Origin of the sequence: Anabaena sp. UHCC 0451 (genome assembly GCF_034931405.1) — a bacterium.
In the GTDB taxonomy this organism is placed as follows: domain Bacteria; phylum Cyanobacteriota; class Cyanobacteriia; order Cyanobacteriales; family Nostocaceae; genus RDYJ01.
Genome location: NZ_JAYGHA010000004.1, coordinates 101,756 through 142,345 on the forward strand (window position 1 = coordinate 101,756; position 40,590 = coordinate 142,345).

A 40,590-nucleotide genomic window follows, 5' to 3' on the forward strand; every position below is an offset into this window, starting at 1 on the left:
AGTTGTGAGCATTTTCGCACTCAAATTAGCGTTACTAATTGTATTTTCAGCCGCAATTTTAGCTTGAATACCTTCAGCTTCAGCTAAGGCTTTATCACGGTTAGCATCTGCAAGAGTACGAATAGCTTCTGCTTCTAATTCTGCTGCTTCTTGGGCAATTTCTGCTTGACGACGACGACGGAAAGCGTCAATTTCCACAACGTTGCGATCGCTAATACTCCGTTCTTGAGCTTCCCTTTCTGCTGCAATTAAAGACAAGCGTTTGGTTCGTTCAGCTTTTTCAACTTCACTTGCTGTTTTTACAGATTCTTCAGCTTTAGCTTGTTCTGCTTGAGCAACAAAACTTTCACGTTTTTTGTTAGCAATTGCTATGGCCACATCTTCTTGAGCTAACCTTGCTACTCTTTCAGATTCTGCTATCTGAACTTGCGCTTTCAACTTTCCAGATTCTACACTTTGTTGACGAATAATTTCTGCTAATTCTGCTTCTTGCTTTTGCAAAGCTTGTGCTACTTTTAATTGTTTATTCCGTTCTTCTAAAGCAATATCAGCTTCAATTTGGCTTTGTTGGAGGGATAACTTTCTGCGAATTTCTTCCTCTTCCACTGATTTTTCTTGCAAAATTTTGGTACGTTGTACCGTTGCAGCTTCTCTATCTTTAGACTCTTGAATTTCCCTTTCTCTCTGTGCTTTTAGTGCTTCTACTTGCAATTTTTGAGATAGTTTAGCACTTTCTTGTTCTTGGGCAATTTGCAATGATCTTTTTTGAGCATCCAGTTCTTTCTGCTCAATTGTCACCTGTGCTGATAATTCAACTTCCCGTTTTTGTTGCACTGAACGTTGAATAATTTCCGTTCGCAAACGTACACCTTGAGCATCAAAGAAATTATCAGGATCATAGGTAACACTTTCTAATATTTCCGAAATGGCAATATTATTTAGGGTTAATCCCACTTTCTTCAAATCTGTACCCACTAAGTTTAAAACTTCCTGAGCAAAACCTAATTTATCAGAATCAATTTCAGCTAAATCCTTGGTTTTAGCTGCGGCTCTAATTGCGTCATCTGCTCTTTTTTCTAAAGCATTTTTGATGTCTTCAGGATTAATTTTAGTACCATTTTGTGATAGTCTGGCAGCAGCAGTCAAAACATCATCTTCGGAAGCATTAATACATACATAAAAAGTAACTCTGATATCTGCTCTCAGATAATCTTTGGTACGCACAGCCATTTTTCCAGTGCGTTCTACATCAATAGAAATTTCCCTCAAAGGTACTCTTGTTAACTGATGAAATCCCGGTAAAACAATACAACCACCATAGAGAATTACCGCTTTCTTTTTAGTAAATAATCCCCCCGTTCTCACAAAAGCTTCGTTATTGGGTGTGACTACATAAACTCTGGTATAAGCAAACAAGCTTAACAACAGCAGTAAAACTAAGGTAACAATGACACCAGGAAATACTATTCCCCCATTTATTTGGGCTAAAGTCGGCTGAGTTGAAAGCGGAAATGTGGGAGTAATTGATCTTGTATATTCCTGCTTTGATTGTACCTTAAATGATGATATTTCCGGCACATTAACAGTTGGTAGAGCCTGGATAAATGTTAACCAAAAAAGCATTTTCTTTTCCTTCAACTAAATTTAATTTTTAGAGTTTGAGCTATTTAACCAATGTTCCTCATCTACGCTGTCTTTAGCAATTACTAGATAAATTTGCTGTTTAAGTTCAATTACTATCACTTTTTCTCCCCGTTGTGGTGCGATAGTTGCCCAATCTGGGATAACAGCATTAATAGTCAAAAAATTACCTTTGGGATCGAGAATATCTACCTGACCAATTTTGCCTAAATTTTCCGCAGGAATATAGACAGAATTAACATTACCAATGCAACCAACTAGGCGATCGCTACTGGCATCTTCACTAAATTCAGCAAACATTTTACCAATTGGTTCAGCTATCAATCTACCCATGAATAAACTGATAATTAGGGAAATAAACAAGATAGTTATCCCAGTTAAATTAATTTGTTGATTGGCCGCAATGTCACCGATCCAAACATTTAACATCCAGCCAATGACACCCCACAGACTTAAATCTGTGGCCAACAATAACAACAATGGAGCTTTACCAATACCTGCCCATCCGAGAAAGTTTCCAAAGCTCACATCGCTGTCTGTTTCCACATCTAAATCTGCATCTGCATCTAATTCTGCTTCTCCCCCTCCCATGAGAATCATGAACAAAAAAAGTAGTATTCCTGTGATCAGGAAAATCCAATAAGGTAAGTTAGCTGGACTAAACAGCATATTTTTTCCTGCAAGATATGTAGCAGGTATTTTTATATTCTTGTTTGAATATATCTTATTCTCTTCTCTAGAGAGATGTCAATATTATTTTTTTGATTTTTTAGGATTAATTAACTTTATTAACAACTTAACTTTATTAAGATTAAGAATATTAACAAAATAGATAATTAAAGTTTGACTCTTGATAAATAAGGTGACAGAAATTAACGAAAATCCTGATCCAGATGAATTTTTGTAGGGGTTTAGCAATGCTAACCTCTACCCATTCAAACCATATTAAGTTAAACTATATATAAACTAATAAATTTAATAAATGCCAGGGTCTTAATCAATTTCATGACACGACAACCTCATGACCAATTTGCCAAAGAATATCTAGAAGAATTATTAACCTCTCTAGGTAATGTCAAAACCAGCAAGGATGTAAAAAGCGAAGTTCAGGAAATTGATGTTTGGTTTGTTCCTACAACATCCTCATCTGAAAAATCCGAATTAGGATTATTAGCCAGAATGGCAGTTACAAGCTGTCTATTTGAACCTTACCGTAATGCTCCCAGCGAAATAGAAATTAGAAGTTGTTTGTTAAAATTGTATAGCATTCATGGAGAGTTGTTAAGACAAGCGAAAAGAGAAAAAAGTTCTCTAAAAGAGGCGTTTTAGTCAAAGTCTCTTTAAATAAAATCAAGCTGACAGAACTTACTTACTGGAAATTCTTGTATTTTGACGCAACAACATGGAAGTGAATAGTAATCTAAAGTTATGACGTAATCACTTTCCAGATTTTAGGTTTTTTACTCAGTATTTTGTTGTAACCAGAGATTCATTTTCTCTTTCAATCTTCATCATCAGAATCTTCTTGTAAAATACGACTATTCAATCTTTCATATTCATCCTCTAGTAGCCACATTTTAGCGGCTTCATAATTGTCACTGCTAAAGATAATTTTATAGTTTTGTGCAGGGTTATGAATACAGAATTTTCCTGATTGTTCTTTGACTAACATCAGAATATAAGGAGGAGATATTAGAGTATCTACCCAAATTTCTGCAAACTCCCATTCAGTTTCTTGGTCTGATGTTTGAGTGATTTCAGTAGCTTGTACGGGGTTTTGTGCGAGGTATGACATGATATTTGCCTGTAGTTTTCTTAATTTTTATTTCACCGTAATGCAGGGGGATTCGAGTACCGTCTGCTTTTAGTATATAACCAATTTGTTCGGCAAAATATAATCCATATCGCTCATATTTATCTTCTGTATCTTCTATTCCTGTAGGTTCTCCTCTAAGTTTTATTTCCGATGCAACTCTTTCCATTGTTTGTTCATCGTTGAAGAGAAAAGCCATTCCTTCGGTTTCAAGTTCTCTTTGGGATTTTTTTGTTCCAGGAAGATGTTTTTCAATAAGACTGGTTCTGGATTCTAGGGTAATTTCACGATCAATTCCGCTCATTTTGTATGGTGTGATGCTAGGAAGCCGAATATTACGACTATCTTCGAGATATTCAATACCGTTTTCTTTGATAAGTTTAGCATAGTGGTTGGAGAGAAGGTTGAGTTTAGGTTGTAGCATATCTGAATAAACCCTCAGTTTTTACGACTCATTCATCATTACAAAAGTCACAAATTAATAAAATATCCAAAAAATATCAATTAAATATCAAATTAATATCAATTAAATAAAAATATTCAATTTCATCAAAAAATATTGCCAGATAATATTATTTTTTGTTATGCTGAATTCATGTATATGTAGTAACAATGTCTATTATGGAACTAATTGACGTAACACCCGAAATAAGAAGATTGTTTCTAGAACAAGCTGCTGATAAACGTGGAATTGTTAAACAACAGAGAACTCTATTCTTTTCTAGATTTGATTATCAAAACGCCGAACTTAAAGATACAGAGATATTTAGACAGATGAATATCGAGGAATATCAATTTCCTACACAGCGCAAATATTTACGTGAAATTTGCAAGCAGCTAGGTTTTCACAAATCTGGACGAGGAGCAAGTTCTAAAGGTGAATCACCCTGGGAAAAGGCTTTTAATTGGTTATGGAATGAAGAATTTAATGAATGGTTGAAGTTACAACAAAATCCTAATATTCAAATACCCATTTTAAATGATGTTAACTGGTTACAAGTCTGTCACACAAAACTAGAAAACCAACAACAAGAAATCAGACGGAAAGCTTCAGCAATGGGATTTGAGTTAGATTTTCCACCTGTACCACTTGGTTTAGTAGAACGCAAACAGCAACAACGACGAGATGAGGATGTTGATAGAAGAGACGTTTATCAGTTAGAAAAAGAAGTCATTGCTAAAATTTACGAACATAATGATTTTCTAGAACAGGTAATAAATCAAAATCCTACTGGGAAAAACAAGCATATCGCTATAGTTGGAGAACCGGGAGCAGGTAAAACAACTTTATTAAGTGCTGTTGCTTCATATATCAAACAAGAAAATAAAGAGTTACCCATTTTTATATCTCTTGGTAGCTTGGAAAAGATGACATTAGAACAATATCTACTCGAAAAATGGCTACCTCATGCAATGAGATTAGTTAATCAAGATTTTAAGCCTACTTCAGAAATAGAGGAACAGCTAAAGTCACGCTTTTATAAAAGTGATGTTTGGTTGCTGTTAGATGGTGTGGATGAAATGGGAGAATTTTCACCAGGAGAAGCATTAAGGAAAATTTCTCAAGCACTGACAGACTGGTTAGGACAAGCGCGAGTAGTTTTGACTTGTCGGTTAAATGTTTGGGATGCAAGTCTTACTAATAATGAATTACCTGGTTTTGATACCTATAAAACTCAGCAATTTAAACCTGAAGATGTTGATAAATTTATTGAAGAATGGTTTAAATGTGATGAGGATAAAATACAGCGTGGTGATGAACTAAAGGCAAAATTACGAGAACCAGGAAAAGAGCGTGTTTATGAATTAGTTACTAATCCTTTACGATTATCTCTTTTGTGTCAGATTTTTTATCAAAGTAAGCATAGTGATTTACCAGAAACTAAAGCAGAACTTTTTGGTTTATACACTCGTCATCTTTATTATTGGAAGCGTGAATTAGTACCTCAAAATCTAACCTATACTTTAAAACAAGAATTACATCAAGCATTAGGTAGATTAGCTTTAGCAGGAATTAACAGTGATGCTAGATTTCGTCTAAATGAAAGTTTAGCAGTTCAAGAAATGGGTCAAGATTTATTTAATTTAGCTTGTGATGTAGGTTGGTTAAATTTGGTAGATAGAGATGCAAGTAGTGAAGAAGCTGTTTATGCTTTCTTTCATCCTAATTTTCAGGAATATTTTGCAGCTTTAGCGATTGATGATTGGCGTTATTTTTTAAATCATATTCCTAATAATCCAGAAAAAGGAATATACCGAATTTTTGAATCAAAATGGAAGGAAGTAATTTTATTATGGTTAGGGATGCTGAACATACCAGAAATTTTAAAAAGAGAATTTGTATCTGAATTGTTAAATTTTCAAGATAGCTGTGGAGGATTTTACTCATTAAAAACAGAATTTTTGGCAGTGGAATGTATTCAAGAATATAGAGATTATTCAGAAATCGACTTTGAGATCATAATAGCCAAAATTATTAAGTATGCTTTTGGTTATTTTGACAATCGGCAGCTACATTGGTGCTTTTTCTTACGACCACTTGTCCAGGAAGCTAGAAGGATAATACAAGATAAAATATCAGTACAAAAAATAAAGAATCATTTACTTAAATTGCTTGAGAATTGTTCAGATTCACGTGTTCGCTGGGACATTGCTAATACTTTAGACCGGATTGGAGTTGGTAATAAAATCATAAAAACAATTCTTGCCGCTAAAGTTACTTCAAAGCTTAAGCCATATCAAAGTGAAGCTGTTAACAAATTAGTTCATATAATTAAATCATCAAATACTATTAATTATCCATCTCAAACTAATTTAGAATTAGAGATAAATAAAAATTTAGAATTATTTGATTTTTCTGCCCTCGGATTTAGGGAATTAATTGATCAACTTCAAAACTCTGAAGATTGGTTTGTAGTTGTAAGCGTCACTGAGCAGTTAAAAAACACAAGAAAAATCTCCCAGTTAATGGCTATTGTTAAACTGTTCAAACCTGATATTGTAGATTTACAAGAGTATTTATCATATGAATTAGAAAATAAGCATTTTCGCTATCAATATATTTATGACATTGTATGGCATTGCGCTCAAAACATGACTTATCCTGATTTTTACCGCGCTTGGCACGGTGAACCATCCCCACTTCAAAACCTAGAAAACCAATTTATAGATACCCATTCTCTCCTTTCCCAACTCGAACCTACTCAAAAAACTGCCTGTATTTCCATCATCAACACAGCAAATATTCAACTTAGTGATAACGAACATGAATTAGTAAAATTACTCTGTACGAGAATTTGGAGAGAAGGATTAAATTTACCTGCTAAAAATATACCAAAAATCTCAGATGTAGCAGATTTGGAACGAGAACTTTTAGAAATGACAGAGGACGTTTTACAAAAACAATTCTTAGCTTTGGTATTTAATGAAATTGAACCAAAGGAAACGCTAATTAATATCTGTCGTAAGTTAGCAAATGCGGGAGAAATTCATATTGCTTTGATCACAAAACAACCTCTAGAAGCACCATTAAAAGGGTTTCCACCAAATCAACCTACTTTACTTAGTGCAATTCAAACATGGATTAGTGAAATTGATTAAATAATGAAAGCGTATTAAGATGTAGATAAATTTTATGCAACGCTTCTAAAAGAAAACAAGAGCCATAAAAATTTCATTCTCAAAAACTTCACTTTCTTGCAACCAGAATTGTTACCATAGTTTCAGATTAGATAGTGAAGCCTTGATCCAGTCTGAAACCTTAGAATTACTAGAATGGCATCGCCTTTGCCAGCACCTTTCCACCTTTGCGGCAACTAAGTTAGGGGCGATGGTTGCCCGTGCCTTGCCCATCCCGACAACTCAAGCGGAAAGTACAGAGTTGTTAGCGCAAACTAAAGAAGTCTATCAACTGGAAAGTCGGCTTACGCCTGGGTTATCCTTTGAAGGTATTCAAGATATTGGCGACTCCCTAGAACGTGCAGAACTGCAAGGGATTTTGTCTGGGCAGGAACTGTTAGCAATAGCTACAACCCTGTCCGGTGCGAGAAATTTACGTCGGTTGATTGATAATCAGGAAGATGTACCCATATTAACTGAGTTAGTCGCCGAGTTGCGGACTTACCCAGAACTAGAGCAAGAAATTCACCGTTGTATTGATGAACGGGCGCAAGTTACAGACCGTGCTAGTCATAAATTAGGGGAAATTCGCGAAGATTTGCGAAAATTACGCAGTCAAATTACTCGTAAACTGCAAAATATCATTCAGGTAAAATCGGGAGCATTACAAGAGCAGATTATCACCCAAAGGGGCGATCGCTATGTAATCCCTGTAAAATCACCACAAAAAGATGCAATTCCTGGTATTGTTCACGACACATCCACCAGCGGCGCAACTTTGTATATCGAACCTAATAGCATTGTGCCGATGGGCAACCAACTGCGCCAAGCTATCAGAAGAGAACAAGCTGAAGAAGAAATCATTCGTCGCCATTTAACAGAGCAAGTCGCCGCAGTTAAACCTGATTTAGAAAAGTTATTAGCAATTGTCACCACCTTAGACATAGCTACAGCCAAAGCTAGGTATAGTTTCTGGATAGGTGCAAATCCTCCCAGGTTCGTAAATCGTCAAGAACAGGAAATAATTACTCTGCGGCAATTACGGCATCCTTTGTTAGTTTGGCAACAACAGCATGAACAAGGACATCCAGTAATTCCCGTTGATTTACTCATTAGTCCCCACATCAAAGTAGTGACAATTACCGGACCAAATACTGGTGGTAAAACTGTAACTTTGAAAACTTTGGGATTAGCTGCCTTAATGGCTAAAGTGGGTTTATTTGTTCCTGCGCGTGAACCAGTAGAAATGCCTTGGTTTGACCAGGTTTTAGCCGATATTGGGGATGAACAATCTTTACAACAAAGTTTATCTACTTTTTCCGGGCATATTCGCCGCATTAGTCGGATTTTAAATGCTTTGGGGACTGGTGATCGGGGACTGGTGACTGGTGACTGGGAAGAAGAAAAGGCAGAGGAACAGGGAGCAGGTAGCAGAGGAGCAGAGGAACATGAAGTCAGACAAGCAGGAATCTCTGACGCTGACCGGGGGAGCAGGGGAGAAAATTCTTTCCCAATCCCCAATCCCCAGTCCCCAATCCCCAATCCCCAATCCCTAATCCCCAATCCCCAATCCCTAGTTTTACTTGATGAAGTGGGTGCGGGTACTGATCCGGTGGAAGGTAGTGCTTTAGCGATCGCATTACTGCAATATCTAGCTGATCATGCTCAGTTAACTATTGCTACCACCCACTTTGGAGAATTGAAGGCTTTAAAATATGATGATATTCGCTTTGAAAACGCCTCAGTAGAATTTAACGAAGCCACCCTTTCACCAACTTATCGGCTGTTGTGGGGTATTCCTGGACGTTCTAATGCCTTAACTATTGCTTTGCGCTTAGGCTTAAAACCAGAAGTGGTAGAAGCAGCAAAAAGCCAAGTAGGAGAAGCCACGGACGAAGTTAATCAGGTAATTGCTGGTTTAGAAGCACAACGTCGCAGTCAAGAAACCAAAGCCGCTGAAGCTCAAGAATTATTAAAGCAAGCCGAGAAATTATACAAAGAAGTTTCTCGAAAAGCCACAGCTTTGGAAGAAAGAGAAAAAGATTTACGTGCTTCTCAAGAAGTCGCAGTACAGCAAGCAATTATCCAAGCCAAAGGAGAAATTGCCCAAGTAATTCGGCGTTTGCAACAAGGAAAAACCACCGCTCAAGATGCCCAGCAAGCTACTAAATCATTAAGTGAAATTACCGAAAAATATCAACCTGCACCACCACCCAAAGCCAAACCAGGGTTTATGCCCAAAGTAGGCGATCGCATCCGTATCCCCAAATTAGGGCAAACAGCGGAAGTGTTAACCGCCCCTAATACAGATGGAGAGTTCAGTGTGCGCTTTGGCATCATGAAAATGACAGTGCAATTACAAGATGTAGAATCCTTAGACGGGCAAAAACCAGAACCCATCAGCAAACCCAAAGCAACACCAGCAGTTACCCCACCACCACAACCAGCTTTAGCCATTCGCACCTCAAAAAATACCATTGATTTACGCGGAAAACGAGTAGCTGATGCCGAATATATCTTAGATAAAGCCATTTCTGAAACTGATGGACCATTGTGGATTATTCATGGTCACGGTACTGGTAAGCTAAAACAGGGAGTCAACGCATTTTTGCATCAACACCCCAGAGTCAGTCACCACGAACCAGCAGCACAAGCCGATGGTGGTAGTGGTGTCACTATTGCTCATGTTGAATAGGTGACAGGGAACAGGTGACAGGTGACAGGAGTTATTTATTTTGGATTTTGGATTTTGGATTGTTTTTGTTAACTCCAATCTAAAATCTAAAATTTTTCTCCCCAGTCCCCAGTCCCCAGTCCCCAGTCCCCAGTCCCCAGTCTTCACCAAAGCCTCATATTGAGACAAGAAATTTTCATCTAAAGTAAAACTAAGACAACTGTTGTTTATTAAACTGATTTAGAGCTATATGACAAGAAAGCAATTTTCAAGCTTAATGGTTTGTTTCAAAAAGGGTAACAGCAACAGCCTTTATTCCCCTGATCACCTATGCTAAAAGTTATGCAATCGGCCGCCAATTTAGCCACATCGAATTCCCAGTGGGAGGAGTTAAAACAATTTTCGCCTCCAAACTCAGTTCAATGGGACAACATTAAAACCCAGTTAGATTTGGTGTTATTGGCACTAGAAACTTTAACTGACATTGGATCTGAAGCTATGCTGTCTGCGGCAATTAATCTCCAGTTAGAGTCTAAAGTACCAGATCGAGTGGCCTTATGGCGACTACGGCAATCTAACCCCATCCGCAAAGGTCAAGGAGGGCGAAAAAAACTAGACGTGGAAGAGGCAAAATCCCTGGTGATGATTACCTGCTATCTTGCCAAACAACATCAAGAGTTAATTCGCCGTGCAGTTGGTCTATTAGAAAAAATAGCCGCGAACAACCAGGAACCTCATCAAAATGCTTTACTGGGAGATTATATTGATGCTTTCTGCAACACCTATCAAGAACGGATGGAAGAAGATGAAAAAATCTCTACCGATTTGTTGACCAACTTAGCAGTAAAACTGCTGATAGATTTACTTTTTTATAGTTCCCCTAATGGACACCGCCGCTTGTGGTTAACATTATTGGATCGTTCCACCAAACAATTTTAGATTTTAGATTTTAGATTGGAAATACTCATCCAAAATCCAAAATTCTCTTTTGTCCCCATTGCCATTTTTGCCATGCCTGGATCAAATTCTGTAATTCGTCGCTACACTCCCCCCACTTGCACATTAGAAATCTTGGCGCAAAGCTCACCTTTATCACGTTGGATGGGGCAAACTGTCCTCAATCAATTAGATTTTAAACTTCACTTTGATGATCCGGCACTACCAGAAGAAGGTAAAGTACCAATTCAGGGCGATCGCGATCAACTAGAAGCTTTGTCTAATGCTGTCACCAACTACGTTCAGCAAATTCTCCAAAAATCAGCAGATAGCTTTTGTTTGACTTCTTTAGAATCATCACAATTAAACACAATATCTGAGCAGCCAGAATTAAAAGATGTTGACTCTACTCCATCATCATCTAAAACCATAAACTCTTCTAGTATGGGAATTCTAGAGGCAACAATTTATTTAGAATCCAGTGATCATTTAACTCATAAACTATATCTCGGTTCTCTAGCAAACCAAAAATCAGGACCTATAATTCAACTTACTCTGTTGCAACTATTCGATTTGGCAACTGCCTTAGATGAATACAAAACCGATGTCATCACATTACCAAATCTTAAAAGTGAGAATTCTATTTCCAGGTTTCCTGCTTGGACACCTATAGCGGCAATGTTAGCATTAGCTGTAGGTTTAACTCCTTTAACCTGGCAATATGCCAATAACATCAAGGAAAATCACGAGAAAACAGCTAAAAATCCAACTTCAGCTACAGAAAAAGTTGCTCTCGAACCAACACCATCTCTTAATTTAACCAGTCCTCAAGCACAACTGAATTCCCCCAATAATTTACCTTCACCCCCTAGTGGTAATGATATTATACAGCTACCTAATTTAGATCCTCCCGCTCCACCTGCCGATATCACTTTAGATCCAAAACCTCTTTCTTTTCCTAATTCCACTGTCCCAGCTACAGTTAACATACCACGACCAATTAAGCCCCTTCCTCCTAATAATCCAATTCCATCAATAATATCTAGTTCTCAACAAAACTCTACAGGTGTAATTAACCAAACTAATATTCCTTGGACTACAGGTCAAAATTTACCTTCTAGAAGTAACAGTAATATCTCCTCTATTCCTAAGTCTGTTTCTACTTTGCCTAATGACATTCAAAGTCAGATTCTTCCCCAAATATCCTCTCAATTAGAGTCACAGCAATTAGAGCAAGGTGTTAATTCGGCAACTCCTTCCTTTTCCGATAAAAATGATTTAGTGGCAAAATTGCGATCGGCAAAACAAACATCCTTACCTACGGAAGTTGCTGCCAAGGAAAACGCATCATTTGATGTACCTCAAGTGGCAGAAGCTAGAGCATTTTTGCAAAAAAATTGGCGACCACCTGCAAAATTTTCCCAAACACTAGAGTATAGTTTGATGTTGGGTATTGACGGCACTATTGAACGTATTTTGCCCTTGAATAAAGCCGCTAGAGAATATGTTGATCAAACTGGTATACCAGAAATTGGTAAACCCTTTGTTTCTCTGAATAAAAACGGACAAAATCTCAAACTTCGAGTTGTCTTAAGTCCAGATGGCAAGGTGCAAACGTTTCCAGAAACACCATAAATACCCCTAGTACCGCTTCGCGGAAGTCAAAAATCAAAAGTCAAAAATATTCGGTCGTCAGCTTTTTAGCGATTGAGAATGGTTGGTTTATTTACGCCGTGCTGTACTAGATAAGTTACCCGACTTCTTGAAGAAATCGGGAGTCTCATGCTAACAATCGATTTCTGCTTTCAATACTGTTGTATCATTAGTATGTGAAATTTTAAACCCGAGTTTTTCACACACTCGTTGCATTCCTAAATTATCAGCCAAAATATCAGCAGAGATACAGCAGATTTTTTCATTTTTACCTACTTCTATTAATCTCCTGAGTAATTCTGTTCCTAAGCCTTGACATTGAAAGCGATCGCCCACCAGCATAGCAAATTCGGCAGCATTATTGCCATGTAATTTACTCAATCTTCCCACCGCTAAAATTTCCGTTTCTTTGGTTTCGGGGTTTTCATATTCTGCGACTAATGCCATTTCTCGATCATAGTCAATAAAACAAATTCTAGTTAGTCGTTCATGGGCAATACGTTGACTTAATTTAATTAAGTGAAAATAACGTAAATACACACTTTCTTCTGATAGTGTTTTGTGAAATTTGACTATCAATGGTTCATCTTCAGGACGGATGGGACGGATAATAATTGGTGTCCCATTTTTTAATGTCCAATTACTTACATATTGGTGAGGATAAGGACGAATGGCTAATTTCGGTAGTTGATGATCTTCCACCTCAACAGGATGTAAAACTATCCTCCCATCTAATGCTATTAAACCACCAGGATGATCAGGAGTAGGAGGAATAGCTAATAAAGGATTAATATCAATTTCTTTAATCCCTCTTTGTTCCACAACTAATTGACTAAATACTACTAACAATTCCTCCAAAGCAGCCATATTGATACTTTCTCTACCCCGCACACCTTTTAAGGCTTTATAGATTTTAGTTTGTTCCATCATTCTTCTTGCTAGGGTAGTATTTAAGGGAGGAAGGGCAATTGCACTATCTTGAAAAACCTCTACTAATTCTCCTCCAGCACCAAATAATAATACAGGTCCAAATTGCGGATCTAAACTACTACCAATAATCAATTCATAACCGCTGGTTTTCACCATTTTTTGCACGGTTACACCTAGGAAATCTTCAGGTTTTGCTTTTTCAAATACCGAAGTTTCTATTAAAGAATATGCTTTTTTTACAGCTTCAGGATTTCGCAAATTTAACTGCACACCTCCCACGTCTGTTTTATGGGTAATGGTTTGGGAATATAATTTTAAAACCACTGGATAACCGATTTTTTCAGCACATTCTACCGCTTCTTCTACATTTTTAGCAATACTTCCAGCTACGACAGGAATACCATAAGCTGCTAAGATTTCCTTAGATTCAAATTCGGTGAGAATAGTTCTTCCTGCTTTCCTAGCATCGTTAATAATGGTTTCAACCAATGCACAATCACGAGTATTACTATTACAGTCTGATGTAGGTAATACCGGAGTTTCATAAATACCCTGTAAGTTATAACTATACCGCCACATATAACTAAATATCCGCGCGGCTGTATCGGGATAACGATATGTAGGAATACCTTGACGGTTGAGAATTTCTTCTCCCGCAGCTACATCTGTACCACCCATCCAACTAGCTAAAATCGGTTTATTGGACATTTGCGAATAGGGTTTTAATTGTTCCGCAGTTTGGGTAGGATCTGTCATAGATTGAGGTGTGAGAATGACTAACAAACCATCACTATTTGGATCTGTGGCGGCAATTTCTAAGGCTTTTGTGTAACGTTGCGGATCGGCATCTCCTAAAATATCAATCGGGTTATTATGACTCCATTGCGGTGGTAAAATTTCATTCAAAGAATTCATTATTTCGGGAGAAATTTGTGCTAATTCTCCCCCACTTTCTATTAATGTATCTGTTGCTAATACTCCTGGACCACCAGCATTAGTTAAAATCGTCAAACGTGAACCTTGAGGACGGGGTTGTTTTGCTAATACTTCCGACATATCAAATAAATCAGAAATACTATTAACTCTTAATACTCCACACCGACGAAAAGCCGCATCTAAAACAGCGTCACTTCCTGCTAATGATCCTGTGTGAGAAGCGGCCGCTTTTGCTGCGGCTGCGGTACGACCGGCTTTAATGACAATGATCGGTTTTGTTAATGCTACTTCTCGCGCTGCGGAGAGGAAAGAACGAGCATCTCCGATGGATTCCATATAAATTACAATACTTTTTGTATTCTGGTCATCACCCAAATAATAAATTAAATCTCCCCAGTTAATATCTAACATAGAACCGATGGAAACAAAGGCACTAAAACCGACATTTTCCTGTAAACTCCAATCGAGAATTGCTGTACATAATGCCCCACTTTGGCTAATAAAACCCACATTTCCCCGACGTGCCATTGTGCTGGCAAAGGTAGCATTTAAACCGGAAATTGGACTCATGACTCCTAAACAGTTGGGTCCAATAATTCTAATTTTTCCTCGGTGTGCTATTTGCAGTATTTCTTGTTCTAAAGCTATCCCTTTTGCACCAGCTTCTTTAAAGCCAGCAGAAATAATAATTGCTCCTTTGATTCCTGCATCTACGCAATCAGAAATAATTTTTGGTACTGTATGGGCAGGGGTAGCAATAACAGCTAAATCTATTTTTTCGGGAACATCAAAAATGCTAGGATAAGCTTTAATTCCTAATACACTATGTCTTTGGGGATTGATGGGAAAAACTGTGCCGCTAAAGGGATTTGTAATTAAATTCCATAATAGGGTCCGTCCTACACTTCCAGCTTTTTCACTTGCACCAATTACTGCTACAGTCTTAGGTGCAAAGATGGCATCTAAGGGGTTGACTCTTTCGGTTTGCAAGATATCATAAGCTTTATCTGTGGTCTGTTTGATAGATGCTGTCATAACTACTCCTTGATTAGTTGTTATTAGTCATTGATCATTGATAAAATTTTTACCAATTACCAATTAGCTATTTTTCATTCTCAATCTATCCATAGATTGTTACTGGTATTGAGAATTTGGATAATTTTGACTAGGGCGATCGCTATGCCTTTTTCTGCTGTTGGTGAGATGCGATCGCTCAATTCAAAGTTAATTCCTGGCACTGTAATTAACCACGCTGGGGGACAATTTCCATAGAGAACTTGAGAAAGCGCAAGTAGCGATCGCGGATCACTTGTATGGCCATTAATAGTGTTTGAGTCAGAGGGTAATAATGATTTCACCTGCACCTCATTAGATTGGGAATTTATACAAGCATCAACAAAAATCGCTAACTCAGCATTTGCTAAATGTTCAGCTAATTCTGGTGTTAATTGATGAACCGCAAGTGATTGCACAGAAGATAAACACCAATATTTTATAGCTTTTGCCACCTGTTGTCCAATGGCATCATCACCACGCAACTCGTTACCGTAACCAATCACCATTGCAGTTCCACTCATTACTTTATCATTCTCTAAATTAATTACTAATTGCTGATACCATTTTGGATTTTAGATTTTGTATTGGTAATTTCCTTGTGTGTCTGGGATGGAAATCCATCTATCACATCATTTTTAAGATTGCTATAAGTTGTATATATTCATTTGTAATCAGGCATTTAGTCTTTATATCTTTAAGCTTAAGACCAAAGTTTGAGAAACTTGTGAGGAAATACTATATTTTAACAATTACTATTTTTGAAAAATTTATGTTGATACGGTGTTCCTTTTGAGGATGATTGGTTATATGATTAATTGGTGTGATGCAATCAACCAAGCTAAAAAAATTTAGATAAATTGTGAGGCTGTTTTATGCCTGAAGTGAATTTTCAACAGCCAATTAATAGTGCTGCTAGGATTATAGAAGAATATGCGGTCGGAAAAAGAGACTTTGAAAAAGCAGAATTAGGAGAGGCTAATCTGCAAGGCGTTGATTTAAAAGGATCTGATCTCAGCTATGCTGATTTGAGTGCAGCTAACCTCAGCGGTGCTAATCTGCGGGGAAGTGATTTGAGTTTTGCCGATTTGAGTCAAGCTAATTTACAAAATGCAGATTTACGGGGTGCGATGTTGTTTTCTGCGGATCTGCGTCAAGCTAATTTACAAGGAACTCATTTAGAAAAAGCTGATTGCGACCATAACACCCATTTTCCCACAGATTTTGATGCTATTGCAGCAGGTGTTAAAATGAGGGAATAACCGTATAGATACTGTTGCGGCTAGATCAGCCGCTTATTTTTTATACAAACATTAATATTAAAAGCCAAAAAAACCATGAGAAAGATCCGCTTATTCATTGCTTCTAGTCTTGACGGATATATTGCTGATGAAACAGGTAATTTAGATTGGTTATTTACTGACCAAGACTACGGTTATTCGGAATTTTTTAACCAAATAGATACATTAATAATGGGAAATAAGACATATCAGCAAATTCTTGGTTTTAGTGAATATCCCTATCCTGGTAAAGAGGCTTTTGTTTTTTCCAAGATGCAGCATGGAGAACAAGATGATCATGTCAAATTTGTCGGGGAAAATTTAGAGGATTTTATCAAAAACTTACGTCGATCTAGCGGTGGTGATATTTGGCTAGTTGGTGGTTCACAGGTAATCGAATTTTTTATGGAAAAGGGATTTTTGGATGAAATGATTATTGCTATCCATCCAATTATTTTAGGAGACGGTATTCCTTTATTTAGCAAGAATACCAATATTACGCAAAGATTAGATTTAATAGATGTGAAAACTTATGCTTCGGGATTAGTGCAAGTTTATTACTTATTCTGTTAAGTCAATAAACATCTGGTAAAAATTAAATGTGCGTGGGTTAAAACCCTTGTAGAGACGTTCCATGGAACGTCTCTAATTTACCAGAGATGTCTAATGATTGATCACCAGTTGACCTAACCCCTTTACCCCCTTCAATAACAAAAGTTTTTCTTTTTCTCTCCCCTGTGGGGTAGGGTTAGGGAATAGGAGATATAAATAATTAATCTCGACAAATTTGATTAACTACAGTCCCATCTTTATCTACTAATTCTATTAGTAAAGGCATTTGTCCAACGGCGTGGGTAGAACAACTCAAACAAGGATCAAAAGCCCGAATACCAGCCTCAACACGGTTTAACATTCCTTCTTTAATTTCACTACCTTGGATAAAATTACGGGCAATTTGAGCAACTGTACGATTCATGGCTAAGTTATTTTGACCAGTTGCAATAATCAAATTTACCTTTTCCATTAAACCATTTTCATCAACTTTATAATGATGGAATAAAGTTCCCCTTGGTGCTTCACTCACACCCACAGCTTCTAATTGATTAATACCAGCTTCCGCACGTAGACGAGTTGATAAAATATCTGGGTCATCAAGTAAAATTTCGATGTGTTCAATACAAGCCAAAATTTCAATTAACCGCGCATAGTGATAAAAGAATGAGGATTGTACAGTATCAGTTCCATAACTGCGAAATTCTTTTAATTCCTTATCGGCTAAAGGTGTACCAATGTGACTGCAAATATTCAATCTGGCTAGTGGTCCAACCCGATACATTCCACTATCTAAACGACAATGATCGCTTTTATCAGGATAGCCAAAAGGACGATAATAAGGAGATTTCAAGTAAGAATCAACTTGGACTGCTTCACCGATAAATTCATGATAATTAGCAGCATCTAATTTATCAGCAACAATGTTACCTCCACTATCCACAAAACGGATATGTCCATCATAGGTTTCCCATAAACCTTCAGAAGTAACTAACCCCATAAATAAACTAGGGAAATTACCAAAAGTTTTAGCTTCTTTTTCGTAATCTTTCAACAAACCTTTAAATAAATCTATGGCATTTAAAACAGTGGTTTTAGCTTCAGGAATACGTTGTTGAATATGAGTGCGATTTTCTGAGGTTAAAGGGTCACTAACTCCACCAGGAACAGCCCAAGAAGGATGTACTTTTTTTCCTCCTAATAACTCAATAATTTCTTGTCCAAATTGCCGTAAACGAATACCACCTCTGGCTAATTCTGGATCTGCGGCTATCAAACCAAATACGTTACGGTTAGCAGGTTCGCTATCCATTCCTAATAATAAATCTGGGGCGCTAAGGTGAAAGAAACTCAAAGCATGAGATTGGACAATTTGCCCTAAATTCATCAAACGGCGTAATTTTGTAGCGGTTTTGGGGATAGTTACAGCCAATATTTGATCGCCTGTTTTTGCTGATGCTAACAAATGGCTGACCGGACAAATACCGCAAATTCTCGCCGTAATTCCTGGCATTTCTGGAAACGGACGACCCACACAAAACTTCTCAAAACCACGAAATTCTGTCACATGAAACCGCGCATCATTTACTTGACCGTCATCGTCTAAATAAATGCTAATTTTTGCGTGACCTTCAATGCGAGTAACCGGATCAATAACGATTTTTTTCATAATTAGTCATTAGTCATTAGTTATTAGTCATTAGTTATTAGGGAACAGGGAACAGGGAACAGGGAACAGGGAACAGGAAACAGGAAACAGAAAATTATTTGTTCATCCTCCTGACTCCTGACTCCTGACTCCTCTCACCTAAACATCATAAAGCCTAGCTTCTTCGGCTTCTGGATACTCTTCACAGTATTCTTCAAAAGCTGTTTTTAGGGGTTTCATAGCTCGTTGGTGAGAAATTTCGGCTTGTATTTCTTCTACCACATCCCAAGCGGCTGCACATTCGGGGGAATTAATACCTTTGTCTGCACAAACAAGCCGAGCTTTTCTAATTTCATCTTGTAATTCTTGTTCTAACAGAATTGAATGAGGTTTTTCTAAAGAACTACTTCCAGCTAAGATATCAGTTAATGAGATTATTCCTAATAATTCACCACTAATTACAGGCGCACGCCGCAAATGATGATCAGCAAATAATCTTGCTACATATTCTAAACCTAGACTGGGATTAACAACAATGCAAGGTTTAGTCATGATTTCATAAATACGGACTTTATTCGGGTCTTTTCCATAAGCTATGACTTTATAAACAATGTCACTTTCTGTGACTATGCCATAAGCATCTTGTTCATGACGACGATCTACAATTAACGCTCTCCAGTCTCTAGCTTTCATTAAATCAACTGCTTCTTTGACTGTAGCAGAACCACGAATCATTGCTACATCTTTGGTCATTACATCTGCTGCTGTTAATGTTAACATAATTTACCTCTTAAAAAATAGGGAATAAGGAACAGGGAATAGGGAATAGGGAATAGGGAACAGGGAACAGGGAACAGGGAACAGGGAACAGGTGGGAATTTTACCAATTACCAATTACCAATTACCCAAATTTAATCATTTCTCGTCCTTCCATTTGTGGTGCTTCTCCTTTTAATAAAGGTTCAAGTGTGGCACGAATACGAGGAGCTGAAGGTGGACAACCGGGTAAATAAATATCAACTGGTACTACATAATGAACGGGTATGACTTTATCAAGTAATGGGGGAACAATACCCGGTGAATTAGGAATTTGTTGATTAACATCAGCACCTTCAATATAAGCTAACTGCAAGCTGACATCAGCATTTCCTGTAGGGTTACGCATGGCGGTTACATTACCAGTTACAGCGCAATCTCCAAAGGAAATAATTGTTTTGGTACGTTGTCTAATAATGTGGATTAATTCTAAATGTTCTTCGTTAGCTATAGCCCCTTCTACTAATACCACATCCACACCTTCTGGATATTCTTTAATATCAGCAATGGGACTATAAACTACATCCACTTGTTCGGCTAAATCTATTAACCATTCATCTAAATCAAGAAAAGACATATGACATCCAGAACATCCACCTAACCATACTGTTGCGAATTTAATTTTAGTCATTTTTTACCTTTTGATTGTTAGTAATTTGTTTTTTGTAGGGGTTTAGGTTTGCTAAACCCTTACTTTCAGTTATCATTTGTAATTTAATGATTTCCATTCCTTAACAACATGACTAGGAACTGAGATATTAATAGATTTTACACCAGGTAAAGGAATTGCTAAAGTTAACGATTCTGGAGATAATTGTGGCAATATTTCTGTGAAATCATATTGACCAATTGTAGGGGCTGGCGCTTCATCTAAAAACACATCTGCCGCTTTCCAAATTTGTCCTGTATCTGAGGTGATTGTTAAAGGTTGGGGATGGATTAATTGAGCCGAACCAGGAAAACCAACTAAGCGGAGATTGATTGTAGTTGCTTGACCAGGATAAACTTGTTTAAATAACACAACCTGCCAAACTTTTCCTGATTGATCATCTAATTTTGTTTGTGAGCGATAAAGAACTTCTCCTGGTATTTCTTCTATTTGCGTAACAACAGCAATTGCACTCTTGAAAGTGAAATTTTCTAAACCCAGGAATATAAATATTGTCAATATTCCTAGTAATATCATCCGTAAAAAGATTTTTCCAATAGGGTGTAACATCAGATTTATCTCCCGGTAATTGGTTGGAAATATTCTCCAGTCCCCAAGTGTCTAAAAATTCCATTGTTTTTTCTCCCTTGCAGTGACTAAAAACTCAATTTTGCCCCGATCATGTACCATTTCACTGACGCTTGAACCTTTATCAAATAGCGCCCCTGTGGGACAGGCATTCACACATTTACCACAAGAAGTACAGGTTTGAGAAGTTCCCCAAGGCTGACTTAAATCAGTAATTACGTGAGATTTTGATCCTCTTCCTGCCATATCCCAAGTATGTGCGCCTTCGATTTCATCACAGACGCGAACACAGCGAGTACAAAGCACACAACGATTATGATCTATGCCAAAAAGATGATGAGAAGTATCAACAGCACGGATAGGATTTTGATATTCTAACCGGACGTGATCCATACCCATTTCTATGGCTAAATCTTGTAATTCACAATTGCCATTAGCAACGCAAACAGAACAAATGTGATTACCTTCGGCAAATAGCATTTCGATAATTGTACGACGATATTTTTGTAGGCGATCGCTATTTGTTGTCACCTCCATTCCTTCGGCAATTTTCGTCACACAAGCTGGTTGTAATTTATTACTACCAGAAATTTCTACTAAACACAATCGACAAGCACCCACATCTCCCACACCTTCTAAATGACAAAGTGTAGGAATATGCACTCCCGCTTCTTGCGCCGCTTCTAGTAAGGTATCATCCTCACGGGCGCTAACCATTTCCCCGTTAATTGTTAATGTTTTTACAGTCATAATAATTTGGTAATTGGTAATTGGTAATCCTGTAAATTCTGAAATCTTGGACATTCTGATATGGCTTGCGCCACGCTACGTTATCAGACAATTTGAGATTTGAGTAATTGGTGTAGGGGCGAAGCATTCGGAAGATAAACCTGGGAAAAAACCGATAATTGATCGCCCGAATGCTTCGCCCTTACTTACACCGAATGCTGATGCTTCCAGTCCCGTTAGAGATACGCCCCTACACCTTCGCCCCTACTGGATTAATGCTAAATACTCATCATGGAAATAACGCAAGGTACTAAAAACGGGATTTGGTGCAGACTGTCCTAAACCACATAAACTTGTGTGTTTCACCATGTCACAAAGTTCTTCTAATAATACCAAATCAGCTTGTGCAGCTTTTCCATCACTAATCTTAGTTAATAAATCATGTAGTTGCACAGTTCCCACTCGACAAGGAATACATTTACCGCAAGATTCATCCATGCAAAATTCCATGAAGAATCGCGCCACATCTACCATATTTGTGGTTTGATCCATGACAATCATCCCACCAGATCCCATCATTGAACCTAACGCGGTTAAAGATTCGTAATCTACAGGTGTAGCAAATGCTGATGCTGGGATACATCCCCCGGAAGGTCCTCCGGTTTGTACTGCTTTAGCAATACCATCGGGAACACCTCCTCCCATTTCTTCCACAATTTGTTGTAAAGTTGTCCCCATTGGAACTTCAATTAAACCAGTGTTGCGGATTTTTCCAGCTAAGGCGAAAACTTTTGTACCTTTACTTTTTTCTGTACCGATACCAGCAAACCAATCTGCACCATTACGAACAATTGGCGCAATATTAGCAAAGGTTTCCACGTTATTAATTAAGGTTGGATAGCCCCATAAACCGGACTCAGCCGGGTATGGTGGACGGGGATGAGGGACACCGCGTTTACCTTCAATAGAAGCCATTAACGCCGTTTCTTCACCGCAAACATAAGCCCCTGCACCAATGCGAATTTCGACTTTAAAATCAAAAGGTGATTCAAATATTTGTGAACCTAAAAGTCCTAAACGTTGGGCTTGGCGAATAGCGGTTTCTAGACGTTTAATAGCAATAGGATATTCTGCCCTGACATAAATATAACCTTGAGTTGCACCGATGGCATAAGCTGCGATCGCCATTCCTTCTAAAACCCGATGGGGATCACTTTCCAGTACACTCCGATCCATAAATGCACCGGGATCACCTTCATCAGCATTGCAAATAACAAACTTTTTCTCACCTTGGGATTTTGCCACTGTCCCCCATTTTAAACCAGTGGGATAACCAGCACCACCCCTTCCCCGTAACCCACTTTTAGTAATAGTTTCTACTACTTCTGTAGGTTTCATTTCTCTTAATACTTGATAAAGGGCTTGATAACCATTTTCTGCAATATAAGATTGAATCCTTTCTGGGTCAACTTTACCACTGTTTTCTAACACAATCGGCAACTGACCTATAAAAAATGGTTGCTGCAAATCTTGTTGTTTTAAATTTGTTTCCTTTCCCTGTACTACCTCAACAATTTGTGGTGCATCCTCTGAAGTAACTTGTGCAAAAAGTTTGCTTTCCTGGGGATTTTTTTGATCTACCTGTACCAAAGGACCTTGACAACAAAGCCGCATACAACCCACACCGATAACTTGCACCCGATCTTCTAATCCCGCAGCTTTTACAGATTTATCTAAATTATCTTTTACTGCTTGAGAACCAGAAGATAAACAACCCGCAGCCGTACAACAACGAACCTCCACAGGTTTAGCTTGAGAACGTTCAGTTCTAGCGATTTCTAATAATTCATTTAGTTCCATTTTCCTGCCATTCTCCCACTTTTTTGCAAACTGATTCTGATGTTTGATTACCCGCAACAGCACCATCAAACACCACCGCCGGCGCAATACCACAAGCACCCAAACACCTAGCTGTCATCAAGGAAATTTCACCATCTGGTGTAGTATCTCCAGCTTTAATTTTAGTGGCTGTTTCTAAACTTGTTAAAATTGCTTGTGCGCCTTTTACATAACAAGCTGTACCTGTACAAACCACACAATTATGTTTACCTTTGGGTGCTAGGGAAAACAAATGATAGAAAGTTGCTACCCCATAAACTTGACTGGGTGGTAATTTTAATTGATGAGAAATGTACAACAATAAATCTAACTCTAAATAACCGAATAATTCAGATGCTCGATGCAGAATTTCAATTAGTGCATCTTGTTGATATTGATGACGTTTGATAGTTGCATCTAACATCTTCAAACGCTTATCACCACTGGGATGAGTAGACGGGGTTGAAACAGAAGTTTCCATTATTTCCTTCCTCTTTTCAAGAATTAACAATACACTCTGGTGTTATTTTAGAGCGACTGTACAACTAGTGTGCAAAATCCAAAATCTGTGGTTTATTTACCAGAAAATAAATGTAATTATTCTTGATTTAACTGAGTTTCTACTATTGGGGAATTAATCGGAAAATGTATGATATGCACAGAACAAGGCGCATGATGTAAAACATAATTACTGACACTACCGATGAGAAATTCGGTGATTCCAGAAAGTCCCCTTCTTCCAACTACAATCAAATCAGCATTCCAGTTTTTAGCCATTTGGCAAATTACTTTTCCAGGACTACCCACATTTTGCGTAAATTCTGCATTAATGTTTGCGGTATTGGCTTCTGCACAGAATGTTTGTAACATTTGCAAACCTGCATTTTTACGAAGTTCAAATTTTTCCATGTATCTTTTCATGCTTTCATCACCCCAGCCTGGATAGTAATCCATCGGTGACAGAATCATCGTATCAGGAATGTCATCTTCTTCTGGTGATAAGACATGGAGTAACATTAAGTTAGGAGATGTGAACTTTGCTAATCCCAAGGCTTGTTCAAAAACTTGTTGACTTCTATCTGAACGATCTAACGCAACTAAAACTTTGTTAAACATATATACCCCTCATTTTAGCTCACTAGTTATTGAAAATAGTTCTTTCTGCCTCCTGAATTCCTGTTTGTTAAAAACAAGTTGAATTTATTTGTATTTAGTTACATTCATCTTCATAATTCGTTAATTTAGATAAGTTGCTCTCTTACTTAGTTCTACACTTATGCTTATACGCAAAAGATTTGAGGAACTTGTGAGGATAGATGATAGCAAAAAGATCCCTGACTTCTTGAAGAAACTAGGGATATGATAGCTGATAATGAGCTAAGTAAGCCGATTATAATAAATTTTGCCATACTTGAGCTAATGCAGGAGAATTTGGTTCTGCTTGTTGCAGTTCCACGAGTTTTTTGATTGCTTCATACCAAAAACCGTTTTCAGCATACAAGTTTATTCGCTGAACAACCGTTGCTTTTATCAGTTGCTGTTTTAAATCTGTACTAGGTTCTACGTACTTAATCCAAGCACCTGCTACTAAATCTTCAGTGCGATCGCTCGGATTACATACCAGTGCAACTGTCCAATAATAGGGTTTATTTGCTAACAATGCTGGTGCGGTTTTTGGCATTTGTAAAGCCATAATTCCCGACGCAGAATTAACAGCTATAACTGTTTGATAAATACCCTGTATTTGCTGATCAAATAGACTCAGTTCTAGATTTTTAGCGGTTGTTGGGGGTAATTGGATCAAAACAGTTGGGCGATCGCTCTTAGTTAAGCCAATATAGTTACTAGGACTCAATAGCGTTAGTTTCTGAGTGGTGGCTGTAGAGTTCTGTAAGCAAGCTGATTCAGCCGGACGAGATCCCCCACCGACAGTTGTTTTAGGAGCGCCTCCAGGGGGAGGAACGAACCCCCCAGATGATGTTTGTTGGGCTTGTACAGCAGCAATTTGACCTGTTAAAACTGCTAGGAGTAGAAAACCGGATAAAAAAAACTTGTTCATAATTACAAACTGTAAATATACTTAAATAGTAAATTAAAATGAAGCTACATATAATTAAGATTTCAAGAATATTTGACTGCGCATGAATTCATAAATTTTCTGATTTTATGTAAATTCACTTAAGACTCGGTACTAAGCAACAATTCTTACAACCAGCTACCAACTAAAATAAATGTTGCCCAATAAAAAGGATGCTGATATTGAGGTTGTTTAAGTAGATGTAATTGTGCTTGTTGAATTGCTTCTGCTCGCGTCATTTCTGGTTGAGTCAATAATTCATAGAATTTAGCCATAAACTCGGCCGTTGATTCATCGTTGGCTAACCACAGCGTTGCTACGGTACTACGTGCGCCAGAACGAACTGCTACTCCAGCAATACCTAAAGCCGCCCGTTTGTCACCTTTTGCAGTTTCACAAGCACTCAATACTAATAATTCAATGGGGGAATTATTGTTAATTTCACGATTAGCAATTAGTTGATCAAATTCTTGCAATTTTATTTTTCCATCCCAAGTAACAATAAAAGTTTGCTCAGGATTAGAACTAAATTGTCCGTGAGTTGCTAAATGTAAAATAGTAAAAGGCAATTGTTTTATTTTTTTAATCAAAGCATTATTTGTCAATGTCTGATTCAGCAAAACCTCTGCTGGAACTTGATTACTAATATCTCTAATTTCTTGTTTAACTCCTGGTAAGGCGGGGAAATTTTGGGTATTTTCGCTAATACCTCCCACCAAAGCTCCGATTTTTTCACGAGATAGAGATTTAAGACGAAATAATTTTAAACTTGGTGTAATAGCCAAGCTATATTTTTCAATTAAATATTGTTTTCCATCATGTAAAGCTGCCATCGGTAAATTTCTTAAACTTCCATCTAATACAAACACAAGAGTTTTAATTTTTGACTTAGTTAAATCATTTATTGCAGGTTGAATTAACCAATTATAAAGTTTTTGGGCAATAGTTAAACGTTCCTGTAGAAAAGAAGTAGAACGCAAAGATTGCCGCATTTGATTCATAGCTGCTTCTAGTTCTGCTTCTGGTTTCACCGTGCTATAATACCGCAATGGTTTTCCTGGTAAAGACACAATCACAGAAAGCTGATTTGGTAAAATAATTGGATAAATTACAGCCGTATTTGCATCAACATTATCTATAGATTCGGTTTGATTATCTAAACAAGCTTCTCGGAAATAATTTGTTAATTCGGCAATTTGCAAAGATTCAATTACTTCTCGTGCTTTGTTGAGGTTAAATTGACTAGGATTTTGATCTTGTAAAAGCAAATTTACCAATTCACGATAAACAGGTTCAACTTGTTCACGAAAAGAAAATTGTGCATCTTGACTAATGGCAACTAAATCATTACGAAGTGATCCCAAATTTTTCACAGATGCAGTATAATTTTCTATCGCTTTTGATTTTTCTCCCTGTTGTTGTAAAATTCTTCCTAACTGCCATTGCCATTGATAGGCAATATCTGAAGCATAAACCTTATTAGCAAGAATTAGGGCTGATTCAGTTACTGTCTGCGCTTCTGAAAACTGACGATTTTTTTCGTATAATTGTCCCAATTGTCCTAATGCGTAAGATTGTAATCTCACATCACCAAAGTCTTCAGCTTGTTTTACAGCTATTCCTAGCATTTTTCCCACATTAACATCATTCTGTTCCAATTTCATCAAAGTTTTAGCTAATGCAATCCGAGCTAAAATACTATGTTGATTCGGTGGTAATAAATTAATTTCTGCTTGAAGATGTTGTTGAATTTTTTCAGCTTCCACCGTTTTATTTATAGCTATTAAACCCTCTAATAAATTTAATTGTGCTGAAAGTTTCACCGAACTATTTTCAATATTAGCTTGTTGATAATAATTATTCGCTTGCTCATATTTTTGTTGAGCAAAGGCAAGTTTTCCTAAATTTAAATATGCTATTTGTATATCTGATAAAGATTGAATTTTTTGGGCAGCAGCTAAACTTTGTTCTAACACAGATTGCGCTTCTTTAAAATAGCCAGTTACGCGAAGAACATTACCCAAATTCAATAATCCCACAGCCTTTAAACTAGATTCTGATTGTTTTAGTAACCTTTGTTCAACCTCTTCTAAATTTTTTCTAGCACGACGATAAAATCCGAGCATTTGCAAAGCGCGGGATTGATTAATTTTTGTACCAATTATTCCTTGACTATCCTGAGCAACTTGATAAAATTCTTCTGCATCTTCCCAGGTTTCCAGTGCTTTTTGTGGTTTTCCTTGTGCTAGTTCTAACTGTCCTTTAATATTGAGAATTTGTCCTTTTAAAAAATCTGTTGATTGAGAACTTGTTTTAGCTAGTTTCCCAGCTGATTCTATGGCAATTTGTGCCTGTTCAGACTGTCCCAACTGCTGATAAACCAACCCCAAATAACTCAATACTAATGCGTGATTCCCATCATCTTTTTTGGATTGTAACTCTACTTCAGCAGCTTGCCAAACTTCGGCAGCTTCACGGAATTTTCCAGCTTGATAAAAACGTTGTCCTTGTTGAATTTTATGATTTTCTTGAATATTATAAATTGCTGGTTTTATTGTTGCTAATGTTAGGGAATGTATGCCGATTACTATTAAGCCAGTAATTAGTATATAGCAAATAAATTTTGTGCTAATTCTCTTATACATTGTTTTCTGTTTTCAAATTTATTAACTGACAATGTGTAAATTATACGCAGTTTATCTTATGGACAATTGCCAGATGCAGAAGATTGTAAATTATCCTCATTTACCGCTACCAAAGTCACTTTACCCTCTGGTGAGATTATCCAACCTGTTGCTTCTTGAATCTGCGGAGATGTTTTTTCTTGATTTTGGGTAATTTCCCTATCAATTTTCTCATTAATTCGCCAATCTATCCAGCCTGATGATGTGTCTAAAGCCTCTCTAGGAGTAGGAGGTAAACCACCGCGCCCCGTGACGATAAAGCTATTAATACGGTTACGTGGTTGACAGGTTTGAGCTATTTGTTTAGTGGCATCTATTAAATTATTGGGAAGTTCAATTAGTCCACTTTTCGGATCTACATTCATGGTATTAATAATAATTACGCCATCAACTCCTAGTTGTGAACTAACACTAATATCACTCAAAGGTGTTAACATTTGATTAGCCGTTAATCCGAACATTGACTGAGTTGTTATATTGATATTCCCCCCCATTCCTGCCACTGCATTGGCGATAATATCACTATTGCTAAAAGGATTGGTAATTACAAATCCGGCTTCAATATTAATATTACCACCGTTAGCATTATTAAAAGCTTGGGCAGAAATTTGACTTTGATTTTCCATGAATAATAAATCTTGCAAAGATAACCGAATATTGGCATTATCTCCACTATCACCTAATCCTGTTTCTGCGGTTAATTTACTTTGATTGAGAAATAGATTATCTGCCCTAATTGTTAAATTTCCGGCTTTCCCTAAAGGACTACTAACTGTGATTTTTGAGTTATCTGTAAGATTTAATTCCTGGGTTGTGATATCCAAATTACCAGCAATACCGCCATTAGTTGCTTGAACAGATAAACTTCCTTGATTTTTGAGTTCTATTTGTGAAGTTTTCAGGGTAATATTACCAGCTTTTCCGGTGCTAGATGTATTAGCAAAAATACCAGAATTAGCTCCACCATTAGAGGTACTAGCTTGGATAGGAGGAGTTTCTAGAGAAACTTGCAAATCATAGTGACTCGGTACATTATTCTTACCAAGTTTAGAAATACCCCTACCATCAAAGTTACTAACTTGAATGTAGTAAGTCCCTGTTTGAGTAAAAGTATATCTAAAATAAGGGTCTTGTTGTAGTGTCAAAAAAGTATCACTACCTTTTGCACCTAAAGCAGCAGAAGTATTATCATTAGATGCTAATACCTGACCTTGGCTATTGAACAGAGTTAATTTAGTATCTGTTCCGGCTAAACTATTAAATTGCTCATCAAATGCAAAACCAGTATCATCAATATCAAAAACGCCTCTTGTTCCAGCATTGACCTTAAAAGCATAAACATCAACACTGCCATTTCCCCTAGCTCCGATGGAAACATAAGGAACTCTAGTAGAAAATTCTACATTAGGATTGGGCTTTTGGGAACTGTTAATTAGAAACTGTCTATCTTCAAGATTTTGACTTTTAGTAATAGAATTATTCGGCTCGATTTGAGAAATTTGGAAACTTGGTTTAATTTGAGGAAATTCCCAAAATGCAGAACCATCATAATCTTTAACATCGACATTTTGCCGCAGTAACTTTGCTGGTTGAGAACGGTTGGCAAAGTTGGCATCAATTCCCTTTATATTGATACTATTAGTGGCATTGACATTAATTTCACCAGCTTTACCTGCACCAAAGGTACTGGTGAGCAATTGTCCCCCATTAATTAAATTAACAGTATTAGCATTAATAATAATATTACCACCATCGGATTGACTAAAAGTTTGGGCGCTAAATACACCCCCATTTCTTAGAGATAACTTATTTGTATCAACTTCAATTTTTCCGCCAATGCCGCTATTTATGCCTTCACTAGAGGTAAATATTCCACTGAGCAAACCATCAGCACTTATTCCAGAAACTTCAACTTCATCAGTTATATTTAGTGCTATATCTCCAGATTTTCCTGTCCCTTGGGTTAATGCTTGCAGTTGAGAACCTTCGCCTAAAGATAAGCGGTGAGAACTAACATTAATATCACCACTATTACCTGATGCTGTGGCCGTTGCTGCTGTACTAATGCTGCTAACATTTTTTAGTGAAATTGCTCTATTCACATCTAAAACTATGTTTCCTGCATTGCCTTTTCCAGTTGTTAAACTACGAATACTGCTACCAGCTTCTAGAGAAATATCTTCAGCTTTAATGTTGACATTTCCAGCATTACCACTGCTATACGTTCCTGTATCAATTAAAGAAAAATTTGTTAAGTTCAAATTTCTTGCTTGAATCTGAATATCACTACCCATACCTGTAGAACCTGGTTCTAAAGTTGTAAACAAGCGGCTATCATCTAAAAAAATATCACCGGCAGATATCAGGAAAATTTCACCAGAATTTCCATTACCAAAACTGGTACTACTAATATCAGTATTGGCTAATTTGATAGTAGGTGCTTGTAATGCAATTTTTCCTCCATTTACAGTTGCGTCAGATTTGATAATGGTATTATTAAGATTTAATTCATCTGCGCTGATGGTAATTGTTCCTCCGTTTCCTCCTTTACCTTCTGTCGAAGAATTAAAATAGGGAATAGATATCTTACCTGTAGATAGTTCTAGGGTAATATCTCCGGCATTTCCTGTGTTGCCAGTAGCAGAAAATGTGTAAGAATCTAAACCTATTGTTTCAATATCTCCTCCAGATTTGAGGGTAATATTTCCGCCATTTCCTGTGTTACCATTTACAGCAGATGAGACAGAATTTAAGCTAGTTGTTTTGATATCTCTGCCAGATATGAGGGTAATATTTCCACCATTTCCTGTGTTACCATCCCCAGAGTCAGATGAATCAGAGTTAATTTTTTTTGTTTCAATATTTCCTCCAGAGATGAGGGTTATATCACCACCATTACCAAAATTACCATTAGTATATAAGGTTACGGAAAAGATATTTTCGGTTTTGATATTCCCCCCAGCATTAATGTTAATAAATCCGGCATTTCCTCCTGTGCTAGAACCTACACCTGAAAAAATACCCACTGAGTTAGAAAAGATATTTTTAGTTTCAATATTTCCTCCAGCATTGAGATGAATATTTCCACCATTCCCCCCTCTTGAACCAGAGTCTAACAATTCTGTGAGAATATTACCACCAGCATTGAGGATAATATTTCCGCCATTTTGCGATGTTCCCAAATATGAATTTGAAAAGGAAGAAATGAATTCTGTATGAATATTACCCAGTGCATTAAGAGTAATATCTCCGCCATTTCCTACTGTTCCCAAATATGAACTTGATGTGGAGTCTAATAATTTGCTGTGAATATTTCCTCCCGCAGTCAGGGTAATATTTCCCCCATTTCTCTCTATGCCAACATCTGAATATAAGTAGGTGAATATATTTTGTGTTTCGATATTTCCTTTAGCTGTGATAGTTACATCACTGACATTTGTGCCATTTCCAAATCCAGTATCAATATTCCCAACCCGAATATTTGCAAATTGGGGTAATAAGTTAGGATTGGGTTGATATTCATTGGTTAATACTATTAAACCTCCATAATTGGTAATACTTTTTTCATCAAAATCAATATTAAATAGTTTACCTATGATGATATCGGCACTATTGGGATTAGTTTGATTACTAAATATGGGGTTAACTTCAGAGAATGAAATAGAATTGTCTAATAAATCTTTTGGTATTTTTTGTAAATCAATTCCATTACGCACATCGAAAATACCAACATCGTTTTTGGCGTTGACTGTGACAGTTTGATTTCCACCTTTACCATCGGATATTAATTTACTGACAATTCCGTTATCATTGCCGTTAATTGTGACGTTACCTAATTGGACTTTACCACCAGCCAAAATATATAAAGATGAACCTGTATAATCTTCTAAGGTGATATCTCCCGTTGCTTTAATTACGCGCTCATGGGGAATTAAAAAATCTACTAAACTTCCATCTAATTCTGCTGTTGTGAAATAACCCCCTGTCGTATATCTAGCATTACTTAATATGCGAATAGGAGATATAAATATCATATCTCTACCAGAAATTAACTCACTTTCAGGATGATTCAAACTAGAAATATCAATACTTTTATTGCCTTGAATGATGATATCTCTATGAGCATTAGCAATAAAAGGATTTGTAGCTGTATCTCTAACCAGCACTGTATACTGAGCTTGTAAAGTTAAATCCCTTCCAACTTGGAATTTTCCCTGTAAATCTAATTTATCTGCTACTAATTCTAAATCTTTTGTTGTTGTTAAATTTCCATTTTGAACAATTGTCGCTCCTGGTTTACTTGTCCCATATTGCAATCCTGGTGTGAGATTAATAGTTAATAATGGTGGTTGTTGAGGATTGATACTACTATATTCACTACCATCAAAAAATTTAATTTTATCTGCCGTAGTAGCGTGAAAAGAACCGCCAATATCTAAGGCTGCATGATTACCAAAAATAATCCCATTCGGGTTAATTAAAAATAGATTTGCGTTCCCATTAGCGCGAATCAATCCATCTATATTGGATAGTGAATTACCTGTGACTCTTGTGAGGATATTTTGAATGTTAGCAGCATTATTGAAATAGGCAGTTTCACCTGTTAATACTGAAAATTGTTCAAAACTATGAAATAAGTTGACACCAGCAGTAGTTCCACCTGTAATGCTTAATGTTTTACTTTGCTGCTCCACTAATGATGGTTGTGGTAAAGTTTGATCAGGAATGATTTGTGCTTTTACAGATGTTGTATTACCTAACCAGACAATTAGGAAATAGGTAATAAATTTAAGATATTCAATATTAATGTTTTTGTTATTCATTTGACTGCCTATTAATTATTGAATCAGTATATAAGATAAAGCGATCGCGTCCTTGATTTTTAGCCATATATAACGCTCTATCGGCATTGAGGATTAAATCTGATGCTAAAACGTCAGAAGTAATTTTCATACAGTTTACACCACAACTGAGGGTAACAAAAGGACGGGCTGTAGAATTAATATGAGAAATATTTAAACTTCTCACTTGATTAACAATTTGTTCTGCTATTCGAGCGGCTGTTTCTAAATTAGTATTTGGTAAAATTACCGCAAATTCTTCTCCCCCATAACGAGCAACTACATCAGAGGTTCGCACAGCAGCAGAAATAGCCGCAGCTACCTGAGTAAGACATTTATCTCCCGCCTGATGTCCATAGGTATCATTATAGATTTTAAAGCAATCAACATCACAAAGAATTAAACTAACATTTCCTCTTTTTGACACCTGGTTTCTTAAACAGTCATCAAAATGACGACGGTTAGCCACTTGGGTTAAATCATCAATACAAGCTTGTAATCGCAGCTTTTGATTGTAATAACTGGTATTGGCAATTGCCACAATAATCTGTGATAATAAAGGTGATACTATAGGCAACCACCAACCATTGATAAAAATGAAATAATGAATAATTAATAAACATCCACCCTGCAAAATCATACCTATCACTAAGCAATAAGGTGAACTTTTTTGATAACAAACACGAGTCTGAAGTAATTGCAAACTAACTATAGTTCCCAGTAATGAAAATATCCAAATCCAAACCCATTCTAGGTAGTCAGGAATAGTTTGGATAAAGGGACGATTTTCTAAACCTGTATTCACAATTTGACTAATTAAATTAGCATGAAAAATAATTCCATGTATTCTGCCATTAGGAGTTTCAAAAATATCTCTAACACTTTCTGCTGTTGTGCCAATCAAAACAATGCGATCTTTAAATAGATGAGCGGGAATTTGACTCTTTAACACCTCTATCATGGAAATAGTTTGAAACCGAGATTCTCCCCCGCGAAAATTCATTAAAATCTGATAACCACCAGCATCTGCACCCACATAACCACCATCATTTGCTTTTAAAGGTGCAAAAATTACATTTCCTAGTTTAATTTTGCGACTATTTTGATCTAATAATTGCGGTATAATTCCTTCCTGCTTTAAATACTCTAAAGCTACTTTAGTCGCAAAACCAAACTTACTAGGTTGATTTGGCAAATCTGCAAACAACAAACCCCGTCGTGCATTACCATCAGCATCTAACACAATATCAGAAAAGCCAATCCGCTCCTGCGGTACTTGCGGTGGTGGAGCGATAGCAGGTGGAACTAACTTTTCTATACCAATGAGATTAGGTGTTGATAGGAATACTTGTTTTAATTGTTCATGACCAGGTAATACGGGCAAATTTCTATAAATGTCTAAACCAATCACCCTGGGTTGGTGCTGCTTGAGTTTTTCAATCAATTTTGCTAGAACCTGATCAGGAATTGGCCACTGCTTCACACTGTTAATATCTGCTTCATTAATTGTCACTATGACAATGCGAGAATCCACAGGTTCAAGCGGACGCAGATTAAACCATTGATCGATAACCACCCATTCCAGAAGTTGAAAAATGCCTGTTAAACTTGTTAAAATTACGACCGCAGCAGTCGCAGAAGCAATCACCAAACTATTACTCTGTTCTGTTGATATTACCTGGCGAACTTGTTTTCCAAGCTGTTTCCACATTAGCTGTCTACACCTGTAAGCAGGGAAAAATAAAATCAATAATATGGATAATACGGTTTAGAGAAGAACTCATTTTCTGGTTAAATTTGACTATTGATTGCTCAATTGATCTGGATGCTAACATCACTCAGTCTATAGCTGAATTTTGATGTATTTAGATATTTCTTCATTAATTTTAATACTTAAGGTATAGAGTTAAAGTTATGTAATTTATTACAAATAGAAGATAATTTATTTTACTATAAGGTTGTTTGCTTTGCACTCAACTTTATTAAACCTAAAAAGCAGGGAAGCTGTTAATGAAAATTTTAGTTATCGAGGATGACGAATTAAATGCTTATGCACTTACCGCCGTTCTCACTGACCAAAACTATGCAGTAGAAGTAGCGACTGATGGTGATGCAGCCTGGGATTTAGTCGAAACTTACGATTATGATTTAATTCTTTTAGATGTCATATTGCCTAAACTTGACGGTATTAGTTTATGTAAAAAAATTCGTTCTAGTGGTCGGCAAGTACCAATTTTATTATTAACAGGATGCGATAGTTCCCATGATAAGGCTATTGGCTTAGATGCTGGTGCTGATGATTATGTAGTTAAACCTTTTGAACAAGAAGAACTAGTAGCCCGTGTCAGGGCATTATTGCGACGGGGTAGCATTACCTCACAACCTATATTAGAGTGGGGAAATTTACGATTAGATCCCAGTAGCTGTGAAGTCACATATCACCAAAAGCTGCTCTCACTCACTCCAAAAGAGTATTCCCTGTTAGAACTTTTGATGCGAAATAATCGCCGAGTATTTAGCTGTGGGATGATTTTAGAGCATCTTTGGTCCTATGAAGACACGCCAGGAGAAGAAGCAGTTCGCACCCACATTAAAGGTGTACGGATGAAGCTAAAATCAGTGGGAGCATCTCATGATTTAGTAGAAACAGTATATGGTATTGGTTATCGTCTCAAACCCCTGGAAAATGAGGGAACGCAGGGAGAAAAAGACAGAGATACTAATTTAAAAACCCAGCAAACATTAACAGCTATTGGGGAAATTTGGCAACGATTTCGGGGCAGGATAGAAGAGCAAGTTACCATCTTAGAACAAGCGGCTCAACAAGTTTTCAATCCAGTTTTTAATCCAGAATTGCGATTGCAAGCAGCTACAGAAGCCCACACTTTAGCAGGTTCTTTAGGAACTTTTAGTTTGCCTTATGGTTCAGAATTAGCTAGAAAAATTGAGAAGTTACTGAAATCTGGTCAAAACTTAACTGCAACAGACATAACTAACCTCCAAAATTGGGTTAAATTGCTACGTCAAGAAATTGATCGCAAAAATCAGGATAATTTATCCTTACCAAATAAAAACCATCAATATCAACTGCCTTTAGTTGTTGAGCAAGAATTAGAAGATCAAACAGCAACTAAAGCCAAAATATTAGTAGTAGATGATGACCCACAAATTTTAGCATTATTACAAACATTACTGACACCTTGGGGACTGGAGATTATTCCACTTAATGATCCTCTGCAATTTTGGAAAACCTGGCAAAGTGTCCAGCCAGATATGCTGATTCTGGATGTAGAAATGCCAAATACAAATGGGATTGAATTATGTCAACTGGTTCGCAATCATCCCCAAGGAAGTGAATTACCAATTTTATTTTTAACTGTCCATAATGATGCGGAAATTGTGAATAAAGTTTTTAGCGCCGGGGCTGATGATTTTGTTAGCAAACCCATTATTGGCTCAGAACTTGTCAACCGCATTATTAACAGATTAGAACGGGTAAAACTGTTACGAAGAATGGCACAGACCCAGAATAATCAAGTTAATAAAAGAGAAGCTCATCAATCTCAATTTATAACAGAATCAGCACTGCAAAAAGCCAAGGACGAATTAGAATTGAGAGTAGTCGAACGTACAGCCGAGTTAATTACTGTTAATCATCAATTGCAGTCACAACTGGATGAAAGACGGCGCACACAAGAAGCTCTGAGAATTTCCCAAACTCGGTTTGAAGGCATTTTAAGTATTGCTGATGATGCCATTATTTCTATTGATAGTAATCAGCAGATTACTTTATTTAACCAAGGTGCAGAAAAGATTTTCGGCTATTCAGCCCCAGAAGTTCTAGGAAAACGTCTAGATTTATTGCTACCAATGCGCTTTGCTGAACAACATCGCCATCATGTCTCTGATTTTGGCAAATCTCCTAGTCCGGCTCGCAGAATGGGTGAAAGACGGGAAATATTTGGTCGCCGTAAAGATGGAACTGAATTTCCCTCTGAAGCTTCTATTTCCAAATTAGATATCGGTGAAGAATGTGTCTATACAGTTATATTGCGTGATATAACTGAACGCAAACAAATAGAGAAAATGAAAGATGAGTTTGTGTCTGTAGTCAGTCATGAACTACGTACTCCCCTAACTTCAATTCACGGTTCTTTAGGAATGTTAGCGAGTGGTTTGTTACCAACAGACTCAGAACAAGGTAAACGGTTGCTGCAAATTGCTACTGATAGCACTGAACGATTGGTGAGATTAATTAATGACATTCTCGATATTGAGCGCATCGAATCGGGTAAGGTGAAAATGGAACGCGAAAACTGCAATTTGGAGGATTTGGTTAAGTCGGTTGTGAATATTATGCAGCCTCTAGCTCATAAAGCTGAGGTCAATTTATCTATTGCTAGTTTATCTGTACAACTATGGGCTGATCCAGATCGAATCGTCCAAACTCTGACTAATTTATTGAGTAATGCTATTAAATTTTCTAGTCCTGGTTCTACAGTTTGGTTGATGACAGAATTGAAAAAAGATGAGATTCTGGTGACAGTCAAAGATACTGGAAGAGGAATACCCGTTGATAAGTTAGATAGTATTTTTGAACGATTTCAACAAGTTGATTCTTCAGATTCACGCAACCATGATGGTACTGGTTTAGGTTTAGCTATTTGTAAGAGCATTATACAGCAACATGGTGGACAAATTTGGGCGGAAAGTGTTTTACATGAAGGTAGTAATTTTTATTTTACTTTGCCGATTTCCGAGATTTATCAAACTTCTGAACTAGCAAATTCTGCGACTGAAGAAACTCTAATTTCTAATCAAAACTCTCCTCTAGTTTTAGTTTGTGATGACGATGCTGTTATCCGCACTGAGGTAAAACAGTTGCTGGAACAAGGAGGATATCGAGTAATTACGGTAAATAATGGTGAAGAAGCGATCGCTCAAGCAGTTGCTCAACATCCAGATGTAATTTTACTAGATTTGCTGATGCCAGGTATCAATGGCTGGGAAACAATGGCACTATTAAAAGAACGCTCAGATACTCAGGATATACCAATTGTGATTTGTAGTGTCTATCAGCCCACGAAAAGTAATCAAGCCAGTGCTGATTTTGTTGATTGGTTAAGTAAGCCACTTCAAGAAAGTTACCTGTTAAGTTCCTTGCGAAAAGTTATCTCTGAACCTTCTAGAAAAGTGAAGATTCTCATTGTTGAAGATGATAATGACTTAGCCGATTTATTAGTGACTTTGTTCGAGAGACATGATATTGAAACTTTCATTGCTAAAACTGGTAGAGAAGCTATTCATTTCAGCCAAAAAGTTAATCCTGATTTACTAATTCTTGATTTAATTCTACCGGAAACTGATGGTTTTACAGTTGTGGATTGGTTAAAAAAACATAACCAACTTTGTAGTATTCCAGTAGTTGTTTATTCTGCTAAAGATTTAGATGATTCGGAACGCCATCGACTAAAATTAGGACACACAGAATTTCTGACTAAAGGAAGAGTTACTATCCAGGAATTTGAACAAAGAGTTATGTATCTACTGCAAAGAATTACCCATAGTCATTGAAGGAGACATCAAAAAAAATGTGAATAATTAAAATGATTTCCCCATCTACTTTGAATTATCTAAAATCTAAAATTGATCAGAGGATAGGAATAATGGCAACAAAACGAATTTTAGTAGTTGATAATGAGCAGTATATTCAAGAAGTGGCCAAGATTTGTTTAGAAACTGTTGCCGGTTGGGATGTGGTGACAGCTAGTTCTGGAAAAGAGGGAATAATACAAGCAGAAAAGTACCAACCCGATGCCATCTTACTAGATGTAATGATGCCAGATATGGATGGAATTGCTACTTTTGCAGGTTTACAAGCAAATCCAAATACAAAAGAAATTCCGGTGATTTTGTTAACTGCAAAAATCCAAGCTGCTGATCGTCGTCGCTATGCTGAGTTGGGTATAAAAAGTGCCATACCTGGGGCTGGTGTAGCGATCGCTAAACCATTTAATCCTCTAGAATTAGCTGGACAAATAGCCGCAGCTTTGGGTTGGAGTTTGGAAAACTAGATGAAACAAGAGCCTTTAATTGTTATGTTACACAGGTGGGTATTCTGCGTTTTACTTCTTGTTCACCAGATGTCTCAAGGCTAAAGGCTGTTTTATCTAGTACAGCACGGCGTAAATAAACCAACCATTCTCAAGTCCTAAAAAGCTTACGACCTATTATTTTTGACTTTTGACTTTTGACTTTTGACTTCCGCGAAGCGGTACTAGGGGTTGGAATCCTTTATATTACCAGCATCTGAATTAGTCTTGGGCTGATTAGGAGATGTCTGCGTTTTTGAATTCGGATCTGGACTAGAGGCCGATGTGGGAATCTTAGTCGATGACTCAGGAGGCGCTACATTAATCGTCGTGTTCTGTGTAGCGGGAGCAGGTTGTGGATTATTAGGGACAATCTCCTTCTTCTCTTGTTTAGGTACTTGTGACTGTGGAGCGTCAACTTTAACATTGACATTAGGCACACTTTGTTGGGGAAGAGGAACAACAACTGGGACTGGAACACGCTCAACAGTATTCGTCTTTTCGATAATAGTTGTCTGTTTAGCTGGCTGTTGAGCCGGTGCAGGTGTAACAATTATCGGATTGCTTGGTGGCCGCCCCCACAAGTAGTAAGCAAGTCCACTCAGTCCTAACAAAGTGGCAATACCGATACCAATTAACAAGCCACCAGCAGTATTGTTTTGATCGCGTACTTCTGCTTCGTTCTTGAGTTTTCTTCCAGAGACACGACCATCAGAGTAAGCGTCACCATAAGAGGTTTCTATTTCCTTTGTTACATTATCTTCACGGTTGTTAGGATTAGGATTTTTGGGATTAGTCATGCTTATTACCAGAAATAATTGTTGGAATTAGGACACAAATGAATTTTAAAAATCTGCTTCTGAATCAGTCAAATTAAAAAATGACTGATCAGCCTTTAAATTTCGCTGTTTTAATGAGAGAGTGCTGTTTTCTCTCCCTTAATTGAGGATGTTTTGAATATTATCTTTCACATCTTCTATTGTGTTACGAACTTGACTTTCTACTTGTTTAGCTTTTCCCGCAGCTTGGTCTTTCAGGTCGCCTGTAATATTGCCCATTGCTTCTTGACTTTTGCCTTCAATATTTTTAGATACTGCTTTTGATCTTCCTGATAACCTCACATCGTCTATTGATTTACGAACTTGGCTTTCTGCTTGTTTAGCTTTACCCAGAACTTGGTCTTTGGGATCGCCTGTAATATTGCCGTATATTTCTTGACTTTTACCTTCAATATTTTTAGAAGCTGCCTTGACTTTATTCATCATTGCTATTTGAATAGGCGATGGGTTGATTAAATCACTGAATGAAGTTGCAGCCCAACTATCTCCAGAAAATAAACCTAATCCTATAAAAGTTGAAACTAATAAAACTAGGCTGATGGTTAACAATGTTTGACGAATTTTTTGCAATAAAATCATTCTAAATTCCCAAAATTTTAATTTTTCAAAGGATTAACTTGACTATTAACTAAGGACGCTAAACTAGAAAGTATATATAGGGAT

Annotated in this window: 28 protein-coding genes and 1 pseudogene (1 of these 29 running past the window's edge); 9 read left to right on the top strand and 20 right to left on the bottom strand. The window is 37.1% G+C overall.

Annotation, left to right across the window (positions count from 1 at the left end; all coding sequences use genetic code 11):
* Nucleotides 1–1,623, bottom strand: partial view of a flotillin family protein gene (locus tag VB694_RS04390; RefSeq protein ID WP_323359096.1) — the 5' portion only. Its footprint begins 288 nt before the window's first position; 1,623 of the gene's 1,911 nt are visible here — the first part of the coding sequence; it begins with the start codon at nt 1,621–1,623; its stop codon lies off the left edge, out of view.
* A gap of 21 nt (nt 1,624–1,644) precedes the next feature.
* Complete coding sequence (locus VB694_RS04395) at nt 1,645–2,310, bottom strand: DUF1449 domain-containing protein (RefSeq protein WP_323359097.1); 666 nt, start codon at nt 2,308–2,310, stop codon at nt 1,645–1,647.
* A gap of 336 nt (nt 2,311–2,646) precedes the next feature.
* Between VB694_RS04395 and VB694_RS04400 the strand changes: the two are divergent.
* Nucleotides 2,647–2,961: pseudogene (locus tag VB694_RS04400) on the top strand (hypothetical protein); the annotation flags it as partial.
* A gap of 181 nt (nt 2,962–3,142) precedes the next feature.
* Here the strand turns inward: VB694_RS04400 and VB694_RS04405 are convergent.
* Both VB694_RS04405 and VB694_RS04410 read right to left on the bottom strand, forming a co-directional pair.
* Complete coding sequence (locus VB694_RS04405; RefSeq protein WP_323359098.1) at nt 3,143–3,436, bottom strand: hypothetical protein; 294 nt, start codon at nt 3,434–3,436, stop codon at nt 3,143–3,145.
* Nucleotides 3,399–3,878 (bottom strand): DUF6972 family protein, encoded by a 480-nt coding sequence (locus VB694_RS04410; RefSeq protein WP_323359099.1) that lies wholly within the window; start codon nt 3,876–3,878, stop codon nt 3,399–3,401. Before VB694_RS04410 ends, VB694_RS04405 begins: the two co-directional genes overlap by 38 nt.
* A gap of 188 nt (nt 3,879–4,066) precedes the next feature.
* On the opposite strand from VB694_RS04410, the gene VB694_RS04415 reads away from it, so the two are divergent.
* The 4 genes from VB694_RS04415 to VB694_RS04430 all read left to right on the top strand — a co-directional run bounded on the left by VB694_RS04415 (nt 4,067) and on the right by VB694_RS04430 (nt 12,317).
* Nucleotides 4,067–7,054, top strand: a complete 2,988-nt coding sequence (locus tag VB694_RS04415) for an NACHT domain-containing protein (RefSeq protein WP_323359100.1) — start codon at nt 4,067–4,069, stop codon at nt 7,052–7,054.
* A gap of 142 nt (nt 7,055–7,196) precedes the next feature.
* Nucleotides 7,197–9,767 carry an endonuclease MutS2 gene (locus VB694_RS04420; protein ID WP_323359101.1) on the top strand — a complete coding sequence of 857 codons (2,571 nt, stop codon included), beginning with the start codon at nt 7,197–7,199 and terminating at the stop codon, nt 9,765–9,767.
* Between the two features lie 309 nt (nt 9,768–10,076).
* Nucleotides 10,077–10,685: a DUF3038 domain-containing protein gene (locus VB694_RS04425; protein WP_323359102.1), complete on the top strand. Its 609-nt coding sequence runs from the start codon at nt 10,077–10,079 to the stop codon at nt 10,683–10,685.
* 72 nt (nt 10,686–10,757) lie between these two features.
* Nucleotides 10,758–12,317 (top strand): DUF4335 domain-containing protein, encoded by a 1,560-nt coding sequence (locus tag VB694_RS04430; RefSeq protein ID WP_323359103.1) that lies wholly within the window; start codon nt 10,758–10,760, stop codon nt 12,315–12,317.
* Nucleotides 12,318–12,467: 150 nt separating this feature from the next.
* Here the strand turns inward: VB694_RS04430 and acs are convergent, their stop codons facing one another.
* Nucleotides 12,468–15,236 (bottom strand): acetate--CoA ligase alpha subunit, encoded by a 2,769-nt coding sequence (acs, locus tag VB694_RS04435; RefSeq protein WP_323359104.1) that lies wholly within the window; start codon nt 15,234–15,236, stop codon nt 12,468–12,470.
* A gap of 80 nt (nt 15,237–15,316) precedes the next feature.
* Nucleotides 15,317–15,778 carry a hydrogenase maturation protease gene (locus tag VB694_RS04440; protein WP_323359105.1) on the bottom strand — a complete coding sequence of 154 codons (462 nt, stop codon included), beginning with the start codon at nt 15,776–15,778 and terminating at the stop codon, nt 15,317–15,319.
* A 351-nt stretch (nt 15,779–16,129) separates the two neighbouring features.
* Here VB694_RS04440 and VB694_RS04445 point away from each other — a divergent pair, with 351 nt between their 5' ends.
* Together VB694_RS04445 and VB694_RS04450 are read left to right on the top strand one after the other, a co-directional pair.
* Nucleotides 16,130–16,516, top strand: coding sequence for a pentapeptide repeat-containing protein (locus VB694_RS04445; RefSeq protein WP_323359106.1), 387 nt, complete (start codon nt 16,130–16,132; stop codon nt 16,514–16,516).
* 75 nt (nt 16,517–16,591) lie between these two features.
* Entirely contained in the window at nt 16,592–17,107 is a 516-nt protein-coding gene (locus tag VB694_RS04450; protein ID WP_323359107.1) for a dihydrofolate reductase family protein, read from the top strand.
* A gap of 199 nt (nt 17,108–17,306) precedes the next feature.
* Here VB694_RS04450 and VB694_RS04455 read toward each other — a convergent pair whose 3' ends face one another.
* From VB694_RS04455 to VB694_RS04510, 12 genes are all read right to left on the bottom strand, one after another.
* The gene (locus VB694_RS04455; RefSeq protein WP_323359108.1) at nt 17,307–18,755 is read right to left on the bottom strand and encodes a Ni/Fe hydrogenase subunit alpha; all 1,449 of its coding nucleotides are present in this window, start codon (nt 18,753–18,755) and stop codon (nt 17,307–17,309) included.
* Nucleotides 18,756–18,893: 138 nt separating this feature from the next.
* Nucleotides 18,894–19,514, bottom strand: a complete 621-nt coding sequence (locus VB694_RS04460) for a CP12 domain-containing protein (protein WP_323359109.1) — start codon at nt 19,512–19,514, stop codon at nt 18,894–18,896.
* A gap of 121 nt (nt 19,515–19,635) precedes the next feature.
* Nucleotides 19,636–20,181 carry an oxidoreductase gene (locus VB694_RS04465; RefSeq protein WP_323359110.1) on the bottom strand — a complete coding sequence of 182 codons (546 nt, stop codon included), beginning with the start codon at nt 20,179–20,181 and terminating at the stop codon, nt 19,636–19,638.
* Nucleotides 20,182–20,253: 72 nt separating this feature from the next.
* Nucleotides 20,254–20,769, bottom strand: a complete 516-nt coding sequence (locus VB694_RS04470; protein WP_323359111.1) for a DUF3122 domain-containing protein — start codon at nt 20,767–20,769, stop codon at nt 20,254–20,256.
* A gap of 51 nt (nt 20,770–20,820) precedes the next feature.
* Entirely contained in the window at nt 20,821–21,537 is a 717-nt protein-coding gene (gene hoxU, locus VB694_RS04475) for a bidirectional hydrogenase complex protein HoxU (RefSeq protein ID WP_323359198.1), read from the bottom strand.
* A gap of 243 nt (nt 21,538–21,780) precedes the next feature.
* Nucleotides 21,781–23,376, bottom strand: a complete 1,596-nt coding sequence (locus VB694_RS04480; protein WP_323359112.1) for a NuoF family protein — start codon at nt 23,374–23,376, stop codon at nt 21,781–21,783.
* On the bottom strand, nt 23,363–23,875 hold the full coding sequence (hoxE, locus tag VB694_RS04485; RefSeq protein WP_323359113.1) for a bidirectional hydrogenase complex protein HoxE: 513 nt from the start codon (nt 23,873–23,875) through the stop codon (nt 23,363–23,365). Before hoxE ends, VB694_RS04480 begins: the two co-directional genes overlap by 14 nt.
* Before the next feature lie 116 nt (nt 23,876–23,991).
* A complete protein-coding gene (locus VB694_RS04490; protein ID WP_323359114.1) occupies nt 23,992–24,510 on the bottom strand; it encodes a universal stress protein in 519 nt (172 codons plus the stop codon).
* 274 nt (nt 24,511–24,784) lie between these two features.
* Complete coding sequence (locus tag VB694_RS04495) at nt 24,785–25,453, bottom strand: DUF928 domain-containing protein (RefSeq protein WP_323359115.1); 669 nt, start codon at nt 25,451–25,453, stop codon at nt 24,785–24,787.
* A 146-nt stretch (nt 25,454–25,599) separates the two neighbouring features.
* Complete coding sequence (locus tag VB694_RS04500; RefSeq protein WP_323359116.1) at nt 25,600–28,116, bottom strand: CHAT domain-containing protein; 2,517 nt, start codon at nt 28,114–28,116, stop codon at nt 25,600–25,602.
* A 56-nt stretch (nt 28,117–28,172) separates the two neighbouring features.
* Nucleotides 28,173–32,978 (bottom strand): filamentous hemagglutinin N-terminal domain-containing protein, encoded by a 4,806-nt coding sequence (locus VB694_RS04505; protein WP_323359117.1) that lies wholly within the window; start codon nt 32,976–32,978, stop codon nt 28,173–28,175.
* On the bottom strand, nt 32,971–34,707 hold the full coding sequence (locus VB694_RS04510; protein WP_323359118.1) for a CHASE2 domain-containing protein: 1,737 nt from the start codon (nt 34,705–34,707) through the stop codon (nt 32,971–32,973). The genes VB694_RS04505 and VB694_RS04510 overlap by 8 nt, the downstream gene beginning before the upstream one ends.
* A 299-nt stretch (nt 34,708–35,006) precedes the next feature.
* Between VB694_RS04510 and VB694_RS04515 the strand changes: the two genes are divergently transcribed.
* Nucleotides 35,007–38,570, top strand: coding sequence for a response regulator (locus tag VB694_RS04515; RefSeq protein ID WP_323359119.1), 3,564 nt, complete (start codon nt 35,007–35,009; stop codon nt 38,568–38,570).
* Nucleotides 38,571–38,662: 92 nt separating this feature from the next.
* Entirely contained in the window at nt 38,663–39,070 is a 408-nt protein-coding gene (locus VB694_RS04520) for a response regulator (protein ID WP_323359120.1), read from the top strand.
* Between the two features lie 203 nt (nt 39,071–39,273).
* On the opposite strand, the gene VB694_RS04525 is transcribed toward VB694_RS04520, so the two are convergent.
* Both VB694_RS04525 and VB694_RS04530 read right to left on the bottom strand, forming a co-directional pair.
* Nucleotides 39,274–39,888 carry a hypothetical protein gene (locus VB694_RS04525; protein ID WP_323359121.1) on the bottom strand — a complete coding sequence of 205 codons (615 nt, stop codon included), beginning with the start codon at nt 39,886–39,888 and terminating at the stop codon, nt 39,274–39,276.
* A 138-nt stretch (nt 39,889–40,026) separates the two neighbouring features.
* Nucleotides 40,027–40,209: a CsbD family protein gene (locus VB694_RS04530; RefSeq protein WP_416233464.1), complete on the bottom strand. Its 183-nt coding sequence runs from the start codon at nt 40,207–40,209 to the stop codon at nt 40,027–40,029.
* Between the last annotated feature and the right edge of the window lie 381 nt (nt 40,210–40,590).

What these genes read in the sequence shown, in the direction of transcription:
- VB694_RS04455 (WP_323359108.1), bottom strand. Translation starts at nt 18,755, where the DNA reads ATGAAAAAAATCGTTATTGATCCGGTTACTCGCATTGAAGGTCACGCA.
- VB694_RS04430 (WP_323359103.1), top strand. Translation starts at nt 10,758, where the DNA reads ATGCCTGGATCAAATTCTGTAATTCGTCGCTACACTCCCCCCACTTGC.
- VB694_RS04480 (WP_323359112.1), bottom strand. Translation starts at nt 23,376, where the DNA reads ATGGAACTAAATGAATTATTAGAAATCGCTAGAACTGAACGTTCTCAA.
- VB694_RS04470 (WP_323359111.1), bottom strand. Translation starts at nt 20,769, where the DNA reads ATGTTACACCCTATTGGAAAAATCTTTTTACGGATGATATTACTAGGA.
- VB694_RS04505 (WP_323359117.1), bottom strand. Translation starts at nt 32,978, where the DNA reads ATGAATAACAAAAACATTAATATTGAATATCTTAAATTTATTACCTAT.
- VB694_RS04425 (WP_323359102.1), top strand. Translation starts at nt 10,077, where the DNA reads ATGCTAAAAGTTATGCAATCGGCCGCCAATTTAGCCACATCGAATTCC.
- VB694_RS04515 (WP_323359119.1), top strand. Translation starts at nt 35,007, where the DNA reads ATGAAAATTTTAGTTATCGAGGATGACGAATTAAATGCTTATGCACTT.
- VB694_RS04520 (WP_323359120.1), top strand. Translation starts at nt 38,663, where the DNA reads ATGGCAACAAAACGAATTTTAGTAGTTGATAATGAGCAGTATATTCAA.
- VB694_RS04495 (WP_323359115.1), bottom strand. Translation starts at nt 25,453, where the DNA reads ATGAACAAGTTTTTTTTATCCGGTTTTCTACTCCTAGCAGTTTTAACA.
- acs (WP_323359104.1), bottom strand. Translation starts at nt 15,236, where the DNA reads ATGACAGCATCTATCAAACAGACCACAGATAAAGCTTATGATATCTTG.
- VB694_RS04415 (WP_323359100.1), top strand. Translation starts at nt 4,067, where the DNA reads ATGTCTATTATGGAACTAATTGACGTAACACCCGAAATAAGAAGATTG.
- VB694_RS04405 (WP_323359098.1), bottom strand. Translation starts at nt 3,436, where the DNA reads ATGTCATACCTCGCACAAAACCCCGTACAAGCTACTGAAATCACTCAA.
- VB694_RS04460 (WP_323359109.1), bottom strand. Translation starts at nt 19,514, where the DNA reads ATGTTAACATTAACAGCAGCAGATGTAATGACCAAAGATGTAGCAATG.
- VB694_RS04465 (WP_323359110.1), bottom strand. Translation starts at nt 20,181, where the DNA reads ATGACTAAAATTAAATTCGCAACAGTATGGTTAGGTGGATGTTCTGGA.
- VB694_RS04440 (WP_323359105.1), bottom strand. Translation starts at nt 15,778, where the DNA reads ATGAGTGGAACTGCAATGGTGATTGGTTACGGTAACGAGTTGCGTGGT.
- VB694_RS04490 (WP_323359114.1), bottom strand. Translation starts at nt 24,510, where the DNA reads ATGTTTAACAAAGTTTTAGTTGCGTTAGATCGTTCAGATAGAAGTCAA.
- VB694_RS04445 (WP_323359106.1), top strand. Translation starts at nt 16,130, where the DNA reads ATGCCTGAAGTGAATTTTCAACAGCCAATTAATAGTGCTGCTAGGATT.
- VB694_RS04450 (WP_323359107.1), top strand. Translation starts at nt 16,592, where the DNA reads ATGAGAAAGATCCGCTTATTCATTGCTTCTAGTCTTGACGGATATATT.
- VB694_RS04525 (WP_323359121.1), bottom strand. Translation starts at nt 39,888, where the DNA reads ATGACTAATCCCAAAAATCCTAATCCTAACAACCGTGAAGATAATGTA.
- hoxU (WP_323359198.1), bottom strand. Translation starts at nt 21,537, where the DNA reads ATGACTGTAAAAACATTAACAATTAACGGGGAAATGGTTAGCGCCCGT.
- VB694_RS04500 (WP_323359116.1), bottom strand. Translation starts at nt 28,116, where the DNA reads ATGTATAAGAGAATTAGCACAAAATTTATTTGCTATATACTAATTACT.
- VB694_RS04410 (WP_323359099.1), bottom strand. Translation starts at nt 3,878, where the DNA reads ATGCTACAACCTAAACTCAACCTTCTCTCCAACCACTATGCTAAACTT.
- VB694_RS04395 (WP_323359097.1), bottom strand. Translation starts at nt 2,310, where the DNA reads ATGCTGTTTAGTCCAGCTAACTTACCTTATTGGATTTTCCTGATCACA.
- hoxE (WP_323359113.1), bottom strand. Translation starts at nt 23,875, where the DNA reads ATGGAAACTTCTGTTTCAACCCCGTCTACTCATCCCAGTGGTGATAAG.
- VB694_RS04510 (WP_323359118.1), bottom strand. Translation starts at nt 34,707, where the DNA reads ATGTGGAAACAGCTTGGAAAACAAGTTCGCCAGGTAATATCAACAGAA.